48 protein-coding genes and 1 tRNA gene (2 of these 49 only partly in view) are annotated in these 57,671 nt (G+C 46.0%); 29 read left to right on the top strand and 20 right to left on the bottom strand.

Going from position 1 to position 57,671, the window contains the following annotated elements; all coding sequences use genetic code 11:
- On the top strand, positions 1–1,165 hold the 3' portion of the coding sequence (locus HB364_RS01515; protein ID WP_246228279.1) for a sialate O-acetylesterase. It extends 356 nt beyond the left edge of the window; 1,165 of the gene's 1,521 nt are visible here — the last part of the coding sequence; its start codon lies off the left edge, out of view; it ends in the stop codon at positions 1,163–1,165.
- 154 nt (positions 1,166–1,319) lie between these two features.
- Here HB364_RS01515 and HB364_RS01510 read toward each other — a convergent pair.
- Positions 1,320–1,401: transfer RNA gene (locus HB364_RS01510), tRNA-Leu, on the bottom strand.
- Between the two features lie 168 nt (positions 1,402–1,569).
- On the opposite strand from HB364_RS01510, the gene HB364_RS01505 reads away from it, so the two are divergent.
- From HB364_RS01505 to HB364_RS01480, 6 genes are all read left to right on the top strand, one after another.
- Entirely contained in the window at positions 1,570–3,798 is a 2,229-nt protein-coding gene (locus tag HB364_RS01505; protein WP_167286133.1) for a RelA/SpoT family protein, read from the top strand.
- A 463-nt stretch (positions 3,799–4,261) separates the two neighbouring features.
- A complete protein-coding gene (locus tag HB364_RS01500) occupies positions 4,262–7,192 on the top strand; it encodes a SusC/RagA family TonB-linked outer membrane protein (protein ID WP_167286132.1) in 2,931 nt (976 codons plus the stop codon).
- 16 nt (positions 7,193–7,208) lie between these two features.
- Positions 7,209–8,525, top strand: a complete 1,317-nt coding sequence (locus tag HB364_RS01495) for a RagB/SusD family nutrient uptake outer membrane protein (protein WP_167286131.1) — start codon at positions 7,209–7,211, stop codon at positions 8,523–8,525.
- Between the two features lie 189 nt (positions 8,526–8,714).
- The gene (locus tag HB364_RS01490; protein ID WP_167286130.1) at positions 8,715–9,977 is read left to right on the top strand and encodes an adenylosuccinate synthase; all 1,263 of its coding nucleotides are present in this window, start codon (positions 8,715–8,717) and stop codon (positions 9,975–9,977) included.
- A 220-nt stretch (positions 9,978–10,197) separates the two neighbouring features.
- Positions 10,198–10,653 carry a hypothetical protein gene (locus tag HB364_RS01485; protein WP_167286129.1) on the top strand — a complete coding sequence of 152 codons (456 nt, stop codon included), beginning with the start codon at positions 10,198–10,200 and terminating at the stop codon, positions 10,651–10,653.
- An 86-nt stretch (positions 10,654–10,739) separates the two neighbouring features.
- Complete coding sequence (locus HB364_RS01480) at positions 10,740–11,978, top strand: anthranilate synthase component I family protein (protein ID WP_167286128.1); 1,239 nt, start codon at positions 10,740–10,742, stop codon at positions 11,976–11,978.
- 274 nt (positions 11,979–12,252) lie between these two features.
- Here HB364_RS01480 and HB364_RS01475 read toward each other — a convergent pair whose 3' ends face one another.
- The 5 genes from HB364_RS01475 to rny form a co-directional block, all read right to left on the bottom strand.
- The gene (locus HB364_RS01475) at positions 12,253–13,353 is read right to left on the bottom strand and encodes a lytic transglycosylase domain-containing protein (protein WP_167286127.1); all 1,101 of its coding nucleotides are present in this window, start codon (positions 13,351–13,353) and stop codon (positions 12,253–12,255) included.
- 150 nt (positions 13,354–13,503) lie between these two features.
- Positions 13,504–14,955: an Asp-tRNA(Asn)/Glu-tRNA(Gln) amidotransferase subunit GatA gene (gene gatA / locus HB364_RS01470; RefSeq protein ID WP_167286126.1), complete on the bottom strand. Its 1,452-nt coding sequence runs from the start codon at positions 14,953–14,955 to the stop codon at positions 13,504–13,506.
- A 61-nt stretch (positions 14,956–15,016) separates the two neighbouring features.
- Complete coding sequence (locus HB364_RS01465; RefSeq protein ID WP_246228278.1) at positions 15,017–15,247, bottom strand: Sec-independent protein translocase subunit TatA/TatB; 231 nt, start codon at positions 15,245–15,247, stop codon at positions 15,017–15,019.
- 209 nt (positions 15,248–15,456) lie between these two features.
- Positions 15,457–15,825, bottom strand: coding sequence for a 50S ribosomal protein L19 (rplS, locus tag HB364_RS01460; protein ID WP_167286125.1), 369 nt, complete (start codon positions 15,823–15,825; stop codon positions 15,457–15,459).
- Positions 15,826–15,897: 72 nt separating this feature from the next.
- The gene (gene rny / locus HB364_RS01455; protein ID WP_167286124.1) at positions 15,898–17,463 is read right to left on the bottom strand and encodes a ribonuclease Y; all 1,566 of its coding nucleotides are present in this window, start codon (positions 17,461–17,463) and stop codon (positions 15,898–15,900) included.
- Positions 17,464–17,700: 237 nt separating this feature from the next.
- Between rny and HB364_RS01450 the strand changes: the two genes are divergently transcribed.
- On the top strand, positions 17,701–18,846 hold the full coding sequence (locus HB364_RS01450; protein ID WP_167286123.1) for a TlpA disulfide reductase family protein: 1,146 nt from the start codon (positions 17,701–17,703) through the stop codon (positions 18,844–18,846).
- Positions 18,847–18,910: 64 nt separating this feature from the next.
- The gene (locus HB364_RS01445; protein WP_167286122.1) at positions 18,911–19,762 is read left to right on the top strand and encodes a DUF6263 family protein; all 852 of its coding nucleotides are present in this window, start codon (positions 18,911–18,913) and stop codon (positions 19,760–19,762) included.
- A 4-nt stretch (positions 19,763–19,766) separates the two neighbouring features.
- Here HB364_RS01445 and HB364_RS01440 read toward each other — a convergent pair whose 3' ends face one another.
- Positions 19,767–20,057, bottom strand: a complete 291-nt coding sequence (locus tag HB364_RS01440) for a cell division protein ZapA (RefSeq protein WP_167286121.1) — start codon at positions 20,055–20,057, stop codon at positions 19,767–19,769.
- Between the two features lie 151 nt (positions 20,058–20,208).
- Between HB364_RS01440 and HB364_RS01435 the strand changes: the two genes are divergently transcribed.
- On the top strand, positions 20,209–20,463 hold the full coding sequence (locus HB364_RS01435; RefSeq protein WP_167286120.1) for a hypothetical protein: 255 nt from the start codon (positions 20,209–20,211) through the stop codon (positions 20,461–20,463).
- Between the two features lie 6 nt (positions 20,464–20,469).
- On the opposite strand, the gene HB364_RS01430 is transcribed toward HB364_RS01435, so the two are convergent.
- The 7 genes from HB364_RS01430 to HB364_RS01400 form a co-directional block, all read right to left on the bottom strand.
- Positions 20,470–20,757 (bottom strand): hypothetical protein, encoded by a 288-nt coding sequence (locus HB364_RS01430; protein ID WP_167286119.1) that lies wholly within the window; start codon positions 20,755–20,757, stop codon positions 20,470–20,472.
- A 5-nt stretch (positions 20,758–20,762) separates the two neighbouring features.
- Positions 20,763–23,192, bottom strand: coding sequence for a phenylalanine--tRNA ligase subunit beta (gene pheT, locus HB364_RS01425; RefSeq protein WP_167286118.1), 2,430 nt, complete (start codon positions 23,190–23,192; stop codon positions 20,763–20,765).
- 181 nt (positions 23,193–23,373) lie between these two features.
- A complete protein-coding gene (locus tag HB364_RS01420; RefSeq protein WP_167286117.1) occupies positions 23,374–24,609 on the bottom strand; it encodes a hypothetical protein in 1,236 nt (411 codons plus the stop codon).
- A 17-nt stretch (positions 24,610–24,626) separates the two neighbouring features.
- A complete protein-coding gene (locus HB364_RS01415; RefSeq protein ID WP_167286116.1) occupies positions 24,627–25,034 on the bottom strand; it encodes a hypothetical protein in 408 nt (135 codons plus the stop codon).
- A 34-nt stretch (positions 25,035–25,068) separates the two neighbouring features.
- Positions 25,069–25,878 (bottom strand): N-acetylmuramoyl-L-alanine amidase, encoded by an 810-nt coding sequence (locus tag HB364_RS01410; protein ID WP_167286115.1) that lies wholly within the window; start codon positions 25,876–25,878, stop codon positions 25,069–25,071.
- 17 nt (positions 25,879–25,895) lie between these two features.
- Entirely contained in the window at positions 25,896–26,972 is a 1,077-nt protein-coding gene (locus HB364_RS01405; RefSeq protein WP_167286114.1) for a hypothetical protein, read from the bottom strand.
- A gap of 233 nt (positions 26,973–27,205) precedes the next feature.
- Positions 27,206–27,451, bottom strand: a complete 246-nt coding sequence (locus tag HB364_RS01400) for a hypothetical protein (protein WP_167286113.1) — start codon at positions 27,449–27,451, stop codon at positions 27,206–27,208.
- A gap of 605 nt (positions 27,452–28,056) precedes the next feature.
- Between HB364_RS01400 and dnaB the strand changes: the two genes are divergently transcribed.
- Together dnaB and HB364_RS01390 are read left to right on the top strand one after the other, a co-directional pair.
- Positions 28,057–29,625 (top strand): replicative DNA helicase, encoded by a 1,569-nt coding sequence (gene dnaB, locus HB364_RS01395; protein WP_167286112.1) that lies wholly within the window; start codon positions 28,057–28,059, stop codon positions 29,623–29,625.
- Positions 29,626–29,713: 88 nt separating this feature from the next.
- Entirely contained in the window at positions 29,714–30,430 is a 717-nt protein-coding gene (locus HB364_RS01390) for an RsmE family RNA methyltransferase (RefSeq protein ID WP_167286111.1), read from the top strand.
- On the opposite strand, the gene HB364_RS01385 is transcribed toward HB364_RS01390, so the two are convergent.
- On the bottom strand, positions 30,427–31,239 hold the full coding sequence (locus tag HB364_RS01385) for a TerC family protein (protein WP_167286110.1): 813 nt from the start codon (positions 31,237–31,239) through the stop codon (positions 30,427–30,429). The genes HB364_RS01390 and HB364_RS01385 overlap by 4 nt on opposite strands.
- A 61-nt stretch (positions 31,240–31,300) precedes the next feature.
- Entirely contained in the window at positions 31,301–32,395 is a 1,095-nt protein-coding gene (locus tag HB364_RS01380; RefSeq protein ID WP_167286109.1) for a quinone-dependent dihydroorotate dehydrogenase, read from the bottom strand.
- 111 nt (positions 32,396–32,506) lie between these two features.
- On the opposite strand from HB364_RS01380, the gene HB364_RS01375 reads away from it, so the two are divergent.
- The 8 genes from HB364_RS01375 (at position 32,507) to HB364_RS01340 (ending at position 43,605) form a co-directional block, all read left to right on the top strand.
- Entirely contained in the window at positions 32,507–33,685 is a 1,179-nt protein-coding gene (locus HB364_RS01375) for an acetyl-CoA C-acyltransferase (RefSeq protein ID WP_167286108.1), read from the top strand.
- 289 nt (positions 33,686–33,974) lie between these two features.
- Positions 33,975–35,654: a DUF1800 domain-containing protein gene (locus HB364_RS01370; RefSeq protein ID WP_167286107.1), complete on the top strand. Its 1,680-nt coding sequence runs from the start codon at positions 33,975–33,977 to the stop codon at positions 35,652–35,654.
- Positions 35,655–35,673: 19 nt separating this feature from the next.
- Positions 35,674–37,266, top strand: a complete 1,593-nt coding sequence (locus HB364_RS01365) for a DUF1501 domain-containing protein (protein ID WP_167286106.1) — start codon at positions 35,674–35,676, stop codon at positions 37,264–37,266.
- A gap of 171 nt (positions 37,267–37,437) precedes the next feature.
- Positions 37,438–38,082 carry a response regulator gene (locus HB364_RS01360; protein ID WP_167286105.1) on the top strand — a complete coding sequence of 215 codons (645 nt, stop codon included), beginning with the start codon at positions 37,438–37,440 and terminating at the stop codon, positions 38,080–38,082.
- A 52-nt stretch (positions 38,083–38,134) separates the two neighbouring features.
- Positions 38,135–39,970 (top strand): tetratricopeptide repeat-containing sensor histidine kinase, encoded by a 1,836-nt coding sequence (locus tag HB364_RS01355; RefSeq protein ID WP_167286104.1) that lies wholly within the window; start codon positions 38,135–38,137, stop codon positions 39,968–39,970.
- A gap of 115 nt (positions 39,971–40,085) precedes the next feature.
- On the top strand, positions 40,086–40,424 hold the full coding sequence (locus HB364_RS01350) for a hypothetical protein (protein WP_167286103.1): 339 nt from the start codon (positions 40,086–40,088) through the stop codon (positions 40,422–40,424).
- 94 nt (positions 40,425–40,518) lie between these two features.
- The gene (locus tag HB364_RS01345) at positions 40,519–42,957 is read left to right on the top strand and encodes a TonB-dependent receptor (protein WP_167286102.1); all 2,439 of its coding nucleotides are present in this window, start codon (positions 40,519–40,521) and stop codon (positions 42,955–42,957) included.
- Between the two features lie 192 nt (positions 42,958–43,149).
- Positions 43,150–43,605 carry a DUF2721 domain-containing protein gene (locus HB364_RS01340; protein ID WP_167286101.1) on the top strand — a complete coding sequence of 152 codons (456 nt, stop codon included), beginning with the start codon at positions 43,150–43,152 and terminating at the stop codon, positions 43,603–43,605.
- Here HB364_RS01340 and HB364_RS01335 read toward each other — a convergent pair whose 3' ends face one another.
- The 4 genes from HB364_RS01335 to HB364_RS01320 form a co-directional block, all read right to left on the bottom strand.
- Entirely contained in the window at positions 43,606–44,031 is a 426-nt protein-coding gene (locus tag HB364_RS01335) for a DUF983 domain-containing protein (RefSeq protein ID WP_167286100.1), read from the bottom strand.
- A gap of 95 nt (positions 44,032–44,126) precedes the next feature.
- On the bottom strand, positions 44,127–45,920 hold the full coding sequence (locus HB364_RS01330; protein WP_167286099.1) for an ABC transporter ATP-binding protein: 1,794 nt from the start codon (positions 45,918–45,920) through the stop codon (positions 44,127–44,129).
- A 111-nt stretch (positions 45,921–46,031) separates the two neighbouring features.
- The gene (locus HB364_RS01325) at positions 46,032–47,186 is read right to left on the bottom strand and encodes a DUF1972 domain-containing protein (RefSeq protein ID WP_167286098.1); all 1,155 of its coding nucleotides are present in this window, start codon (positions 47,184–47,186) and stop codon (positions 46,032–46,034) included.
- The gene (locus tag HB364_RS01320; protein WP_167286097.1) at positions 47,183–48,265 is read right to left on the bottom strand and encodes a glycosyltransferase family 4 protein; all 1,083 of its coding nucleotides are present in this window, start codon (positions 48,263–48,265) and stop codon (positions 47,183–47,185) included. Before HB364_RS01320 ends, HB364_RS01325 begins: the two co-directional genes overlap by 4 nt.
- Positions 48,266–48,542: 277 nt before the next feature.
- Between HB364_RS01320 and HB364_RS01315 the strand changes: the two genes are divergently transcribed.
- The 9 genes in view from HB364_RS01315 to HB364_RS01275 are tightly spaced (at most 51 nt apart) and all read left to right on the top strand, a layout consistent with a single transcriptional unit that may run on beyond the window.
- Positions 48,543–49,637: a hypothetical protein gene (locus HB364_RS01315; RefSeq protein WP_167286096.1), complete on the top strand. Its 1,095-nt coding sequence runs from the start codon at positions 48,543–48,545 to the stop codon at positions 49,635–49,637.
- Positions 49,638–49,679: 42 nt separating this feature from the next.
- Positions 49,680–51,194: a murein biosynthesis integral membrane protein MurJ gene (gene murJ / locus HB364_RS01310; protein WP_167286095.1), complete on the top strand. Its 1,515-nt coding sequence runs from the start codon at positions 49,680–49,682 to the stop codon at positions 51,192–51,194.
- 5 nt (positions 51,195–51,199) lie between these two features.
- Entirely contained in the window at positions 51,200–51,607 is a 408-nt protein-coding gene (locus HB364_RS01305; RefSeq protein ID WP_167286094.1) for a cupin domain-containing protein, read from the top strand.
- 51 nt (positions 51,608–51,658) lie between these two features.
- Entirely contained in the window at positions 51,659–52,768 is a 1,110-nt protein-coding gene (locus HB364_RS01300; RefSeq protein WP_167286093.1) for a DegT/DnrJ/EryC1/StrS family aminotransferase, read from the top strand.
- A gap of 11 nt (positions 52,769–52,779) precedes the next feature.
- Positions 52,780–53,559, top strand: coding sequence for a class I SAM-dependent DNA methyltransferase (locus tag HB364_RS01295; RefSeq protein WP_167286092.1), 780 nt, complete (start codon positions 52,780–52,782; stop codon positions 53,557–53,559).
- Between the two features lie 7 nt (positions 53,560–53,566).
- On the top strand, positions 53,567–54,643 hold the full coding sequence (locus HB364_RS01290) for a hypothetical protein (RefSeq protein WP_167286091.1): 1,077 nt from the start codon (positions 53,567–53,569) through the stop codon (positions 54,641–54,643).
- 23 nt (positions 54,644–54,666) lie between these two features.
- Positions 54,667–55,938, top strand: coding sequence for a glycosyltransferase (locus HB364_RS01285; protein ID WP_167286090.1), 1,272 nt, complete (start codon positions 54,667–54,669; stop codon positions 55,936–55,938).
- 48 nt (positions 55,939–55,986) lie between these two features.
- Positions 55,987–57,033, top strand: coding sequence for an NAD-dependent epimerase (locus HB364_RS01280; protein ID WP_167286089.1), 1,047 nt, complete (start codon positions 55,987–55,989; stop codon positions 57,031–57,033).
- Positions 57,034–57,045: 12 nt separating this feature from the next.
- Positions 57,046–57,671 carry the 5' portion of a glycosyltransferase family 4 protein gene (locus HB364_RS01275; protein WP_167286088.1) on the top strand. Its footprint extends 583 nt past the window's final position, so 626 of the gene's 1,209 nt are visible here — the first part of the coding sequence; its start codon is at positions 57,046–57,048; its stop codon lies beyond the right edge, outside the window.

The following is a 57,671-nucleotide window of genomic DNA, read 5'->3' as shown; positions in this document are numbered from 1 at the left end:
CCTGCAAGGCGGTCAGAAACCCATTATTAACTGGGAAGCAGAAGCGGCAGCGGCCAATTATCCCCTCATCCGGCAGTTTTATTTACCGCGTGTGGGCGGCTCAGCAGAGCCTTTAGCCAGTGTAAATGCCAACTGGACCGTATGCACGCCCGGAAGCGTAAAAGGGTTTTCGGCTGTGGGTTATTTTTTTGCCAGGGACCTGTTCAATGAGCTCAAGGTGCCTATCGGCATTATTCATTCTTCCTGGGGAGGTACTCCGGCGGAGAAATGGACCAGTAGGGAAACACTGGCGGGTAATCCTGCCTTGAAGGAACTGGTAGATGCCTATAACAGGTCTATCAGTGACTACCCTGCCAGGCTGGAAAATTATAAGAAGAACGAACCTGCCCTCCTGGAGAAATGGGCAGCCGATACTTTACTGGCGAGACAGGCTGGTAAATCCCTGCCACGCAAACCTTCGGCGCCGGTACATCCTGTGAAGGCAGGTGATTGCGGAGGTTTGTATAATTCCATGATCGCGCCGCTGATCCCTTATGCTATTAAAGGTGTTTGCTGGTACCAGGGTGAAGCCAATAATACACGGGCCAAACAATACCAAACTCTTTTACCTGTCATGATCAATAGCTGGCGGTCGGCCTGGAATGAGGGTGATTTTCCTTTCCTGATCGTTCAGATCGCACCGTATAAGGACATGAAGCCTGAAATACGGGAAGCCCAATTACTGATCACGCAGCAAACCAGGAACACGGCCCTGATCGTAACCACGGATTGTGGTGATTCGTCAGATATTCATCCTGCCAATAAGCAGCCGGTAGGAGCCAGGCTGGCGCTGGCGGCAAGGGCACTGGCCTATAAACAGCGGCTGGAATATTCAGGCCCGGTATATGCTTCTATGAAGAAACAGGGAGATAAGATCGTATTGCGTTTTACGCATGGTAAAGGGCTTGCGGCCAAAGGCGAAGTATTGAAGGGTTTCTCCATTGCAGGTGCTGATCAGCAGTTTGTACCGGCAACGGCCACTATAAAGGGCAAAAAGATCATTGTGTTCAACGATACAGTTAAAGATCCTGTTGCTGTACGTTATGGATGGGCCAATGTACCGGATGTGAATTTGTACAATAGCGATGCGTTGCCGGCATCTCCATTCAGGACAGATGTAGAATAAAACAGCTAACTACTTAATAGCGATCCCGGCTGCCATTGGTGGCCGGGATTGTTGTTTTTGGGCGCTGCCCATCCAGTCTGCTGGCCTCGTTTCAGGCTGACAGAAGGGCATAAAAAAACATCAGGCATGAAACCTGATGTTTAATCATTGTTTGTGCGGATGACAGGAATCGAACCTGCACTCCTCGCGGAACCAGATCCTAAGTCTGGTGCGTCTGCCAGTTTCGCCACATCCGCTTCTCTGCAAGATGTAAGATTCATCAATTCAATGACTTATATTGCTGCTCGCTGTAAACTCATTGAAGTCGGGGAATCAGGAATTTGTTGCAGGGAGTGCAAAAGTAGGAGTTTTGACAGAAAACAGGAAAACACTTTCTTTTACTGTAAATTCGTTTGAATAGAAATATGGATACTGTAGCTGTGATACCGAAATATAATTTGAATGAGGAGCAGGAGAAAAAGCTGATACTCCGGGAGTACCGTGCCTTGTTGCGTTCACTGAAACCCAAGTTAAAGCCCGGTGATAAGGAGCTATTGCGCCGTGCCTTTGAGATGGCTGCAGATGCCCATAAAACGATGCGCCGTAAGAGTGGGGAACCTTATATCCTGCACCCGCTGGCTGTTGCCCGTATCGGGATAGAGGAGATTGGCCTGGGCGTGCGCTCTACCATCTGCGCCCTGCTGCATGATACGGTAGAAGATACGGATATTTCCCTCGAAGATATTGAGCGTGAATTTGGTACAGAGATCGCCCGGATTGTGGACGGGCTTACCAAGATCTCGAATGTAATAGACGTGAACGCCTCCCAGCAGGCGGAGAATTTCAAAAAGATATTGCTGACGCTGACAGATGACCCCCGGGTAATCCTGATCAAGCTGAGCGACCGGCTGCACAATATGCGTACCCTGGACAGTATGAAACGGGAAAAGCAGCTAAAGATAGCTTCTGAAACCGTGTATGTGTACGGTCCGCTGGCCCACCGTATGGGATTGTACAATATCAAGACAGAGATGGAAGACCTGTCTATGAAGTACCTGGAGCCGGAAGCCTACCGTGAAATTGCCCGCAAGCTGGCAGAAACGAAAAGGGAACGGTCCAGGTATATCAATGAGTTTATACGTCCTATCCGGGAGAAATTAGAGAAGATCAATTTTGAGTTCGAGATATATGGCCGGCCCAAGAGCATCCACTCCATCTGGAATAAGATGAAGAAGAAAGGTGTGGCCTTTGAGGAAGTGTATGACCTGTTTGCCATCCGGGTGATCCTGGATACGATCCCCGAAAAAGAAAAGGAAGCCTGCTGGAAGGTGTATTCGATTATTACCGATGAATATACCCCTTCTCCAGAGCGGTTGCGCGACTGGCTGAGTAATCCCAAATCGAATGGTTATGAGGCCTTGCATACTACCGTGATGGGGCCGCAGGGTAAATGGGTGGAAGTACAGGTGCGCACCAAGCGGATGAATGAGATCGCCGAGAAGGGATTGGCCGCCCACTGGAAGTATAAGGAAGGAACGAATGACGAGAGCCGGTTTGATAAATGGTTCCAGCAAATACGGGAGGTGTTGAATAATCCCGATAATGATTCTGTTGATTTTCTGCAGGACTTTAAGACGAGTTTCCTGGCCGAAGAGATCTATGTATATACACCCAAGGGCGATGTGAAGATGCTGCCGGTAAATTCTACAGCCCTGGATTTTGCTTTTTCCATTCACAGTGCGGTAGGTTCTCAGTGTATCGGCGCCAAGGTGAACCATAAGCTGGTGCCCATCAGTCATAAGTTGCGCAGTGGCGACCAGGTGGAGATTATTACTTCTGCCAAGCAAAAGCCTTCAGAAGACTGGATCAATATTGTGGTTACCGCCAAGGCCAAAAGTAAGATCAAGGATGCGCTGAAGGAAGAAAAGCGGAAGGTGGCCGATGAAGGTAAGTATACCCTGCAACGCAAGGTAGAGGGACTGGGTGCTGCTTTTAACCAGCACAATGTAGATGTGCTGACTGCTTTTTATAAGTTGCAATCCCCGCTTGACCTGTATTACCAGATCTCGATCAAGGCGATTGACCTGAAGGAGTTAAAAGATTTCCAGGTACTGGGTGATAAACTGGAGCCTCCCAAGCCGGTTAAGCCTGTTATTGAACACAAGACCGAGCATACCTCCCTGCCCAAGAAGGATGCCGAGCTGATTATATTCGGAGAAAGCAGCGATAAGATTGTTTATACCCTGGCCAATTGTTGTAAGCCGATCCCCGGCGACGACGTATTTGGATTTGTTACCACGGGTAAAGGACTTACTATCCACCGCACCAATTGTCCCAATGCCACAAAGCTGCTGTCCAATTACGGCCACCGGGTGGTAAAAACCAAGTGGGCGCGTAATAAGGAGATTTCCTTCCTCACTGGTTTAAAGATCGTAGGTATTGATGATGTGGGTGTGATCCATAAGATCACCAACCTGATCTCGGGAGAGATGAAGATCAATATTAATGCGATGACGATTGAGGCCAAGGATGGACTGTTCTACGGCAATGTGAAAGTGTATGTTCATGATAAGGACGAGTTGGATGACCTGGTGGAGCGCCTGAAGCGTTTGCCGGGTATTGAAACGGTAGACAGGTATGATACGGAAGCATAGTAAGTGATCTATGCAAGTAGTTTTTCCCTATCTTAGTATTCTGGTTATAGTTATATTATACAAGCACACCTTTTTCACCCTCCCCAATCCATATTCCTGTGCAGCTTATGATAAGTGAAGTTTGTCATAAGCTAAGATCCTTTTCATGAAACACACATTTTAAACTCAAAACGAAACCAACATGAGAAAATCCCCGGACGAGATAACCTGAGTGCTTTAATTTCCCACAGACGTAACATCTCAACCTTCTTCAACTCTCCCCGCAACCCCTCCTGTCTGTACCCAAACAGGTATCTGATCGTGCGCTGTCACCCTGAGTGACCGGCATGACGTTTCCTGATTTTTTTACCCTTCCCAGACCGTACCATATTTCCGTATCCAAACAGGTACAGGATAATAGCATGCTATTGCCTGAACTGATCCTTTATAAACACATATTCAAAAACACAAAAGCTACACCAGCATGAGACAAATTCTGAAACGAGCTTTGCTTGTGTTCATGACCGTTGCCTTGCCAGCCTTGCTATTGGCGCAGGTATCCGTGTCGGGCACAATTACAGACGCCTCCGGTAATGCGGTCCCAGGCGCTTCTATTAAACTCAGAAATTCCAATCTTGGCACCTCTTCAGACGCCAATGGCAAATTTTCGTTAATGGTTCCCGGTAGTGGAGGAACATTAGAGATCTCAGCCATCAGTTTTAAAACCCAAACAGTACAGGTAAGCGCTTCCAATTCAAATGTATCTATCCAATTGTCGGAAGACGTGGGCAAGCTGGATGAAGTGATCGTAACGGGCCTTGCCACCAGTGTAAAAAGAAGGAACCTGGCCAATGCGGTGGCCACTATTTCCAGCAGGGACCTGAGTGGTACCGCCCCGGCACAAACTTTTGATGCGGCCCTGAATGGCAAAATTACCGGCGCTTATATTAACGCCAACTCCGGCGCCCCGGGTGGTGGTATTTCTGTAAAACTCCGTGGGGTAACTTCCATATTCGGTAATACACAGCCGCTTTTTGTAGTAGATGGGGTTTTTATAGATAATACGACCACCTCTGCCGGGTTAACTTTTGTAACAGGCGCTGTAAGGAACGCTTCTACCAGTAACCAGGACAATCCTTCCAGCCGTATAGCCGATCTGCGGGCAGAGGATATTGAAAATATTGAAATATTAAAGGGCGCTTCGGCTGCTGCTATTTATGGTTCAAAGGCTGCAGCGGGCGTGGTATTGATCACTACCAAACGTGGTAGACAAGGGAGAACAAAAGTTTCTTTTTCCCAGGATATAGGTTTTGTAAAAGTAAGAAAGCTGTTAGGCACCCGTTCCTTATCGTCTAAGATTGTAACTGACCAGGGATGGGATGTGGCAGAATACAATGCAGCAGTGGCCGCCGGCAAGGTATACGATTATGAAAAAGAAATTTATGGCGAAACCGGGCTTACCCGTAATAGTTCCGTGAGCGTAACCGGCGGTACAGATAAAACCAGTTTTTATTTTTCTGCTTCACAAAAAAATGAAGAAGGGATCGTAAAAAATACCGGTTTCCGGAGCAATAGCCTGCGACTGAATGTAGACCACCGGATTACAGATAATATTAAGATAGGACTGACCACCAATTATATCAATTCTTCGGCAGACAGGGGGTTGACCAATAATGATAATAACTCTGTTTCTTACGGAGTGGCTTTATCCACGACGCCCGGTTTCACAGAACTTCACGCGGATGCTAACGGCAACTTCCCCCGTAATAAGTACAGCGCCTCCAATCCACTGGAAACAATCGCTAAAATAACGAATAACGAAGGTGTCAACCGTTTCATAACCGGTATCAACCTGGATGCTATTTTTCAGAAATCGGCCCAGTCCACTACCCGTTTCATTGGCCGGGGTGGCATTGATTTTTATAACCTGAAAACTTTTGCTCTTTTTCCCAATACGCTCCAGTTCCAGGAAGTAAACCAGGGCACTTCTGCGCAGGGCTTCGCGAAAAGTCTTAGTACCAATTTTATTCTTTCTGTGGTTAATAATTATATGCTCTCACCCAATTTAAGTTTAACTACTTCTGCGGGTATTACACAGGAAAACGGAGATTACGATAATCTGCTCAATGTTGCTACCAGGTTGGTGGGAGGTCAGTCCAATATCAATATGGCGGGCGCATTGACTGCTTTTCAGTTCCGTAACAAAAACCAGGATAACGGCATTTTTATACAGGAAGAAGCGAGTATTATCGACGCTATTACCTTAACTGCAGGGGTCCGTTTTGACAGGTCTACCAATAATGGCGACCCGGATAAATATTATGCTTTTCCCAAAGCAGGTTTATCCTGGAATTTGACCCGTATGAATTTCTGGAAAAGCAAGCTATTTGACAATCTGAAGATAAGAGCAGCATATGGACAAGCTGGTAATTTCCCGGCTTTTGGCAGCAAGTTTAATTCCATAGTAATAGCCAATACCGGAGGTTTACTGGGCACCCTGGTAAGCACTATACGGGGTAATAAAGACATTGAGCCGGAAAGAACGGCAGAGTTGGAAGCCGGACTTGATTTCAGCGTGTTGAACAGTAAACTCAATGTTGAAATTACCTTTTATAACAAAACCATTACGGGCTTTTTGTTGCAACGTCCCGTGGCAGGTTCCAGTGGTTTCAGCACCCAATGGATCAATGCCGGTGATCTGCGTAACCGGGGTATTGAGATCAGTGTGAATGCCCAACCTGTTGCAGCCAAGAATGTCCGTTGGACATCTACGGTTAATTTCTGGCTCAACCGTTCTAAAATAACCAAGCTGGATGTTGACCCGGTAGAGCTGGGTGCTTTTGCTACCGACCTGGGTATGTTCAGGATAGAGGAAGGCAAGACTGCTACCCAGATCGTAGGGACAGATGGTACAAAAGGAACTGTTAAACTGGGCGATGCAGAACCAAAATTCCAGATGAATTTCTTTAATGAAGTGACTTTTCTCAAAAATTTCAGTGTACGGTTCCTGTTGCACTGGAAGCATAAAGGAGATAACCTTAACCTGAGTGAATTTTTAACTGACTTGGGAGGCACCAGTCCGGATTATGACGGAGATGATGATGGCAATGGTGTTATAAATGGTACGCAGCGGATAAATGACTATTTCGATGGGTCTGCCCGTAATTTTGTGCAGGAAGCCGGTTATTTGCGTTTGAGGGAAATTGGCTTGTATTACACCTTCTCTAAATTACCTGCTAGTTTTATTAAAGGACTCCGCGTGGGCATTTCTGCCAATAATTATTTTACCAAAACCAAGTACAGAAACTATGATCCGGAAGTATCCAATTTCGGAACAGGCTTTTCAACCAACGTGGATGTAATGCCATTCCCGGCTTCCAAGCGGGCCACTTTCCATTTATCAGTTGATTTCTAAAAACAAAAAAAGAACTATGAAAAAGATAGTCATCCTATATATTGTCTCGTTTTTTTGTGGGGTTGCTTTGCTTACCTCCTGCAAAAAAGAGATCGGCAATCTTAACAACCCGGTCATTGAGGATTATTTAAACAATGCTACCAAGCCGCAATTGGATAACCTGGTCATAGGAACAGAATCGGGTATGCGTAATAACATGGAGCTATACCTGGAAGTGGTAGGCGTAATAGGACGGGAAATGTACCGGTTTTCCGGCTCAGACCCCCGGTATGTAACGGATTTACTGGGACAAGGAACGGAAAAAGTACTGGACAATAATGCCTTCTATTTAACCAATAACTGGAATGCCCGGTACCGGGTAGTGAAGAATTGTAATTTGATCATACAGGCCACCAATACTACCAATGCAGATATACCTGCCGCCACCAAGAAAGGATACCTGGGCTTTGCCAAAACCATCAAAGCGCACCAGTTACTGCTCAACCTGAACCTTACTTATACCAATGGTATACGTTTGCAGGTAGAAGATCCTGATAATCCCGGTGCCTTTTTAGGATACCCGGAATCACTCACGGCGATTGCCAGCCTGCTGGATGAGGCAAAAACCGATCTTACCGGCGCCACTATTGGCTTTGCGCTTTCAACAGGTTTTGATGGTTTTAAGGATGCTGCCGGTTTAATAAAGTTTAACCGTGCGCTGGCTGCCCGGGTGGCCGTCTATCGCCAGCAATGGGCTGCAGCATTGACAGCGCTGAATGAATCTTTTTTTGATTTGAACGGGTCTTTTAATCTGGGCGTACATATGGTGTACTCAACAGGACCTAATGATCAGTTGAATGCCGCGTATTTCCCAAAGAACAGAGGCGGGGAAGTGCGGGTAGCACATCCCAGCTATGTAACCGATATACTGCCGGGGGATGACAGAATTGGTAAAGCTACAGTACGCACTTCAACCGCTTCATCAAGTGATGGTTCTTTATCCAGTAACCGGGATGTGTGGGTATATACCTCCAGTACCGCTCCTGTTCCTGTTATCCGTAATGAGGAGCTTATACTGATCTACGCGGAGGCAAAAATAAACCTGACTCAAATACCCGATGGCATTGTGGCGCTGAACCGGATCAGGACAGGACATAACCTTCCTGTTTATGCAGGTGGTATTACAGTGGCTGCCCTTACCGCTGAAATGCTGTACCAGCGCAGGTACTCTTTATTCTTTGAGGGGCACCGGTGGGTGGATATGCGCCGGTATGACCGCCTGAACCAGTTGCCAATTGACCGGGCAGGCGATGATGTATGGGATAAGTTCCCGAAGCCATTGACCGAGAATTAAATAAGCTGTTAATTTACCTGCCGGGAAGGCGGGAAGGCGCAAAGGAAAATTGCTTCCTGCCTTTCTGCCTTCCCGGCAATTTTGTGTCCGGGAGCCTTCTTATTTTATTTCCCGCTTTTATCACATTCGCCTATTTTTGCCCTCCCGTTGCTTAGCGGGTTCACGCAAATCATACAAATACTCAGATAGATGGTTGATGTTTTATTAGGTCTTCAGTGGGGCGATGAAGGCAAAGGGAAAATTGTGGATTATTTTGCTCCTTCCTACGATGTTATAGCCCGTTTTCAGGGAGGCCCCAATGCAGGTCATACCCTATATGTAAAAGATAAGAAGATAGTATTGCACCAGATCCCCTCCGGTATATTCCATGAGAATACCACCAACCTGATCGGTAATGGCGTGGTGCTGGATGCAGTAACCCTGCACAGGGAGTGCGAAACGGTTCAGTCCTTTGGTGTTGACTATCGTAAAAACCTGTATATTTCTGAAAGGACACACCTGATCCTGCCCACCCACCGGGCGCTGGATAAGGCTTCTGAACTGCAGAAAGGCAATGAGAAGATCGGTTCTACCCTGAAGGGTATCGGACCGGCCTATATGGATAAAACCGGCCGTAATGGCCTGCGGGTAGGCGACCTGCTGGATAAGAGTTTTACCACCCAGTATATTAAACTGCGCCTGAAGCACCAGAAGTTGCTGGACAGCATGAACTTCCATGAGGATATTTCGGCCTGGGAGGAAGAGTTCTTTGATGCTTTGGAGTTTATGCGCCAGTTTAAGATTGTTAACGGAGAGTATTTTATCAACGACAAGATAAGACAAGGCAAGAAGGTGTTGGCCGAAGGAGCACAGGGCAGTATGCTGGATGTGGATTTCGGTACTTTCCCTTTTGTAACATCCTCCAATACCATTTCAGCCGGTGTATGTACCGGTTTAGGGGTGGCCCCGCAAAAGATAAAGGATGTGATTGGGGTTACCAAAGCTTATTGTACCCGCGTAGGCAGCGGACCTTTCCCTACAGAGCTGCATGACGCTACCGGTGAAGAATTGCGCCGTATTGGCAATGAATTTGGTGCAACTACCGGCCGTCCACGCCGTTGTGGCTGGATAGACCTGGTGGCCCTGAATTTTGCCTGTATGGTGAATGGCGTTACGAAGCTGGTGATGACAAAGGCCGATGTACTGGACGCATTTGATGAGCTGAAGGTGTGTACTTCCTACGTAGTGAACGGGCAGCAAACAACCGAGGTGCCTTTCCAGATGACCAGGGTAGCTATTGAGCCTGAGCTGAAATCATTTAAAGGCTGGAAGCAGGACGTTACCGCACTGAAATCGGCTTCCCAGCTACCGGAGGTGATGAAACAGTATGTGACGTTTATTAATGAATACCTGGGTGTAAAAGTGGCCTATATTTCTAATGGACCCGGCCGTGACCAACTGATAGAAATATAGTATTTCTTTTGAAATATTTGTTTGTTAAAGAAGCCTGTGTATCTTACTATACGTAATAAAACCGGCGTTGCTTATTGACGCAAGTCATTGTGACAATTTGGAAAATTATGGTTTTATTATGAGTACCTTCAAGCGTTCTTTTTTACAGTAAAATTTTTTATTAAAAAAGTTTGGCGAATTGAAAACTTCGCTGAAATTTACAGCATAATCTTACCAGACAATGGCAGCAAAATCTGACAAAGAAAAAAAGACCGGCGGAAGCCCTGCACCAAAGTCTTCTAAGGAAACTCCTAAGAAAGCTTCGTCTAAATCAAAGAAAGAAGAAGACGAAGATGATGAAGACCTTGAGGATGATGAGGAAACTACACCCAAAGCTTCCAAAAAAGCAGGCAAAGCATCTTCCAAGAAAAGTGGTGATGAAGATGACGACGACGACGATGACGTTGAAGATGATGAAGTAGATGATTGGGATAAGCCTGAGGAAGAAGAGGAGTGGGATCCTGACTTTGAGGAATTTGACTTACCCAAGTCAAAGACCAAGAAGGCTGGTTCCGGCAGTGGTGTGAGCGCTGGTAAAAAAGGAAAGGATGATGATGATCTTGGCCTTGATGATGAATTCAAGGACATGGATCTCTTCAATGACCGTGGATTTGATGATGAAGAAGATGATTTTTAATTAACAGCGTTCCTGAGGCGCTTTACAAGGTGAACAGAAGTTTCGCTTCATTCCCGATAAAAGACTTTCAACAGACCAAATTGCAAATGTTGAACTGGTGTAGCCGGTTCAACATTTGTTGTTTATTGGACAACCAGCAATACTCTTCCTCTCTCCATCGCTTTGAATGTTTGCTGGCAGCAGGAGCCATCCATACTGTAAAGGCCAATGCCGGCGAAGGTGCTTTTCAACAGCTACGCGCTTTCCATGATGAACATACTGACTGGCTATTTGGGCATTTGGGGTATGACCTGAAGAATGAACTGGAGCCATTGACCAGCGGACATCCTGATGGTATCGGTTTCCCGGACCTTTTTTTCTTTATACCCGAAGTGGTGGTTCAGCTTAATGAACGCCATATTAGTATCGGTGCTTTCGCTGATCATGAATATATCTATCAGCAAATTATCACTGCAGAGCCACCAGCCGTAAAAACCGGCCGGCCGGCACCTGCCATTCATCACCGGCTTAGCAGGCCGGCCTATCTTGATACCATCCGTCAGTTACAGCAACATATTTTACGGGGTGATTGCTATGAGATCAATTATTGCCAGGAGTTTTATGCCCATGATGCGGCGATTGACCCGTTGGCTGTTTACCACTCGCTGGGCAAGGCTTCGCCCAACCCCTTCGCCGCTTTTTATAAGGTAGAAGACCGCTACCTGGTATGCGCCAGCCCGGAACGTTACCTTAAAAAGGAGGGAAGGCGACTGTTCTCACAACCTATTAAAGGAACCTGGCAAAGGGATCTTACCAACCAGCAGGCCGACCAACAGAACAGGGAACAATTATACCACAGCGCCAAAGACCGGTCGGAGAATGTAATGGTGGTAGACCTGGTACGCAATGACCTTTCGAAGGTTTGTGAAGAAGGGAGTGTGCAGGTAGATGAGCTTTTTGGTATTTACAGTTTTCCGCAGGTGCATCAAATGATCTCTACGGTGAGCGGCCGGTTAAGAAGTGATGTGCATTTCCTGGATGCTATCAGGCATACTTTCCCTATGGGATCTATGACCGGAGCTCCCAAACGTAAGGTGATGGAGTTGATTGAAAGGTATGAGAAAACGAAGCGGGGCGTGTTTTCCGGTTCAGTAGGGTATATCACTCCTGAAGGTGATTTTGACTTTAATGTGGTGATCCGCAGTATTCTATACAATGAGTCTACAGGCTATCTTTCCTTTCAGGCCGGATCAGGGATTACTTTTTACAGCGACCCCGAAGGGGAGTATGAAGAATGCCTGCTGAAGGCGGCGGCGATTAAGCAGGTGCTGGGGGGACAAGGGTAGCAGTAGTGCGATAGGTAGAGGAATTGCCTGGGGATTGCCTAAGGGTTGCCTGGGAATGGCCTAAGAATGGCCTAAGAATGGCCTAATGCATAGTGCTATCTTAGAGCTATCCCCGTGCTATCTTAGTGCTACCTCAGGGCATTCCCCCACCCATTCCGGTGCCATTCCACTGCCATACTCAGGCAATGTCACGCCTGGTTATCCTGAAAAAGAAAAAAGTGATGGCATTTACACCATCACTTTACTATAAAACGAATGCAGTATTGATCTTGCTTTATTTGACTTCTTTCGCTGCCACAGTAGCGCCACTCAGGAGTAACTGAACTGATTCATTCAGGATAACGTACTTGTTGGCCTGGAAAAGTTCCATTTTATCGGCAGGCAGTTTCAGCTCATAGGCATTATCTGCACTGGCCATTTTTTTGTCAAAGTCCGGATTGTACCTGTTAAAGGAAACCTGGTCCATCGCGATGTGACGGGCGATGACAGATGAATGGTATTTACCGGAAACCGTTACGCTTTTGGCGTCCGTGAGCTCCTGGGTGCTCAGGTTCCTTCTGAGCAAATAAGTGGCTGTTACGCCCATTTGCTCAGTAGCTTCGGCCTTGGTTAAGGTAGTTACACTACCCTGACCTTCAAATATATAGTGTGTGCCGATAAACTTTTTAACGTGTGTCCGTGATTCTGCCGGCAGGTAATACTGCAGGTTCCAGAAGTTACGGCTACCGCTTTTACGGATAGCGCTGTACACGTTGCCGGGACCGCCATTATAGGCAGCAATTACCAGCAACCAGTCGCCAAATTCTGTATACAGATCTTTCAGGTATTTGGCGGCAGCATGGGTACTCTTATAATAATCAGTACGCTCATCCCGGCTGCGGCTTACTTTTAAACCCAGGATACGGGCAGTGGCGGGCATTAATTGCCAGGGTCCTACTGCTCCTGCCCAGGAAACAGCCGAACGTTTGAGCCTGGATTCAATAACCGCGAGGTATTTCAGCTCAGTAGGTAAACCATACTTAACGAGGATGTTATCCATCATATTAAAGTATGGACGACCCCAATCCTTCATTTCCAGCAGGTCTTCCGTGTTCTTTTCCATATAGTCCTGAACAAAGCTGATAGCGCGGGGATTCAGCCTTACATTATTTGAGTTGGTCTCAAATAACTGGTTGAAACCCGGATCAGCCAGGGAATCAGACTTCGCTGGTGACTGGATGGTGTCATTAAGTACAATAGTGGCCTTTGCTTTTCGGGCCTGTGTTGATTTGGCTGCCGGCTTTTGGGTAGAGGGTTTCTTTTTACCTCCTGTATCAAATGCCATTAGTAACCACACCAGACTAAAAATGCTGGCGAAAACTAGCTTTCTTTTCATCATCGTTTTTTTAGCACAACAATGCCGACTCTCAGGTATGGATTAAACGGATGATGTTTTAAATAGGAACGGGATCGTCTTTGATAGGATTGGAAGAAATAGTGCTGTAAAGATTAAAACGCCGGGAGTCGATTATTAGGGCCTTTCATTTTAACCGGCGAACCTATACTGCCGCATCCACTGTTGGGATAGCTGGAGCAAATATAATTCGCGAAATCGGTTTGTCATAATCTGCAGCCCATAAGGCATGCCATTACTGTGCCAAAAAAGCGGGATTGAGATGCCGGGAATGCCGGTTAGGTTGGAAAAAACTGTAAAAATGTCAGCTAAGTACATAGCGATGGGGTCGTCCATTTTCTCGCCGAGCTTAAAAGCGGTGGAGGGGGCGGTGGGTAAAATGATCGCGTCGAAGTTATTGAATACCAAATTGGTCTTTTCTACCAATAGTTGTCTTACCTGCTGGGCCTTCGTAAAATAGGCATCGTAATAACCCGCACTCAAAACGAAAGTGCCGAGCATTATACGACGTTTGACTTCCCAGCCAAATCCGTCAGATCGGCTGGACTTATAAAAATCTGTTAAGGCCAGGTTTTTATCCACATTTCCGGTCCGGTAGCCATATTTGACCCCGTCGAAGCGGGAAAGGTTGGAAGAGGCTTCGGCGGTGGTGAGTACATAATAGGTAGGTACGATGTAGTCCAGGTACTCAAAATCCACTGGTTCCACGGTATGACCATCGGCCCGGAGCTTATCAATCAGTGCCAGGATATTGTCCCTTATTTCATTGTCCAGGGCCGGGCTTTCCAGTGCCTCTTTGAAGTAGGTGATCTTTAAAGAGGCTGGTAATGAATTGGTTGCAGTTGAATAAGCGGGTACTTCCACGGGAGATACGGTGCTGTCAAATGCATCAGGGCCGGCCATTACTTCGAGGGTAAGGGCCACGTCGGGTACATTATTGGCAAAGATGCCGATCTGGTCGAAGGAGGAGGCGTAAGCAATGAGGCCATAGCGGGAGATGCGGCCATAGGTGGGCTTCAGCCCTACGATGCCGCAAAAGTCGGCTGGCTGGCGTACAGAGCCGCCTGTATCGCTTCCCAGGCTTACCATACAAAGGGCTGCCTGGACAGCCACGGCCGAGCCGCCGGAAGAGCCACCGGGTACCCGGGTCTCATCCTGGGCATTGAGCACTTTACCGTGGGCCGAGTTCTCGTTGGTAGAGCCCATGGCAAATTCATCACAGTTGGTATTGCCGATGATGATGGCCTCTTCGGCCAGCAGCCGCTCAACGGCTGTGGCATTGTATAGCGAGGTGAAGTTTTGCAGGATCTTTGAAGCGGCAGATACGGGATGGTCTTTATAACAGATCACATCCTTAATAGCTATTACCACACCATGCAGCTTACCCAGCGGTTTGCCCGCTGCGCGTTGTGCATCTAGGGTAGCTGCCCGTTGCAAGGCCTCCTGATCAAATACATGCAGGTAGGCGTTGAGGTGACGATTGTTCTCTATGTTATGCAAAAAATGCTGCACAGCAGCTACGCAGGTGGTAGCGCCATTCAGCAAATCAGCATGGTATTGGGTTATTGACTCGTATGTAAACAAATCCTGGTGCCGGCTTTGAGAGAACAAATCGGTTTGGAATCCACGTAATGAAGGAAGCTATTTATTGCGCAGGGGAAGAGGGAGCTTTCTTATCCTTTTCGCTCATACCTTCTTCAATTTCTTTCTTCACATTGCTCTTGGCATCATTGAACTCACGGATACCTTTACCGATACCTCTCATGAATTCAGGGATCTTACGACCACCAAAAAGGATCAGTACTGCCAAAATAATCAACACCCACTCCATACCACCTGGCATTGAGAGCATCAGGAAATTAGTAGCTACAAGCATGGTACTCTTAGATTTTAAAAATGAAATACGAAATTACAGCTTTTCATAAGTAAAACGTATAAACGGCATCACAAATTACCTGCGAATGCTAGCTAAATACGGTATTTTACTTACGATTAACAAAGTGCCGGATCCCGGGTTCCGGTAATGCATAAAAAAAGCGGAAATCAGGTTGATTTCCGCTTTTATAATTTGTAACGAGCTGATTCCTAAGCCTGCGTAGCAACAGCCATACGTTTTTCCTTGATCCGTGCGCTTTTACCGCTACGGTTACGTTGGAAGAACAGTTTGGCGCGGCGTACACGACCAGTTTTGTTCAGTTCGATAGACTCGATATTGGGAGAGAAAACAGGGAAGGTCCTTTCAACACCCACACCATCAGATATTTTGCGTACAGTGAAAGTAGCTGTACCACCAGTACCCTGACGCTTGATCACATCGCCGCGGAAGCCCTGGATACGCTCTTTACCACCTTCAATAATTTTATAATTAACGGTAATGTTATCGCCTGCTTTAAAGCTGGGGAACTCTTTTTTACCGGTCAACTGCTCGTGTACGAATTGAACTGCTGCGTTCATGACATTCAAATTTTAAGGAGGGCAAAGGTAGCTGAAAATTTCTAATTCCATCCATCTTTGCCAGATTAATTTCTATCGGGCCACATTTACCGATCTTTTTTCCCGGATTACGGTCACTTTTATCTGGCCCGGGAAGGTCATTTCCGTTTGGATCTTCTGGGCTATTTCAAAGGACAGTTTATCGGAATCTGCGTCGGTTACTTTTTCTGCTTCTACTATAACGCGTAATTCACGGCCGGCCTGGATGGCATAGGCTTTTTCCACGCCTGTGTAGGCCATGGCCAGGTTTTCCAGGTCCTTGATACGCTGGAGGTATTGCTGCATGATCTCACGGCGTGCACCGGGGCGGGCGCCGCTGATGGCGTCACAGGCCTGTACGATGGGGGAAATGACATATTGCATTTCCATTTCATCGTGGTGGGCGCCGATGGCATTTACTACAGCAGGGTTTTCTCCATATTTTTCGGCCAGCTTGGCGCCCAGCAGGGCGTGGCTGAGCTCAGATTCTTCATCGGGCACTTTACCAATATCGTGCAGGAGGCCGGCACGTTTGGCCAGCTTGGGGTTGAGGCCCAGCTCGGCAGCCATGATACCGCAGAGGTTAGCTACTTCCCGGCTGTGCATCAGCAGGTTCTGTCCATAAGAGGAGCGGAAACGCATTTTACCAACGATGCGTACCAACTCTTTATGCAGGCCGTGGATACCCAGTTCAATAACGGTGCGTTCGCCGATCTCCATGACCTGCTCTTCGATCTGGCGGCGGGTCTTTTCCACGATCTCCTCAATACGGGCAGGGTGGATACGTCCGTCGGTCACCAGGCGCTGGAGGCTTAAACGGGCGATCTCGCGGCGCAGGGGATCGAAAGAAGAAAGTATGATGGCTTCCGGCGTATCGTCTACGATCAGGTCGACCCCGGTAGCTGCTTCAATGGCGCGGATGTTACGGCCTTCACGACCGATGATCTGTCCTTTGATCTCATCGCTTTCGAGATTGAATACCGTGATGGAATTTTCTATAGCTTGTTCAGCAGCAGTACGTTGTATAGACTGGATGATGATCTTGCGGGCTTCTTTATTGGCCTTTTGCTTGGCGTCGTCAATGATCTCCTGCTGCATGGCCAATGCCTGGGTGACGGCTTCCTGTTTCAGGCTTTCCACCAGTTGCTTTTTAGCTTCATCGGCAGTGAGGCCGGCAATTTTTTCGAGGCGGCGGATGTGTTCTTCCTGGTGTTTTTCTAGTTCGGTACGCTTGAGGTTGACCACTTCTATCTGGCGGTTGAGGTTGTCCTTGATGGCCTCATTTTCCTTTATCTGCCTTTCCAGTTGGTCTACCTTCTGGTTGATGCTCTGTTCTTTCTGCCTGGCCCTGTTTTCGGCTTCATTCAGTTTACGGTTGCGCTCTGATACCTCTTTTTCGTGTTCTGCTTTTAGCTGCAGGTGCCGTTCTTTACTTTCTAATAGTTTTTGTTGTTTAATGGTCTCTGCCTGGGTCTGGGCGTCGGCCAGGAGCTTTTTGGCCTGCTGATCGGCCTCTTCTACCTGGCGTTGGGTGTTTTTAGCGAAGATGAATTTTCCTGCTATGATGCCCGCCACCAGCGCCACTCCTCCAATTATATAGGTTAATGCGTTCGGATCCATTGTGTTTTAAATGTTTAGATTGTTCTACCATATTATGCATCCTCTCTATGTATAGTTCATTGTCCATACGTGAGACGTTAATGTGCGAAAATACGGAAATTAAACAAGCATTCTCGAACCCTCAACCTATTTGCATAATTTCTGTTACGGGCGGGTAGGTATAAATGATGGGTGGCTGTTCTGCGCAGCCATTTATTCTTTAATATTGTAGGGTTCACCACTCAAAATCACTTACGCATGAAATATGTATTAGTTATGGGAGCCGGGCTGTTGGTAGCCGTATCCTCCCAGGCCCAGGCGCCCCAGCAGTTTACCCTTACCGGCAATGTGACCAAAGCAGGAGAACCTATAGAATGGGTTTACCTGACTTATGCGGTTAATGGGGAACGTAAAACCGATAGTGTACAGGTAAAGGACGGGCAGTACAGTTTTTCGGGCCAGTTGACAAACCCTACTATGGGTAGCCTCCGGGCAAAGTACCCCGCGGAGTCTGAATCGTCCAAAAGAAGGCCCATGCAAAGGGATTATGCCACGGTTTTCCTGCAAACCGGCCAGATTGCGGTGAACAGTGCGGATTCATTCAGTAATGTAAAGGTAACAGGATCACCGGCCCATGAAGAGTTTGTGAAGCTGAATGAGCAAACCAAACCGTTTAATGCACGCCAGAAGGAATTGTATACTACCTATACAGCGGCCATGAAATCGGGAAATAAGGAAGAGGCTGCCAAAATAGATGCGCAAATCGATGCCTTGTATGAGGAAATGAATGAGAAAGTATATGGTGGCTATGTAAAGGCCAATCCGAAATCGCCCATCGCTTTGTACGCTTTCCAGCAGTTTGCCGGCTATGATATCAAGCCTGCAAAGGCAGAGCCGCTCTTTAATACACTGCCGGAAGCTGTGAAAAGTTCAAAGGCGGGCAAGGATATAAAAGAACGGATTGAAATAGCCAAGAAGACAGAAGTGGGCAGTTATGCCATGGAATTTACCCAGAATGATACCCTGGGCAACCCGGTAAAGCTTTCTTCCTTCAGGGGTAAATATGTGTTGATAGATTTCTGGGCAAGCTGGTGCGGTCCCTGCCGGGTAGAAAACCCCAATGTGGTAGTGGCCTATAATAAGTATAAGGACAAAGGATTCCAGGTATTGGGCATTTCACTGGACAGGCCTGATGCCAAGGAAAAATGGCTGAAAGCGATCCATGATGATCAACTGACCTGGACACATGTTTCTGACCTGCAGTTCTGGAAGAATGCGGTAGCTGTTCAATATGGTATACAGGCTATCCCCCAGAATTACCTGGTAGATCCACAAGGAAAGATCATTGCCAAGAACCTGCGGGGCGAAGATCTGCAGAAGAAATTGGCGGAGTTGTTTAATTAGTCGGGGGTTCTTTGTAATATCACAGGCACATTGCCCGACTAACATTCTATATAATAATTGAAATATGAAAAAACTGTTATTTATCCCTTTAGCCCTTTCCACTGTTTTTGTGAGCGCCCAATCGCTGAGCCGTAAAGCTGTCTTTGCCAAAGGCCAGCAACTGGAGCGGGTGGCGGCTGTTAAGATGAATTTTAGCATGGAAATGATGGGCCAGGCCATCAGTTTCGATAATAATAATACGATCACTTCCCTGGTGGAGGTTAAGAATGCCACAGCAAAAGATTATGCGATCGAGAGCACCGTTAAACGTGTTGTGATGAGCATGAGTGGCATGGGGCAGGAGATGAACTATGATTCTGATAAGAAGGAAGAGACCACGAATGAAATGACCAAGAAGATGAAGGAGATGGTAGGTAAGGTGAGCCACCTGACGGTAGATACCAAGGGTATTATTGTAGCCAGTGATGACACCAGCAATGCGGGAGAAAAGGCCGACGGCTTTATGGGCATGGCCAACAGCTTTGCCAATACCGGCCATAAGCCTGGCAAGAATTATGACCTGGTAGCCGACCTTCCTGAAAAAGCGGTAAAAGCGGGTGATACCTGGGCTGATTCTTCTGTATCCAAAGAAGGTAAGACGACTACTAATTATAAGGTGCTGGAGGTGAAAGGAGCCGAAGCCATTGTGGACCTGGATGGTACGATGACCCAGAGTGGCGAAACCGAAGCCAACGGCATGACGGTGAATTTATCTATTAACGGCAAGATAAAGGGCCAGTATACGATGGACGTAGCTTCGGGTATTATTAAAAAGCGGATTGCCACGATGGATGCTACCGGCACCATGGATATGGCAGGGCAATCGATACCTTTTACCATGAAGGTGACTATGGACGAAGGAATAGCCAGGAAGTAAGGGTTTACCCTTGCAGGATCCGGTCGAGGAGCTTTTCCATAGACGTTAATTGTTTGTCGGTTTCACTTGATATAAGCGGCTGGTCTCCGGCCGCTTTTTGTTGTGTGGCATACCAAAGGACCACCATGGCTACGTAATCCTGCATGTCCTTACCGGCAAACTGGGTTTTGAACTCTACGATCTTATCATTGATGAGTTTGATGGTCTTTCGTACCACTTCCTCATCGGGAGGGGCGATGCGGATGCGGTAGGTGCGATCGCCGATGACTACATTTATAGGAATTAGTTCTTCCATTGCTTGCAAATTTGAAAAGAGTGTTCTATATTTATCCACACAGAATTAACAACTGGATATCTGGTACACTTTGGACGCTAAATGGATCGTTTTGGATGGTTAAGGGAAAGACCCGTATTCTATGATTACAAACACCAAAACCAAGCGAACTATGTTTGCAAAAGTAAAGTCGTCCATCTTCATTGATGTCCTGACACTCGAATTAGTAGCACCTATCCGTTCCAGTCTAAAAGCCATCTTGCGCGACGAAAAAGGCGATGAATGCAGCCGTCTTGAGGCCAGTGTTCCCAAAGGTGACAATACAGTGACCTGGAAAGGGCTCAACGACCTACCCTACGGCATCTACACTTTAGAGCTTTCACAGGGAGACGATGAAATGAAAATGCGTTTAGTAAAACGGGTATAGTTCATTTTATTGGCTCAGCATGGCAATACACCGGTCAATTTCCCGGATGTACAGATGCAGGCGTTTATCCAGCTCTTTTTTGTCAGCTTCGTCCAGTTGGCCGGTAGCTGTCTTCAGAGCGGCAATTTTGATTTCCAATTCTTCTACTTTCCGGGCCTGCAGTGCATCTTTTGCCTTAAGCTCCTTCAGCTCTTTTTGCAGCCGGTCATTGTCTTTTTGCAGCACCTGGTATTGCTGCAGCACCTGCTGCAGTTTATCATTGATGCGTTTCCATGGTTGCTGAGTATCTGACATAATACTTATTTCCTGATTTCGGCCTGGAGGTCTTTTTCCAGGGCGGTCATGATCTTGTTCATCATGCCATCAATCTCCTTGTCGGTAAGGGTCTTTTCTTCGTCAAGGAAGGTAAAGCTGATAGCGAGTGATTTTTTGTCGGCGCCTATTTTCCCGCTTTCAAAAATATCGAACAGTTGTATATCCTGTAATTTGTCTATCCGCGTCTTTTTCACGGTGGCTTCTACTTCTGCATAGGGCAGCGCTTTGGGTACGATCATGGCAAGGTCGCGGTGAACAGGCAATTGCTTGGGCAACTCGGTTACTTTCAATACGCCTTTTGCTACTTTCTTCAGCAATAGCTCCCAGTCAATATCGGCAAAAAACACCGGTTGTTTGATATCAAAGCGCTTGAGTTCATGGGCTGCTACAGTACCTAATACAGCTATTACTTCATTACCGGTCTTTACTTCGAGGCTATCTGCCAGCTTCTGGCTGGTAGTGATCTCCCAGCTTGTTTTAATAATCCCGGTAAGCTGCAATATTCTTGCCACGATTCCCTTGAGGTAATAGCCATCAACCGCATATCCCTTTGCTTTCCAGGAGTCTTCCTTCACCTGGCCGGTTATGTACAGGCAAACATGCTCCTGCTCACTATAGTTGCCGGGGGCAATCATGTGGTATGTTTTGCCAAACTCAAAGAACTGCAGGTTATGGTTTTTCCTGTTGAGGTTATGGGCAATGGCTTCCAGGCCGGTTTCCAGCATGGAAGGGCGCATGATGTTGTGGTCGGCGCTGAGGTTATTCAGTAACCGTACAGCGGTACCCAATTCCGCCTCATCAAAGTAAGCGGCATTGGTGATGGAATTGGTAAATATTTCATTGAATCCAAGTCCTACGAGGTAGTTGGCCGTTTTTTCCTTGTAGGTATGTTTATAGCCATCTGTCTCAATAGAAGGGGAGATCATGATGGAGGTGGGTATCTCTACATTGTCCAGACCGTCTATACGCATGATCTCTTCCACCACATCAGCAGGCAGGCTGACATCGGGTTTGCTATAAGGCGCATTGACCCATATATTGTCCATTCCTTCTTTGATGATCTCAAAGCCGAGCGTGGTCAGGATCTTTTTAACGGTATCGGGGTGGTAGTTCTTCCCGCTCAGCTTGCGCAGATAGTGGTATTTCAATACTACGGAAGCTTTCTCCCTGGGATCAGGGTAAACATCTACCATATCGGACGCTATTTCTCCGCCGGCCAGCTCTTTGATCATTAAGGCGGCGCGCTTCAGTACATTGACGGTATTGCTGATGTCTACATTCTTTTCGAACCGGGTGGCTGCATCGGTGCGCAGGCCATGGCGGAAAGATGTTTTCCGGATATCAATGGGGTTGAACCAGGCGCTTTCGAGGAAGATGTTTTTGGTATCTGCCTTTACGCCGCTGTGCAGGCCGCCGAATACGCCGGCAATACACATGGGTTCGCTATCGCCATTGCAGATCATGAGGTCTTCTGCACTGAGCTTCCTGGTCTTTTCATCGAGGGATACAAAGGCTGTTCCTTCGGGCAGGTTTTTGACCCGTATTTTCCGGCCCTTGATCACCTCTGCATTAAACGCGTGCAAAGGCTGCCCGGTTTCATGGAGTATGAAGTTGGTAATATCTACGATATTATTAATAGGACGCTGCCCTATGGACCTCAGTTTATCCTGCAGCCATTGCGGGCTTTCTTTTACCTGTATGCCGGTAATGCTGATACCGGTATAGCGCTGGCAGGCATTGGTATTTTCAATTTCTACTGTAATGGGCAGGCTGTTATTATCGGTCTTAAAAGTATTGCTGAAGGGAGATTTAACCCGGTAGTCTTTTTTATCATGGTGTACCAGGTAAGCGGTCACATCCCTGGCCACGCCCAGGTGGCTCATGGCATCCATCCGGTTGGGGGTAAGCCCTATTTCAAAGACCCAATCGGTATAGGGTTTGAAATAAGAAGCTGCCGCCATGCCTACTTTTGTTTCAGCGGGCAATAGGAGGATGCCGTCGTGGTTGTCGCTAAGGCCGATCTCATCTTCGGCGCAGATCATCCCGTAGCTTTCCACGCCCCGTATTTTGGCCACTTTCATGGTAAGGGGATCGCCATTTTTGGGATAGATGGTGGTGCCTACGGTGGCTACGATCACTTTCTGGCCGGCAGCCACATTGGGGGCGCCGCAAACGATCTGTAAAGGATCGCCATGGCCGATGCTGACAGTAGTAACAGATAGCTTATCGGCGTTGGGGTGCTTTTCCCTGGTGAGTACTTCCCCAATGACCAGGCCCTGCAGACCACCTTTGAGGCTTTCATATTTTTCCAGGCTTTCTACTTCCAGGCCCACGGCCGTTAAGATCTTGCTCAGTCGCTCAGGCTCAATGGTTACCGGCAAATATTCATGTAACCAGTTATACGAGATCGTCATTAGTTAGTATATCGTTTGAATGCTTATTGATTAACTTGCTCTTGTCTCCTGCCCATGGTAATGGAAAGGGACGGCAAAGATAAGGATTAGCGGGGGCATAAATGTTTTTGCCCAATGACATATCTCATCAGGGAATGGCTATACAGCCATAGCTGTAATAGGTGCAAAATGTTTATGATTATTAGTTCGTGATCTTCCTGGCTCCGCCAAATCCGGCAATGAAGTTGAGGGCCGAAACGATATTTCCTCCTTTACTGATGGCGCCATCAAAGTTCCTTCCAAATGAAAAGGTAAGTTTCTGGTTTTTACCGATGTCATATTCTGCGCTGAACACCAGGCGCCAGGATGAGGGCAGCTCGCTGGTGCCCAAAACGCTCCGGTACAAAGCTTCGCCGCTGAAGGTGAATTTGTCTTTAAATGCACTCAACAATGCCCGGGCCCCTGCGTCAAATGTAGAAGCTTTGTCTTTCTGCAGTTTACCAGCCGGGTCGGCAAATATTACATCGGGGTGATAGAGATACCGGGCAATGAACATGGTGGTGATGCCGGAATTACCATTTTCATACCCCCCGGTGAGCCAGGCGCCGGCTTTTTGCACATAGCTGTTGTCGAAACGGTTATCGGGAAAATCAAATGCGACGCCTCCGGAGAAGTCAAGAAAAGGGCCTACTCTTTCCTGTTTAAAGCTCACGGCTATTCTTTGAGTCTGCGTATAAGCTGCTGATGCGGCTTGCATATCCTGGTTGGCTTTTTCAACGCCCGCGTTCTGAAGCTCCTTTATTTCAGTGATTATTTGTCGTTGTTGTTCTCTCTTTTTGTCCGGATCAAGTGCTGCATCAGCACTTACTGTCCGCAATTTTATTTGCAAGGCACTGACCGCAGCAGTATCCGTGTATGCTGTAACCAAACTATCAAAGTCGCGCAATAACAATTTCTGATAGGCGATAAGACTGTCGTAGGTATTTTTTGTGGCTGTTGACCAGGCCGGCCTTATGATAGAGAATTTAATACCTAACCCTGTTTTAGTGGTTTTTAAACTGTCTACATCCTCCTGCCCTTCGGGGCCCTGGTAGGTAAACCCTGCCGACAGGACGAATGATTGGACAAAAGTGTATTTGTTATTGTTAAATTCATTGAGTGTATATTTTCTTTTACCCATCAGGAAGGGAGCAATTTCAAAAGCATAACTTTTAGGAAGGGTAGTAAAGTTATTGGTGGCGTTTTGAAGTGATACCCTGAAGGCATTCAGGTCGGTAGGGCGTTCAATGGCATTGGTTGAAATACCCAGCATATTGAAGGCCGGCGATACCGGTGATTTTAATATATCGAGGGTGATGGTAGTGTCTATGCCTTCCTGGGCTATACCTTCAAGCGTGATAAACGCCATCAGTGATAAGGAGTAAAGAAACCTTCTCATAGGTAATTATTTTAAGATTAAGTAGTAAAGAAGATAGATATTTTGTAACCAACGGAGCCGCCCTCTTTCTGTACCGATCTTTGCATAACAAAACGGAATGGCTCAGTGCCTCCTGTTAAATTAAAATCGAAACTGGTAAGGTTGGTTTTTTTTGACACATCCGTTATAACAGTGGTTACTTCCAGAAATTTCCCGTCCAATGATTTATTGCTTCCGAGTTCCTGACCTCTGATAGAGCCAATTACTTCGGGTTGTATGGTAACGCCATCCAGCACTATTTTTGAAATACCGGATTGCCCGGTGTCTCCTATTTCAATATCTAATATAACCTTGTTGTTTGATTTATTCACAAAGTATAGGTCTGCATGGGAGGTTTTTCCTGAAGATTCCTTCAGTAAGGTGGCTAATGATTTTTTCTTGGCCATAACGTTAAGTTTAATAATTGATGATTAAAAATACTCACTTCACCCCGCCGCTCCAGAAGAAGTTGCCATTGGCATCTTTATACCAGAGTGAATTGTTGTTTACAGGCTCGCCATTGGTTATTAACGCTGTAAATTTTATTATAGTACCGGGGGGCAATACCTGCACTACGGCTGCCCTGGTAGAAGGGGCCTCGCGCAGGTTGAGCCTGACCGATACGGTAACTTCTCCCGATTGAATGGCTTCTACGGGATCCGGCGGCGCATGGCCAATAGCTAATTTGAATTCGGCTTCTACATCCCGCAAGAGTTGCTCATAGGTGCGGCGGCTGCGCGCCAGTCCGGTAACGGGGTCTGTTTTGCGCGCGGGATCCAGGAAGAAATGGCCTACTATGTCTTTGGAGGGATCCAATTTGAACTCGAAACACAACCTGGCCAATACCCATACAAATTTTTCATACGCTTTATCTGCATTGATGGTGCCGCCATAACAGTATTCCACGCCAATGGCGCCATCATTGGCATTGATGCCATAGAGCTCATTGTCTTTCGTTACTTTCTTGAGTACATGGAATGCTTTTTCGGGTGGCCCTGTTAATGCGGGCACGCATTCGATGATCTCTTTATCATCTACAAACAGATGGGCTGAGGCCGTTTTGGCAGGCTCTACCGTTTGGCAGGTATTGATGTAAAATTTTACGTTGCCGGCAGCCGTAGAGCCGGGATTGCCGGTATCATGGGCTACGAGGAAACGTACTTTTTGAATGGGAATGGCGGCCCGCCTGCGTGACGGAGCAGGAATGTAACGGGGTATGATGATGAATCTTTCTGTGAATGTACCGGACATAGCAATCAATTTAAAGGTTAGCCAACTGGTTTTTCTTCTGCGTCTTCTGTGCCTTCGGGTGGTGCCGGCAATGTATTTTCAGTTACCGGTAGCATCTTTTTGGGGAAGATAGTATTGCCTGCCTCATCTGTTACCTCCAGCGCCAGTTCTGTTTTGGCCTTGTCTTCATCGGAGAGGGTATAGCTAAAACTGATCTCCTCATTGGTGATGGTGGGGTTGGGAATTGCTTTGTCCTCTATTTTAATGATCAGTTTTTTACTCTTCAGGTTTTTGCCTTTGAGGACGATCTTGTTCTCTCCTTCTTTTGCCAGTTCATCCGGTGTAAGGCCTTCTATTTTTAGGGCAGGATCGGTGAGCTTATTGGGCCTGTTGTCTTTGGGGCTGAAGAGTACGTCGAAGACCTCTTTGAGCTTCTGGGTAGCAATATCGGTGAACAGGCCTGAAAGAATGGCCACGGTGAGTGTACGGTCGAGGTCTACATTGGCGGGGTCATTGGTGGCGCCAAAGGCAAAGTATAAGGCCAATGCCAGGGCGGAGGCTGTAAAGGGGCGTACCCAATACCATAGAATCCAGCTCTGTTCAAATTTGCCGGCACCCACGAAGGTGGTGAAGGAGGTGGCAATATGGATCATGTTGCCCAGGAAGCCGCCGGCGGCCACCAACAGGAGCAGGATGGTATTGAGGTGGATGTAACAATGTTTTTGCTGCTGTGCAGTGGCAATGGTAGTAGTAGTGGCTGGTTTTTCCGGTGCTGCTTTGGCCGGCGAATCAGCTTTGAGGACAGTATCTGCTTTACTACCGGTGTCCTTTATAGCCGTGTCTTTGGGGGCAGACGCAACCGCCGGTTTAGCTGGCGGCTGTTTAGCTACTGAATCCGGCTGTGCCTTTTCCAGGTTACAGGCACTGGTATCTAATGTCATGGAAAACCAATGGTACCTGTACTTGGCGCATTTCTGCGGAGGGTCGGGTAACCGATCGGGCCAGAAAGCAATGATAATCAGAATAGGAAGTACCGTGAAGATAATGAGCAAGCTGCCGGCTATAATTTTTCCTTCCCTGTTGATCTGAGGATTTGCATTGTTGTTGTTTGCCATGCGGGTTGTTTAATAGATGAGCAATCGAGTCCTACAAGGTAGCGGACTCCTGGTTCAGGATGCAGGGTGAATACACCCGTTTTCCGGGGTTAAACATGAGATCGAATGGTTGGGCAGGAGCCGCAAAGCTGGGAAGAATATTTGTGATTGTCAATACCACAAACCGGGTAGACAGAAGGTATGGTGGTGGGAGTAATAGCGCTGTAAGGTCACTGTAAAGCCGCTATAACCGTTTAGTTCTTGCTGATAAAAAAGTTGAATGGGGGGATGGTAGCAGATAGCAGACGGTGTATACGTTCCGGGCGTTGTTCCATGCGGTAGCGGCGTAACCGGGCGATCTCGATGGTGTTGGAGAAGGCGAGTGCCTTGGTGGTCAGTAACCGGCTGCACAATTTCTCATATTGTATCAGGAGCTCCAGTTCTTCTCCCTGCTGATCATTCAGCAATACCTCATAGTGCCTAAGTTGATATACCCGCATGGTGGTTTAAAGTTGACAATACTAATATCGCTTTTAAAACAATACCAGTAAAGGTTTGTTTATTTTTTGTGTTTAAAAATACTGGATTTAGGCCGGTTTCAGCATTATGAATGGATTAAAAACCGCGTGCTATAGGGGTTTCCTTATACCCGGAACGGGTAAACCCTTAGTGCTGCTGTATCTCACCTCAATGACCTCTTTACCAAATTTTTGGGGTATAATTCTTTCGCACAAGGGTGTGTGTATTTCGTTTGGGCAGGGGTGCCAAACTTTTGTAAATTGGGAATATCCTGCACATCTATGTGGATAACCCCATAAATGATGTGGATCGGCTCGTGAATTGCGGGTGATTAAATATAGGTTCCAGATTTTTTTTTCCGGGACGGGAGGCGGTTATATATTCGCCGTCCTGACTGAAGCGGTAACATTCAGATAACCCTGGATTAACAATTTCGTAATACAAGACTGGAATACTAACCCGCGAGTCATTGGTGCCGCTTTTGAACGGCATTGAGTGACCAGGAGCTTCGTCGTCCTCAATGAAAACCGTAGTTCAATAAAATGTATAGCCAATTGTTCTTTTTACTTACTGACCAATTGAACCAATGGAATTAACGAATTTCAATAAAGACCGAAAAGCGCGCCGGAAAGGATCCATAGATCTGAGTACGATGGTGTATGGAAAGGTACCCCCCCAGGCCAAGGACCTGGAAGAAGCTGTACTGGGTGCTATTATGCTGGAAAAGAGCGCTTTTGATACGGTGGTGGAGATCCTGAAGCCGGAATGCTTTTACGTGGATGCCAACCAGCGTATTTACCGGGCGATGCTGAGCCTGCAGCAAAAGAACCAGCCTATTGATATCCTGACGGTAGTAGAGGAATTGAAAACGAAGGATGAGCTGGAAATGGTTGGTGGTCCTTACTATGTGACCAAGCTCACCAATGCGGTGGTTTCATCGGCCAATATTGATGCCCACTCCCGGATCATCCTGCAGAAGTTCATCCAGCGTGAGCTGATCCGCATCAGCGGCGAGATCATCAGCGAGTCGTACGAGGACAGCACAGATGTATTTGACCTGCTGGATGAGGCGGAAAGCAAGTTGTTCGAGATCACCAATAATCACCTCCGGAAGAATTTTGACAGTATCGACAGTGTGTTGGTGAAGACGGTACAGCGTATTGAAGATATGCGTAACCGGACGGAAGATATTACCGGGGTACCCAGCGGGTTCTCTTCCCTGGACAAGGTAACCTACGGCTGGCAGCCTTCTGACCTGGTGATCCTGGCCGCCCGTCCTGCGGTAGGTAAAACAGCCTTCGCCCTTAACCTGGTGCGTAATGCTGCATTGAGTCCGTCAAAGCCCACGCCGGTTGCGTTCTTCAGCCTTGAAATGAGCTCTGCGCAGCTTGTACAACGTATCCTTTCGGCCGAAAGTGAGATATGGCTGGAAAAGATCTCCCGTGGCAAGATGGAAGAGCATGAGATGAAGCAGTTGTATGCCAAGGGTATCCAAAAGCTGGCACAGGCGCCTATTTTTATTGACGATACAGCCGCCCTGAACGTATTTGAACTGCGTGCCAAAGCCCGCCGGTTGAAAAATAAACACAATATCGGATTGATCATTATCGACTACCTGCAGTTGATGAGTGGCGGTGGCGGTAAGAACCAGAACCGTGAGCAGGAGATCAGTACGATTTCCCGTAACCTGAAGACACTGGCTAAGGAGTTGATGGTACCGATCATTGCCCTCTCCCAGTTGAGCCGGGCCGTGGAAACCCGTAAGGAAGGTAATAAGATGCCTCAGTTGAGTGACCTTCGTGAATCCGGTGCCATAGAACAGGATGCGGACATGGTAATGTTTATTTACCGTCCTGAATATTATGATATTACCTCCAATGAAATGGGGGAAAGCAATAAAGGGGAAACACATATACGGATAGCCAAACACCGGAACGGTTCCCTGGAAACGATCAAGCTGCGGGCCTTGCTGCATATCCAGAAGTTTGAAGAGATGGACAATGATGATTTTGGCGGTATTGGCGGCGGCGGCGGTAACTGGAAGCCTGTACCTACTGAAGGGGCTGATGGCGGTGGTGGCGCCAAATTGTTTATACAGGCCGGTAGTAAGATGAATGATATGCCCTTCGGCGATGACGATGATGCGCCGTTTTAAAATATTATAAACTTCTGAGGTTGTTTTTATCCTAAGCCCTCCCACTATGCAACAGGGAGGGCTTTTTCATTTTCGCTTATCTTGCAGCATGAGTTTACCCATCTTCTATATAGAATCTGCTGCTGCGGTTAATGATGTTATTACGCTGCCGGAAGAGGCTTCCAAACATATTGTACAGGTATTGCGCAAAGAGGTTGGAGAACTGGTACAACTTACGGATGGTATGGGTAACCTGCTCACGGCTGCCATTATTAATGACCATAAGAAGAAATGCGGCATACGTATTACCGAAGCGCAGCACGCTCCTGCACCCGAACGTACGATCACGGTGGCTATTTCTTTATTAAAGAATGCCAGCCGCTTTGAGTGGTTCCTGGAGAAGGCTACAGAGATCGGTATACAAAGGATTATTCCCTTGTTGTGTGAACGGACAGAGCGGGAGCATTTCCGGCACGACCGGATGAAGAGTATTCTTATCAGCGCCATGCTGCAAAGTCAGCAAAGCTGGCTGCCAGTATTGCACCAGCCGGTAGGTTATGAGCAGTTGTTTCGCCAGGAGGAGATCATCACGATTTCCCAAAAGTTTATCGCGCATTGTATGGAAGACACGCGACTGACCCTGCAGCAGGAGGTACAGCCTGCCAGTCCTTCTCAGATCATTCTTATCGGGCCCGAAGGGGATTTTACCGCTGCAGAAGTAACACTGGCTTTGCAACACCAGTTTGTACCTGTTACGCTGGGCACCAACCGGCTGCGTACAGAAACGGCGGGTGTGGTAGCTGCTACGTTGTTAAAGATTGTTTAGTGCGCCATGTCATCAGCGGCCTGTGCACTTTTATCTTCTAATGTGGGCTCATTCAGGTGCACCACTCTCTTGGCCTGTCTTTTCCGCATGGTCATATTGAGGAGTTCTACGCCAAACGAGAAGGCCATACCAAAGTAGATATAGTTTTTCAGGTGAAGCTCATGCGCTTTTTCCGCATCCCAACCTTCAATAACAAGGCTTAAGCCAATCATGACCAGGAATGATAAGGCCAGCATTTTAACGGTAGGGTGTTCATGCACAAAAGATGATATCTTAGGGCTGAACAGGAACATCACAATCATGGCAATGACCACGGCAGCGATCATGATCTCTACATGTTTGGCTGTACCACCCGCTGTAATGATACTGTCGAAGGAGAAAACGGCGTCAATGAGCATGATCTGCCCCAATGCCTGTCCCAGGCCCAGGGGCTTCTTATTTTTTGTACTGGCATTGGGATCCTCGCCTTCCAGCTTATGGTGTATTTCCATGACTGTTTTATAGATGAGGAATAAGCCGCCACCCAGCATAACGAGGCTGGCCAGATCGAAGCCTTTACCAAACCAGCTTTCAGGAATAATGTATTTGCCTTTTTGTTCCAGCAGCCAGCCAAGACCCAATAATAAGAGGCTGCGTACGATGATACCACTGATCATCCAGAAGCGTCTTGCCTTTTTTATTTCTTTGGCGGTGTGCAGGCGGTTCATGATGATGCTTACAAAGATCACATTGTCTATGCCCAATACTACTTCCAGGATAACCAATATTACAAAACTAATGATACTGTCCGTCGTGAAAAGATGTTCCATTTGTATGATAAGTTGTAAAAGTTGTTATTTGTTACAGCTTGTTGTTATTAAAGTTTTCTGGTTATGCCAGTTCCTGGCAAATATTCTGAACAATTCCCGGGCCTTCGTAAATGAAACCTGTCCATACCTGTATGAGGGAGGCTCCTGCCTGTAATTTTTCCCTGGCATCGGCGCCGGTAAAGATGCCGCCGGAAGCAATAACAGGAATTGTTCCCTGGGTCTTTTGCGCAATGTATTGTACAATTTCTGTGGACCTTTGGGTCAGCGGTTTACCGCTTAGTCCGCCTGCACCTATTGTAGACAGTTCTGCATCGGGGGTCTGAAGACCGGAGCGGTCAATGGTTGTATTGGTAGCTACCAGTCCATCCAGTTTTATCTCCAGCGCCAGGTCTATTACATCATCAATCTGCTCCCGGGTAAGGTCGGGTGCAATTTTCAATAATAAGGGTTTGGGTTCCTGGGTGGCGCTGGCCAGTGTTTGGTTGATGGTTTGCAGGTGGGATAATATTTTCCGCAAGGCATCTTTTTCCTGTAGTTCCCGCAATCCGGGTGTATTGGGCGAGCTTACATTGACCACAAAGTAATCCACGCAATCAAACAGTTCACGGAAGCAGATCTCATAATCCTTCCAGGCGTCTTCGTTGGGGGTCACTTTATTTTTACCGATGTTGCCACCGATGATGAGTGATGAGTGGTCCCGATAGCGATCGGGAGTGAGAGGTGAGTCCTTTGCTTCGTTCTTTTGCTTTTCCCTCCATTCTTTGAGCCGCTTGGCGACCATTTTGACCCCATCGTTATTAAAACCCATACGATTGATGAGGGCCTGGTCTTTCGGGAGGCGGAAGAGGCGGGGCTGGTCATTACCTGCTTGTGGTTTGGGGGTTACGGTACCAATTTCCACATAGCCAAAACCCAGGGCTTCCAGCTCGTTGAGGTACAGGGCATTTTTATCAAAGCCTGCTGCCAGTCCTACCGGGTTTTTAAAATGCAGGCCAAATAGCTCATGGCGGAGCTGTTGATTGCCAGGGGTATTCTTTTGGCTGATGAGGCGCTTAATAAAACCAACCTTACAGGCCAGTTTCAGGGCATTCATGGAAAAATGATGTACTCCTTCAGTTGGGAAAAGGAATAGTAATTGTCGGATGAACTTATACATAGACAGCCGCGAAGATAGGTATTTTGAAAACTTCACTCTTCTTGTTACCTTTGGTATACAAGGTTGCATAAACAACTAACTTGTTCTTCAGAAATTAATAAACTTCTTTATATGCAAGAGGCATACATCGTAGCAGGGTTTCGTACTGCTGTAGGCAAATCTAAAAGAGGTGTTTTCCGTTTTTACCGGCCCGATGATCTGGCCATTGATGTGATTAAGGGGGTGATGGCTTCGGTGCCGCAACTTGATCCCAAGCGGGTAGATGATGTGATTGTGGGCAATGCTGTTCCGGAAGCAGAGCAGGGATTACAGGTAGGCCGTATTATTGCCGCCAGGGCATTGGGTTTTGATGTGCCGGGGATGACGGTTAACCGTTATTGCGCCTCCGGACTTGAAACGATTGCCATTGCTACTGCCAAGATCCGTACAGGGCAGGCAGAGTGTATTGTGGCAGGCGGCACGGAGAGCATGAGCCTGGTACCTACAGCGGGATGGAAAACCGTCCCTGCTTATTCTATCGCCAAAGATGAGCCTGATTATTACCTGAGTATGGGGCTTACCGCAGAAGCGGTGGCCAAAGAGTATAATGTGAGCCGCGAAGACCAGGATGTTTTCTCCTATAACTCCCACAAGAAGGCTATCAACGCTATTCAGCAGGGGTATTTCAAACCGGGTATACTGCCTGTTACCGTAGAGCAGGTATATGTGGATGAAAAAGGAAAGAAGAAAACAAAGAGTTATGTAGTGGATACGGATGAGGGGCCACGCCAGGATACGAGTATGGAAGCATTGGCCAGGCTGAAACCTGTTTTTGCGGTGAACGGATCTGTGACAGCCGGCAATTCTTCGCAAACATCGGATGGCGCTGCCTTTGTGATCGTGATGAGTGAGCGGATGGTGAAGGAACTGGGCCTGAAGCCCATTGCCCGGCTGGTGAATTGTGCATCGGCAGGTGTGCATCCCCGCATTATGGGCATAGGCCCGGTGGAAGCTGTTCCCAAGGCATTGAAACAGGCAGGTATGAACCTGGGACAAATAGACCTGGTAGAGTTGAATGAAGCCTTTGCTTCGCAGGCGCTGGCCGTGATCCGTAAGCTGGAAATAAATCCTGCTATCGTAAATATCAATGGAGGTGCTATCGCACTGGGTCATCCGCTGGGCTGTACTGGCACCAAGCTTACTATCCAGATCACACACGATATGAAACGCCTTAATAAAAAGTATGGCATTGTAACGGCCTGTGTAGGCGGCGGTCAGGGGATAGCAGGTATTATTGAAAATATTAATTAGAAGAATACAGCATTCAGCATCCGGTATTCAGAAGTCTGCAGAAAGAATAATGTAAATGCTATGTTTGGGTAAAGTACCTGGATATAGCATTTTTTTTATGTATTTAATTGCTGGATTCTGACTACTGGCTTCTGGATTCTTCATAGGGTTCTTACGAAAAAGGCGTGGAAATCTACCCGTTGGGGCCGTTTGTCATCATGTGGCAACATTTTTGTTTATACTATGGCGAAGAAAAGATCGTTTTCAGCAGAAGCTTTCCGCTAAAAGCGATCGCCCCAAAATCAAACCTATGGATAGACGAGCGTTCTTCCAGCTTAAAAGAAAGGCTGACATCCCTTCAGAGAAACCTTATGCAGGTTTACGACGCATTACTTCCGGTTTAGCTCCTTATGCAGGCCCCTGGACAACGGCTGAAGTAGCCCATCTTTTGAAGCGCACTATGTTTGGCGCTAAGAAAGGGGATATAGATTACTTCAGGTCTATGTCTGTATCACAGGCAGTAGATGCTTTGTTAACTATTTCGCCGGCGCCTGCTCCTCCTGTCAAGCATTATGACAATACCGGCATTGCCGGTGGTGATCCGGAATTATCTATAGCAGCCGGCGCTACCTGGGTGAATACGCCCACGGCCGATGAAGAAGCCAATGAAAAAAGAGTAGGCTCCTGGAAATTATGGTGGACTGGTCTATTGATCAACCAGGACCGCAGTATTACAGAAAAGCTGGTGTTGTTCTGGCACCACCACTTTGCCACGGAGTCCTTTATGTATAGAAATGGCATTGCCGCTTACCGGCATTATGGATTGCTGCACCAAATGGCATTGGGCAATTTTAAGCAACTGGTCAGGAACGTTACACTCGACCTGGCCATGCTGCGTTACCTCAATGGATTCCTGAATATAAAACAGGCCCCTGATGAGAACTATGCCCGCGAGTTGCAGGAGTTATTTACCCTCGGCAAAGAGAACAATCCTAATTATACCGAAGCTGATGTAATTGCGGCTGCACGGGTATTGACAGGCTGGACTATTGACCCGGCTACAGAGACGGTGATCTTTGATCCTTTGAAGCACGATACAGATAGTAAGGTATTTTCCTCTTTCTATGGCGGCGCTACAGTTACAGGACGCAGTGATGCTACTGCCGGCGATGCCGAGCTGGATGACCTGCTGACGATGATCTTTAATAAGAAGACAGAGGTGTCTGAGTTTATTGTACGTAAGATCTACCGCTGGTTCTGTTATTATATTATTGATGGGCCTACCGAAACAAATGTGATCAAACCACTGGCGCAGCTTTTCCGCGACGGTAACTGGGAGATCAAGCCGGTACTGGCTATTTTGTTTAAAAGCGAACATTTCTTTGATATCCTGAACCAGGGCTGTCTTATCAAAAGTCCCATTGACCTGACTATAGGGCTTTGCCGTGAGTTCAACGTACAGTTCCCTGCCACTGCCGATTATGTCAACGCGTATAATATGTGGGAGTTCGTACAGATACAGGCTGCTGCCATGCAACAGGATATCGGCGATCCGCCCAGCGTATCGGGTTGGCCGGCTTATTACCAGTTGCCCCAGTTGCATGAAATGTGGATCAACTCAGATACGTTACCCAAGCGCAATATATACAGTGATTATTTGATCACGACCGGTTATATGCGGGATAATATTATGTTGAAGATAGATCCGGTGGCTTTTGCCAAAACATTGCCCAATCCCGGAAACCCGAATGCACTGATCAATGATTCCCTAGCTATCCTATACAGGGTGCCTTCTTTATCAGAGGCTTCCAAGACGACCATTAAAAAACAGTTATTGCTTACCGGGCAGGAGCAGGATTATTACTGGACCGATGCGTGGACTGCCCATATAAATGCCCCTGGCGATATGACTGCTTTCCAGACGGTGAATATGCGCTTACAGAGCCTTTATAAATATTTCATGAACCTGGCAGAATACCAGTTATCCTGAGCACCTAAACCCAATAACTATGAAACGCAGAGATTTTGTCAAACAAAGCTTGCCGGCCGCCATTACGCTGCCCGCGTTGATCAATGGCTTTTCTGTGAAGGCACATACCGGCGCTTCTCCCCTGGTGCAGGCTTTATTAGGCGCTCCTCCCACAGATACGGACAAGGTATTGGTATTGATACAGCTCAATGGAGGTAATGATGGTTTGAATATGGTGATCCCCGTTGAGTTTTATTCCAATTATTATAATGCCCGGAAGAATATTGCTATCCCCCAGAATAAGATACTTACCCTGAATGGAACTGCCAAAACAGGTCTCCATCCGGGTATGACGGGTATGCAAACTTTGTATAATGAAGGGAAGTTGTCTATTGTACAATCAGTGGGTATTCCTTCGCCTAACTTTTCGCATTTCAGGGCCACCGATATCTGGATGAGTGCTTCTGATCCGGACGAGATTGTAAATACCGGCTGGGCCGGCCGTTACCTGGGTAATGAGTTTCCTAATTATCCCGTTGGCTACCCCAATGCGCAGGTGACTGATCCACTGGCCATACAGATTGGCGCCATACCTTCCCTGGCCTTACAGGGACCGGTGATGAATATGGCCATGAATATTTTTGATCCCATGAGCTTCTATCATTTCCTGGATGGCGTACAGGACGAGGTGCCAGATATGCCCTGGGGTAAGGAGCTGAAGTATATACGCCTGATTGCCGGCCAAACAGAGAAGTATTCTACGGTTATCAAAGCTGCGGCATCCAAAGTGACTTCACAGGGAACTTATCCCGGCGATAATTACCTGGCGCAGCAGTTAAAGATCGTTGCGCGGCTGGTAAAGGGTGGACTGAAGACCCGCATTTATATGGTGAGCACCGGTGGTTTTGACACTCACTCGGCACAGGTAAATTCACTGGATACTACTACGGGTTTACACAACAATCTCCTGTCGGGCGTGTCCAATGCCATTAAGTCTTTCATGGATGACCTGGAATCCATGGGCGTGGCCGACCGTGTGATCGGACTTACTTTCTCCGAGTTTGGGCGCCGGATCAAGTCCAATGGCAGTATGGGTACCGACCATGGCTCGGCGGCCCCTATGTTTGTGTTTGGTAAAAATGTGCGCCCGGGCATTGTAGGGAACAATCCCTATATTCCCAGCGGGGCGTCGGTCAATGATAATGTTCCTTTTCAATATGACTTCCGCAGTGTTTATGCTTCTATCCTGCAGCAGTGGTTTTGCGTGAATAGCACAGACCTGGAAACGATTATGCTGCGTAACTTTCAGCAATTACCCCTTGCGGTAAATGCAGCCTGTGGCACTACCGGCCTGGATGATATTATCCGCGGATCAGGCGAAGAACTTATTATTAATTATCCTAATCCTTTTGTGCAGACCACTTCTATTACATTCCGTACGAAGGGAGGCCACACGCTGGTGCAGGTAATGGATAGCCTGGGCCGGGTGGTGAAAACGCTGACGGATAAGGTGCATACGCCCGGCGCCTATACGCTACCTTTTGATAGTCATGGGTTGCCCACGGGTGTTTATTATGCCCGTTTGCAAAATGGGGCTATCCAACAGGTAAGATCTATGCTGAAAGTGCGGTAATCTAAGCTCAGGATGACAGCTTACTGCAGTTACCTGATTACGAAATCCGAAATTTAAAGCCCTTGAAAGGGCTTTTTTATTTTCATATAGTAAATAGTTTTAAATTGCTGATGATTGGGAATCCTTACAATTCGATAGCTTTACCAAAAAGCAAACCGATCGAAACCTACTATGCTGAAATTGTTTATTACTGACGACCACGAATTATACCTGGAAGGCCTGACATTGTTATTGAATAAGCAGGACGGGATCCGGGTGGTAGGGTCGGCATTAACGGGTGAAGGCCTGTTACAAAAGCTGCCCGAACTGGATATAGATGTTTTATTACTGGATGTGCATTTACCTGATATTGAAGAAGAAGAATTATTGAAGAAGATCCGGGCAGTAAAGCCGCAGCTTAAGATACTTTACCTTACTATTATGAGAGGCACCCGCTATATCCATAAGCTGGTGAAGTATGATATACAAGGTTACCTGCTGAAGAATTCCAGCATTGATGAATTAAAGAATGCCCTGCATACGATTGCCGCCGGGCAGAAGTATTTCAGTAAGGAAATTAATATCCTGGATACCGAGCAGGACTTCAGGCATACGATCACCATAGAAGATAAAAAGGTGGATGAAATACTCTCCAGGCGGGAAATAGAGATCCTCACCCTTATTTGTAAGGAGTATAGTAACTCGGAGATTGCCGAAAAGCTCTTCCTCAGTGTAAGCACCGTAGAAACCCACCGCAAAAACCTGATTGCCAAGCTGGGAGTGAATAATACGGTAGGATTGGTAAAGTTTGCCCTTAAAAATAAGCTGATAGAATAAAAACTACCCAAACACCGGAAATCATTATCTTGCTGTAGTAATCTGCTAATCAGTGAAATATTGGTGGCCCGTCCTTTTTTTGCTCCTTGTATCGAATGCTTCTTCCGCACAGGTTGATACTACTTACCTGAAGGCGGTCTATGACCGTTGTCTTGATTTTTCAGAAGATAAGACTGACTCCCTGCTGTATTATGCCAACTTCATTAAAACGGAGTCGGACAAGCTGCAATTTATTAAGGGCGATGTATTGTCGCTTCGTCTCAAAGGTATTTATGAAGAGATGAGTAATAATTTCCCCCGGGCCATTGAATATTACCTGCAAGCGCTGGATGCTTCGAGGAAGCTGACGGAGGCGGCGTATGAGAAAGCCGCCCTGAGTGATCTGGCCATTGTTTATGCCAATATTAAGGAACCAAAGAAAGCCAAAGAGTTTTACCTGCAAGCTGCTAAAATATCAAAAGGAGCAGGAGATGTGTATGACCTGGTGAATACTTATAACAACCTGGCAGTTATTTATACCCAGTTGAACCAGTACGATAGCGCCAGGATATTGTTGAGTGACGCGATACGTTATGGAAAACCTTATGAATCCAGGATTGATCTTTCCAGCACTTATAATAATATGGGCAACCTGTATCATAAGGAAAAGAAGTATGACCAGGCATTGACCTATTACCGCCGTAATTATGAACGCCACCTTGGCGGAGAAAGTGTTGATGATCTGTGGACAGATATGCTGAATATGGCAGATGCCTATAATGAGAAGAAACAATTTGATTCTGCTGCCAAGTACGGGCAGATGGCTATGAAGCTGGCGCAGGACCTGGGATCGAAGAGTAAGGAGTCTGATACCTGGAGCGTACTGGCCCGGCTGGCTGAATATAAAGGGGATTATCGTACTGCTTATGGTAACCTGAAGAAATGGTACCAACTGGATACGGCCATTATTAATGGCGATATGTATAAAACAATTGCGGAATTACAGGAGCGCTTTCATGCCAAAGAACGGGAAGTAGCCAATAAATTGCTGAAAGAAGAAGTAGAGAAAGAAACGCTGAAAACGAGGATCGTTACTTTGCTGGCGATTGCCCTGGCCCTGATAGGGATACTGATCGCGATTGCGTTTATTACCAAGCGGAATGCCAACCGCCGGTTAAAGCATATCAATGAATTGATTGTTCAGCAAAATGAAAAGCTGGCAGAGCTGAATTATGAAAAGAACTCTTTGATCAGCATCGTATCGCATGACCTGAGTACGCCTTTTACCACTATCCAGGTATGGGGGCATGTATTGCAGTCGGAGCCGGGCCAGTTGACGGCGGAGCAGCAAAAAGCATTGAGTAAGATTATACAGGCCAGCAATAATGGTGAAGAAATGATCCGGCGTATCCTGGATGTAGAGCGAAAGGATATTGCTGAACACCGGATGCAACTGGAGAATTTTGACCTTACCATTTTTGCAGAAGAGGTCATTGACAGCTTCAGGCCCATGGCTGCCAGGAAAGATATACACCTGCATGCGGAAATGCCCTACAAGAATCTTTTCCTCCTTAGCGATAAGCAATTGGTAACCCGTATTTGTGAAAACCTGCTATCCAATGCCATCAAGTATACCCCGCACGGGAAGAATGTATGGATCAGCATCAGCGATGAACAAGACGCAATCAGTATTAAGGTGCGTGATGAAGGGGTAGGTATTGAAAAGGACGACCTGCCCTATCTTTTCTCCAAGTACAGTAAGCTATCTTCCCGCCCTACGGATGGAGAATCTTCTACCGGACTGGGACTTTCTATTGTAAAACGTATTGTAGAGGAGATCAATGGTAAGATCTTCTGCGAAAGTGAACCCGGCAAAGGCTCCCTTTTTACCGTAGTACTGAAAAAATAGTCCCTGTCTAATACTTTGGGGCATAGCTGCTAAGCCCCCTGGTAACAAGCCATTAGCAAATTAGATGGAGGGTTTTATTGTATTTGTCTTAATTTGCAACACAGTAGCGATAAAGTTGGCTATTCACCATTCCATATTAAGACGTTCACTGTCGGGCATTTTACTGGTGCTTTTTGCATTCAGCATTACGCCTAAGAAAACCCTGCACGACTGGATCGTTAGCCACACAGATGGCGTTAGTACCACCAAATCGGATGCAGCGCAGGTTACCAAGGCAGGGTTTAACTGTAATCACCAAAACCTGGTGGCTGAATCGCCTTTCACAGCCGATAGCCAGTATATTGACCTTACCCTTTCCCGGGCGTATGCCATCCTGTCCGCTGCCCTTTCCAGCCGGGTATACGCTACTGATCTATTCTTCCATTCACTGCGGGGACCTCCTGCCATCAGTTAATATTGTTTACTTCCTCCAACCCCCGGTTGGCGGTATTTGCCATTTACCGGTAGGCCGGTATGTATGATTTCTATATTGACTGATAAAATAAATTATGAAACAGCTTTCTATTTATATACTGTTATTGATAACAGGCTGTCTGGGTGTTCAGGCACAGCCATCAGCACTGAATACAACACCTGCGGGCACTGTTACTGCTCCAAGCGTATCTTTCACCGGTAAGGTAACCGACGCAAAAACAGGAGAAACGCTTGCCGGTGCTTCTGTACTTTTCCCTGATCTTAAAGTAGGCAGTACCACTAACCAGCAAGGCATTTTCCGGCTGCAGAATATTCCGTCAGGGAAATACCTGGTGGAGGTAAGTTTTACCGGGTATGCATCTATTGTGGAGTATATAGAGTTGCGGGGCAATACGGAAAAGAATTTTTCACTTTCCCGGTCTTATGCAGAAAATGAGGCGGTAACAGTTACCGGTGTATCGGCTGCAACTTCGGTGAAAAGAACCCCTGTGCCGGTAAATATTTTGAAAAAAGAAGAACTGCTGCAAGGCACTTCCACGAACCTGATAGATGCTTTGAGTAAAACACCGGGCGTAACGCAGATATCAACAGGTCCTGCTATTTCAAAGCCTTCTATCCGTGGCCTGGGCTATAACAGGGTGGTAGTGGTGAATGACGGCATCAGGCAGGAAGGACAGCAATGGGGCGATGAGCACGGTATTGAAATTGATGAATATAATGTGACCAAAGCAGAAATACTGAAGGGACCTGCCTCCCTGATGTATGGCAGTGATGCACTGGCCGGGGTAGTGAATATTATTTCTATTTTACCCGCGGCGGAAGGAACGATTAAAGGAAATGTATTTGGGACATACCAGACCAATAACCGCCTGCGCGGTACACATTTTGATATTGGCGGCAATCACAATGGTTTTATATGGGGCGCTTACGGTTCCTATAAAGCTGCCGCAGATTATAAGAATAAGTATGATGGGTATGTATTCAACTCCAAGTTTAATGAGCGGGATTTTGGTGGTTATATCGGGTTGAATAAGCAGTGGGGCTTCAGCCATTTGTATATGAGCAATTTTGATCAAAAGGTGGGATTGGTGGAAGGCGACCGGGATGATGCTACCGGACAGTTTTTAAAGCTGGTGAATAACGGCGGTACTGAAGAAGAAGCCATTGCTGCCGGTAAAGATTTCACGTCTACAGATCCTTTTATTCCCCGGCAGCGGATACAGCATTTTAAGATAGTGAGTGATAACAGTTTTAATATAGGCAATGACCGGCTTACGGTATTGGCAGGTTATCAGCGCAACCAGCGGCAGGAGTTTGGGAATGTGCTGGACCCCGGCGAAAAGGAATTGTATTTTGACCTGAATACGGTAAATTATAATGTACAATATCATTTCGCAGAGAAGAATAGCTGGAAAACGACGATTGGTGTGAACGGCATGCAGCAAAGCAATAAGAATAAGGGCGCAGAGGCGCTGATACCGGAGTATTCCCTGTTTGATATCGGTGGTTTTGCGTATACGCAGAAGCGCATCAATAAGCTAACCTTGAGCGGCGGCATCCGTTTTGATAACCGCTCTGTTGACTCCAAAGAACTGGAAGATGGCGGTGATGTTAAATTCCAGGGATTTACGAAAGACTTCTCTAATGTGTCGGGCAGCGTGGGCCTGAGCTATGAAGCCAGCAAGGCCGTGACTTTTAAGCTCAATGTAGCCCGTGGGTTCCGGGCTCCCAGTATACCCGAACTGGCCAGCAATGGCGCTCATGAAGGGACCAACCGTTATGAGTATGGGGAGCAGGACCTGAAGTCTGAAACCAGCTTACAGGTAGATGGCGGCATAGAAGTGAATACGGAGCATGTATCGCTGGCCGCCAATGTTTTCTATAATGCCGTGAATAATTTTATTTATTACCGAAAGCTGCAGGCTGCTGCCGGCGGCGATTCTATACTGGTAGATGGGACAGATGAGTTTATGGCTTTCCGTTTTGACCAGCACAATGCCCGGCTGTATGGCGCAGAAGTGAACCTGGATATTCACCCGCATCCCCTGGACTGGCTGCATGTTGAGAATACTTTTTCTGTGGTGCGTGGTACGTTGAGCGAGGAACAGGACGGTAGTAAAAACCTGCCTTTTATTCCTGCTGCCAGGCTGATCAATGATGTAAAAGCCGTATTTGCCGATAAAGGAAAGGTGATCAGGCATGGGTATGTGAAAGTAGAACTGGATAATACTTTTGCCCAGAACAACCCGTTTACCGGTTATAATACAGAGACCAGGACACCGGGCTATAGCCTGTTAAATGCAGGCCTGGGCGGAGATGTGGTGAGTAAAGGGAAGACGTTATTCAGTTTGTACTTAGCGGCTAATAATATAGGTGATGTGGCTTATCAGAATCATTTGAGCCGGCTGAAGTATACGGCTGTAAACAATGTTACCGGCCGTACAGGGGTCTATAATATGGGCAGGAATTTCAGTATCAAGCTGAATGTACCCCTTTCTTTTACTAACCTATAGGCGGCGGGTACATAATAATTTTGCGCCAGGATCGTTATTAATGGGTATTACTAACCCGTTTTCATAGGATTGAGGGCCCTTCGCTGTTGCGGAGGGCTTTTTTTATTTAGTGCCTGTGAGCCTTTTAGGAAGGGCTTTTATTGACCTCCTGGTTTTGTTAACAAGATTGTATTTTAGTAGCAAATTATGGACATGGAGCTATCCATTACTACCCCTGCATTGTTGTTTCCGGCAATATCTCTGTTAATGCTGGCTTATACCAACCGGTTCCTGGCCCTGGCAAGCCTGATCCGCAATTTGCACGATAAGTATAAAAAGGACCCCAATCAGAAGCATATTATACAGCAGATCCGTAACCTGCGTACAAGGATCAGGCTTATACGTTCCATGCAAGCCCTGGGGGTATTAAGTTTTCTGTTCTGTGTAGTGTGTATGTACTGTATTTTCAGGAACTGGAACGATGCTAGCTATCTTATTTTTGCTATCAGTGTCGCTGCTTTCATGGCATCGCTGTTGTTCTCATTGCTTGAGATATCTCTCAGTACAAAAGCTTTGGAACTGGAATTGAGTGACCTGGAGAAAGAAACACGGGTTAATTTCTTTACCAATATCCTGGGCACAAAAGATAACAAGGACCAGGGTGAATGATTATTGTTTTATTTCCTCTAACTGGTTGCTTTTATAACCCGGATCGTACTTAACGAAAAAGTACAGGTAGATGACCCTGCTGAGGCGCATGAGCCAGGGCTGCAGGAAGATGAGCAGGAAAATATTGGTTCCCAGCCAAATAAAAAAGCGGTTGTCCCGGGTAGACATGCCAATAAGCACAAACCAGGCTACAAAGGTGGTAACCGATAAAGCCACCGAAAGCGCATAGCTGACATAAGCCGTACCATACCAGAATCCTGGTTCCAATTCAAAAGGTTGTTTACATTCCGGGCAGGTTTGGGGCATATCAAACACCTTTTTGAGCCTCCAGGGATTGTTGTTTTTAAACATAGGCCCCCTGCGGCAACGCGGGCATTTCATGGTGAGCATGCTCCAGAAATAGTTTGGCTTGGATGATTGAGACATGGCGGCAAAGATAAACCATTAAAAACAAGTACCGTGTATCAGGTCCGGCGCCTGTTTTTAATGGTTTTGCTGCTATGAAGCCTGGTAGTATAGTATTATGCGGCGAGGGTCTTTTTGCGTTCGCCAATCTGTTGACGCCACATGGCATAATAGAGCCCTTTTTCTTCAATGAGCTCTTCATGGGTGCCGGTCTCTACAATATCCCCTTTTTCCAATACATAGATGCGGTCGGCATGCATGATGGTGGAAAGGCGGTGGGCAATCAGCACAGTGATCTGGTTGCGCCGGGAAGACACGTGCTTGATGGTATTGGTAATTTCTTCTTCTGTAATAGAATCCAGTGATGAGGTAGCCTCATCGAAGATGAGCAAATGAGGATGGCGCAGCAGTGCCCTGGCTATCGATAGACGTTGTTTTTCGCCTCCTGATAGCTTTAACCCTCCTTCACCGATCATGGTATCCATGCCTTTTTCCGCACGGGCCAACAGGTTGGTGCAGGCTGCTTTTTGCAAGGCATCCAACAGGTCTTCATCGGAGGCTGCCGGATTTACAAACAACAGGTTTTCCTTGATGGTGCCGGAAAATAGCTGGGTATCCTGGGTTACAAAACCAATCTGGCTGCGGAGGTCATCGTATTTGATAGCTGTTTCATCTATTCCATTGTACAGGATCTTCCCTTCTTGCGGACGGTATAAGCCTACCAGCAATTTCATCAGGGTGGTTTTCCCTGAACCGGAGGGGCCTACGAAGGCGATGGTTTCCCCCGTTTTTACGGAGAAGTTGATGTTGTCAATGGCTTTTTGCTGGGCCGTTTGATGCTTGAAACCTACAAACTGGAATTCGAGGGTTTGAATATTACCCAGGTGTTTGGGTTCCAGGGGTTCAGCTTCGGGTGCTTTCTTCATCAGGTTCTCAAAGTTGTTGAGCGATACTTCTGCTTCCCGGTAGGAAAGGATGATATTGCCAATTTCCTGTAAGGGGCCGAAGATGAAGAAGGAAAAGATCTGCATGGTTACCAGTTCTCCACCATTCATCTCATGACGGTATACCAGCCACATCATAATAAAGAGAATAACCTGGCGCAGCGTATTTACGAAGGTGCCTTGTATAAAGGCCACACTGCGGATGCGTTTTACTTTTTTTACTTCCAGCCCTAATATTTTATAGGTGTTTTTATTAAGCCGGTTTACTTCCTGGTTGGTAAGACCAAGGCTTTTCACCAGTTCAATATTCCTGAGCGATTCAGTAGTGGCGCCTGCCAGTGAGGTGGTTTCTTTAACAATGCTTTTCTGGATTGTTTTTACCTTTTTGCTAAGCAGGTTGGATATGAACATGAGTATGCCGATACCGCCAAAATATACAAGTGGAAGAGACCAGTGTATCCTTGCCGCAAATACGGATACTACAACGATACCTACTATTACTGTAAACAGAATATTTACAAAATAGCCAATGAATTTTTCTGTGTCGCCCCTTACTTTGGTCAGCACAGATAATGTTTCACCGCTCCGTTGGTCCTCAAATTCCTGGTAGGGGAGGCGCATGGCTTGTTTCAATCCATCTGTAAAGACCTTAGCGCCAAACTTTTGGACTACTACCGTCATGAAGTAATCCTGGAAGTTCTTGGCAATGCGGCTCACCATGGCCACAGAGATGGAAGCCAGTAGCAGGGGTACTATTCCCCAGGGGCTGTCATTGAAGAGAAACTTGTGCCAGGTAAATGATTCTGTGCCATCTTTAGTCCTGTCATTGTAATAGGTGGCAAAATTGACAAGTTTACCAAAGATGATAGGATCTAGCAGGGAGAACCCTATGTTAATGGCTGCCAGGAATAAGACAAGGAATACCAGCCACTTATATGGCTTTAGATAATTTACTAATATTTTCATAGCTAATTAGAATAGTGGGAACTAGGAATTAAACCGGAAAAGGTTAAGAATGTTCAAATTCCATACAATTTCGGTAAAAATGGCAAGATGGCAGAGCGGGTAGCCCTGAAATCAACCGGGATGTTTGGTGGGTTGTAGTACAGAAGTGACAGGAAGGGGTAGTTTCTTTTCCTGGTAGCAACGTATAAAGAATGATTCATAGGCGTCTATGATCTTATTCCAATTGTACAATTGCTCTATTTTCAAGCTATTGGCGAATGTAATACCCTGCGTGCCGGCATTTTTTGACAGGGTGTCTGCATACTGCTGCACTTCAGCGGCTGTATTAAAATAATAACCGTTTTCTTCCAATACAGCCCTGTTGAATACATTGTCCTGTGCTATAATGAGGGCCTGGCTGCCCATGGCTTCCAGCAGGGAGGGGTTGGTGCCACCTACTGAATGTCCATGAAAATAGAGATTGGAGTAATAGATGAGGTTGTTGATGTGTTGCTGATTGAAGATGGCCCCTGTAAAGCGGATCCTTTTATCATGGGCAAACTTATTGGTCAGGTAACGGCCAAATTTATTATCGGTGTTACCGACTACCATGAAATCGAGTGGAGACTTTGAAGTATGGTAGCCATCCAGGATCATTTCTATGTTGTTCTCCGGTTCCATGCGGGCCATCAGCATATTATAGCTCTGGCTATGGAGGCCATAACCGGAAGGAACGGCTGGATCGGGTTGATTGAAGACTGTTGCCCCGTAAGCAATGTATACAGGATGTACCTGGTATTTCTCCTGCAGGTAAGTTTGTATATAGGTAGAATCGGCTACAAAGAAATCACTGTGCTTTATGGCCAGCTTTTCGGCATATCTCAAAAACCGTTGTACGGAAGGTGAGTATTTGGAGCGTTTCCATTCCAGGCCATCCATATTGGAAATAATGGTAGTGCCGGCGGGAAAGAAGGGTCCCCATATTGAACTGCTGGTATAACCGAGAAATAGCAATATGTCATAATCCCGTTTCCGCGCATCGCGGATACAATTGAGATCATATAAAAACTGGCCTGCGGTGCCTAACAGGTATTCGGGATCGTAACAGTGTACAATGTGCACGCCATTCCAGCATGCTTGCTGGTTGGGGTGGTTATGTGAGCAATAAACATATACTTCATATCCTTTCCTGGCAAGTCCTTGGGAGAGGTGTTCTGCAAAATATTCAAATCCTCCATAGTTATTGGGGATGCCACGGGTTCCTAATATGCCAATGCGCAGTTTCATGCTTTTTGCAGTACTTGTTTGTAGGCTGCGAGGGTTTTTTCCGCCGCTTTTTGCCAGGTGTAATGGTGGATGATTTTGTGTCTGAGCTGTCCGGAAACAGGTGCCCGGGCGGCTTTCTCTATGGCCTGCCGTATAGATTCGGGTGAAGCAGGATCGCAATAGAAAGCGTAATCTTCAAAGTATTCCCTGGTGTATCCTTTTTCGGTGATGACAAGGTTACATCCCATAGCGCCGGCTTCCAGGGAGGCGAGGCCACAGGTTTCAAACCAACTGGGCAACACGTGCACTTTGGCCTGTTGGTACCAGGGGATGAGCTCTTCCTGGGGTAGGTGGTCAATGAAAGTAATGTTGGGGCCAGCTATTGCGCGGCAGGCCTGGTAATAGGAAAGCTGATTGGGAGCCGGTGCTCCGATCAATACCAGTTTATAAGGAGTATGATTTAACGCTTTTATAAGGTTAAGCTGGTTTTTAATGCCTTCAATGCGGGCTACACATAATACCAGGAGAGGATCTTTGGCAATACGGCTATTGGGAGTAAAGAAGTTGTCACCGACGCCATTAGGGATAATTGCATAGTTGGCAGAGATATTGTAAAGCTGTACTAACTGTTGCTGTTCCAGGCTGGAATTAGGTAGCAGGAGGGTGCATTTTTTCAGGATTTTTTCTATACTCCGCTGTTGCCCTTTCCATAGGTAAATAGCTGATAAAGCGGGTTCTGTACCTTTTATCCACCTGGCTACAGCTTTTAGGTATTCGATGGCGCCGGCCGGAAGCAGCCGGAAAAGCATGCCGGCAAGCCCTTGCCGGTAATGTTTATCATAATTGCTGTAGTCAATTAAAACCGGCGAAACCACATAAGGAACGGAAGTTCTGATGCTATGATGCAAAATATCTGATGGTCGTGTAATGTTAAAAAAATGCAACAGGTTGTATTGGTTATAGTCGATAGGTTCATGGGTTAGTTTAATATCCACCAGGGTACCAAATTGTTTGAGACAACCTGCGGTTTGAATCACCTGGAAGGTGTCACCGCCTTTAACGGTAAACAGCGTTGATCGAACAATAAAGGCTACTTTCATAACGGACCCTCCTATTGTTATTCGTACCTGGCTTTCCTTGGGTTGCTTTTGGGTCGGTGAATTTTTGAAAAGACAAAGGTTTTCAGTGTGCTATGCAGGTATTTTGCAAGGATTGCTATTGACAATAAACTGGTTGGGTTTGATTTGTTTGGTATATTTTTGCGCAGGTAGTGTTAATGAAGTATATATGTTGTTTTTGGGATATGTGTTTACGGTAAATGCTCTTAACTAATACCTGGTCAAAATTTAATCTTCATCCATTCGTTAAAGCGGATATATGGAAAATCAGGAAAAAAAGAACGTTCCGGGCGGACATAGTGATGTGGACCTCGGCATGATTCTTAGCCTTATCGGTAAGGGATTTGATAAAATGGGCCGTTTAATAAGACAGTTTTTTGTGGGGGTGACTAATGGAATTCTTTTTGCGCTCATTTTTCTGAAGAAAAGAATATGGTGGATCATAGGAGCGATATTGCTGGGTTATGGATGGGGTACTTACCAGAGTCATGAGAGCGGTGTAAAATACCGTTCAACCATGACTGCCCGGTTCAATTTCGGGAGTACTAAAGCGCTATATAATACAACCACCTACTTAAATAATTTAATTAGTCAAGGCAGGCGTGATGAGTTGAGTAAACTGCTTTCTATTTCCGGTGCAGAGGCTGCTACCTTAAGAGCATTTGAGGTAGAGCCGGTAAATGATGAAAAACAAATCAGCGAATTATATAAACAACAATTCTTTGATTATAACCGGGCCAATCTATACCTCCGGACTGATACCTTCTGGACAAGGGTGCTACCCTATAAGGATTATAAAAACAGTCTCACCCCATATGATTTTCCCCTGCAGGAAATCACAGTAATGAGTACCATGCCTGACGTGTTCCCCAGGGTACAGCAAGGCATTATTAATGCGGTTGTCAGTAATGGAGATCTGCAGAAAGATCTGGAGATACAACGCAGGACGCAGGAAGATGAAGAGAACATTATTATTAGTTCCCTTAAGGGATTGGATACACTGCGGGCAGTGTACAATGAAAGATTACGGAAGCAAGGTGCTATACAAGCACCTAGTTCCAGTATTAGTTTGCAGGACAAGGCAGTATTGCAGCCAATTCCGGAGATCCAATTGTATGATAAGGTGATGCAATTAAAAGACGAGCTTAAGTTGGTAAGAGAGCATAAAATTAATAACCGCGATCTTGTACAGGTTTATGTAGCTTTCAGTCAGGTAGGCCAAAGATCAGATATATTGGAACAGGGAGGCATTACGTATGCTTTGCTGGCAGTGACACTATTATTCCTGGTGTTTCTCGCTTTTGAATTATACCGTGTAATTAGTTATTATGAGAAAAAGCAGAAAACGGACTAATGTCCTATGTCCATTACTATATCTATCAATTAACAGATAAGAATGTTTAAGTCCACTATTCAGGTTACGCTCTTTTCTGTTTTAGGGATCATTATTAGCTTTATTACGCAGCTTTTACTGGCTTATTATTTTGGTACTACACAAGATAGGGATGCTTATTTCGCAGCCCTGACTATTCCTGCCTATATCACTACTTTATTTGTTGGTTCTATTGGTATGATGTTTCTGCCTTACCTGGTGAAATACCAAACTGAGAATCATTCCGGCTCTATCGTAAAGTTTGCGACCGCCGTAATTAATGGTTGCTTTTTAGCGCTTTTAGCGATCGTGCTGGTTGGTTATCTCATGAGTCAGCCGGTCATGGAACTCATGCTGCCTTTCTCAAAGAGTGCTATTTTGCCAACAGCCATATACTTGTTTCGTATTCAGTTAGTCAGCATTGTTTTTACCGTTTTAAGCACCTTGCTGGCCGCTGTATTCCAGGCAAAACATTCTTTTTTAGCTCCGGCCGTGTTTCCGATTATAAGCAGTTTTACTACCTTATTGTTTGTTGGTTTGCTGAGCCCTGCATGGGGGATCAGCAGTATTGCTTATGGCACTTTGTTGGGGGCATTCCTGTCCTTTTTATTTATGTTGATACTTGTGTTGAAGCGATTTCAATACAAATGGACTTTCTCTCTCCGGCAGCCGGGTTTAAACTCCCTGTTGCTTGCTTCATTGCCCTTATTTGGAGCAGGGGTGATTTTTCGTTCTTATACCGTTTTCGAGCGCTTTTTTGCTGCCCGGTTGCCCGATGGCAGTTTGTCGTATTTGGGTAGTGGTAATCAGATTGTTGTAATACTAAGCACTATTGTTTCCAGCGGCATTGCAACGACAAGTTTCCCATTGTTGTCTAAGTATTGGTCAAACAACGATTTAGACGCTTTAGAAAAGGGTTTTACAAAAGTGGTTAACTTAATAGTATTGATCATCTTTCCAATGATCGTCGTTTTCGCTGTTTGTGGCATTGATATGATCAGCATCTTGTTTGAGCATGGCGCTTTTACTGAAAAAGATACATTGGCACTTTATTATACTTTGTTGGGATTAATGGGGTTTTTCTTATTCAGCAGTGTTGGCAACGTAGCGGCCCGCATGTTATACATGTCACAGAATACCTGGACAGCAGCTATTATTGGTACAATGGAATTACTTGTCTATATCGCAAGCGCCTTTGTGTTAGGCAGGTTATATCAATTTGTGGGATTGGCCATAAGTCTATCCATCGGAGCCGCTTTTAACATTATTTTATCTTTCATTTTTATTAAAAGACGGGTGATTAATAAGTTGGACTTCCGGGCGCTGATTACCCGGTTCGGGGCCATTTGTATTGTAGCTGCTTTTGTATTTTTGCTGACGTTTTTGGTGTACAGGCATTTATTGACGCATGCTGGTAGTTTGGCCAGAAGTATAATAACGGTAATATCAGTGGTGCTTTTGTATTGGTTTTTCCTGGCTAAAATGACTAAGGATCCCAGTTATGAGGCGCTTGTTAAACAAATAAAGCGGAAAAAATAAGTATTATGGTTGAAGTCATAAAAGACAATAATGGAATTGTTTTGTGTCACATTATCAGGGCACAATACAGTCCCTCAAAAACAGAGTTTTTCACGCCGGATAATTATTCCCAACAACTTGGTATTATTAAATACCCGGAAGGAGGCAATATTAAACCTCATTTTCATAATAAGGTGGCACGGGAAGTATTTTATACGCAGGAAGTACTGGTGATCCGGAAAGGAAAAGTACGGGTGAATTTGTTTAATAACCAGAGCCTGGACTTTCTGACGGCTGTGGTTTTACAGACAGGCGATACTATTTTGCTGGCAAGCGGAGGACATGGTTTTGAAATGCTGGAGGATACCGAAATGCTGGAAATAAAGCAAGGGCCCTACAACGGGGTCCAAAATGACAAAACTCATATCGGATAAAGGCTTTCTGTTAAGCCTTAAAAGCTTTCGGGAAGATTAATAAATGCAAGCATGATATTAGTAAATGAGCCACTCTTAGACGGCAACGAGAAGAAATACCTGAATGAATGTATCGATACCGGATGGATATCCTCAGAAGGGCCATTTATAAAAGCTTTTGAAGAGAAAATGGCTGCTGCAGTGGGCAGAAAGTTTGGCATAGCTGTAAGTAATGGTTCTGTAGCATTGGATGCTGCTGTGCTGGCCCTGGGTTTATCGAAAGGCGATGAAGTGATCATGCCTTCCTTTACCATTATTTCCTGTGCTGCTGCAGTTGTGAGAGCAGGGGCTACGCCTGTTTTAGTAGACTCGGACCCTGTGACCTGGAATATGGATATTAACCAGGTAGCTGAGAAAATTACCGCCAGGACCAAAGCCATTATGGTGGTACATATTTATGGTCTGCCGGTAGACATGGACCCTGTTATTGAACTGGCGCAAAAACATGGATTGAAGATTATTGAAGATGCTGCCGAGATGCATGGGCAAACGTATAAAGGGCGCCCGGCGGGTTCATTTGGTGACATCAGCACGTTTAGTTTTTATCCCAATAAGCATATTACTACCGGTGAAGGCGGTATGATTATGACAGATGATGAGAGCCTGGCCAACAAGTGCCGCTCCCTGCGCAACCTGTGCTTCCTTCCCGAAAAGAGGTTTTATCATGAGGAGTTGGGTTTTAATTTCCGGATGACCAATATGCAGGCAGCGCTTGGTCTTGCCCAATTGGAGCGCCTGGAAGAATTTGTTGCCAAAAAGAGACGGATGGGACAACAATATACCTCTTTGTTAAAGGACGTTCCTTCCATTCAGCTTCCGCTGGAAAAAACTACTTATGCTGATAATATTTATTGGGTATTTGGCATTGTCCTGAATGATGAAGTACCCTTTGATGCCTTTGAAGCGATGAAGAAGCTGGGTGCCGAAAAGATAGGTAGCAGGCCTTTTTTCTGGCCCATGCATGAACAGCCTGTTTTCCATAAACTGGGATTGTTTGTTAATGAGCAATATCCTGTCGCTGAGCGCATGGCCAGAAGAGGGTTTTATGTACCCAGTGGCCTGGCTTTAAAGCCTGAGCAAATAGTTACAGTAAGTGAAGCGGTTAAAAAGATTTTATCTTAAATAAAGCATTCATGAGCACCCGGCAATTTGATACCTACGCGAGGTTCTATAATCTTCTTTATAAAGACAAGAATTATAAGAAGGAGGCTGCCTATATCCACCAATTGATCAGCCAGCATTATTCCAAAAAGCAATCAGAACTTACTTTGCTCGATCTGGCTTGTGGTACAGGCAGGCATTTGTTTGAGCTGTCAGCTTTGGGGTATGCGCATCTCAGCGGGAGTGATATTGCAAAAGCCATGATTGATGTTGCCCGGGAAAATGCGCAGCAGGCCTCAAAGCAGATTGATTTTTATAATTATTCTTTCCAGGAGGCGCATAATATTCCCGGAAAATTTGATGTAGTGATCTCTATGTTCTCTGCTGTTAATTATATTACCAGCTTTGAGGATCAGTTGCAAACGTTCAAAAATATTTATCAGCTTCTTGAAAAAGGAGGCATATTCATCTTTGACTATTGGAATGGCAATGCAGTAGTACGGGATTATTCTCCGGTGAAGGTATTGCGTAAACAGGATGATCAGGCTGAAATAATCAGGATTTCCAAAACTTCCATTGATCTGGTGAAGCAGGCTACCACTGTTACTTTTAACTGCCTGTATTTTGAAGGGCAGCAGCGGATAGATGAATTCGAGGAAGTACATCATCTCCACTATTATTTCTTCTCAGAAATGAATAACCTGCTCAAAATAGCCGGGTTTAATGTGCTGCATCAATCACCTTTCCTGGAACCGGAACGGACAATAGATCCGTACGATTGGAATATCAGTATTGTAGCACAAAAAGTATAAACCTGCTATGCGTGTAAGAATAGTCAGTTATGAGGATATCAACGCCTGGATACTGGGAAAGTTTGCCAGGAAAATGAAGGAGGAGTTGTTGAAGCTTGGTGTTCAGGTTGATATTGCCAATGATCCGGATGATACAGCAGATATTAACCATCATATTGTATACCTTGGTTATAAAGAATCTGCAGCTACTTCTATAGATACCCTGATGATTACTCATATTGATGACCGGAATAAACTAAACAGGATTTCGGATCAGATGAAAGTGGCTAAAGTGGGTATCTGTATGTCGGCACAGGTAATGAATGAGCTGGCTTCAGCAGGTATTGCCGCTGATAAGCTTGCTTATATTACACCTGCCCATGATAATGTGATGAAGCCCCGTAAGATGGTGATTGGAATAACAAGCCGTGTATATCCGGATGGTTGTAAGCGGGAAGAGTTAGTGGAGTATTTGTTTAAGCATATTTCACCGGATATTTTTTCACTGTCGATCATGGGCGCGGGGTGGGATAAAATTGTTGAAGACATCAGGCAAAATGGGTTTACAGTCAACTATTATGAAGAGTTCGACTATGATAAATATGTTGAGCTGGTCCCTTCATTTGACTATTACCTGTATACTGGCATGGATGAGGGTTCGATGGGATTCATAGATGCACTGGCCGCCGGTGTAAAGACTGTTGTAACCCCCCAGGGTTATCACCTGGATGCTCCGGGAGGGATGACCCATTCATTCGTTGAGGCCGATGAACTGGTGGCTGTCTTTAAAGAGATAGAACAAGAGAAACGTTCTTTAATGCAAGCGGTAGGGCTATGGACCTGGAAAGATTATGCGCTGAAGCATCTCGAGATCTGGAATTATCTTTTATCTCCTCAGCAGGAGGTAGCAGCCAGCATATATCCGGATGGGTTAAATTCCCTGCTTGGTAAGAAGGTATTGCTTGACACCGATAGTTTGAATGCATACAATCAGCAATTGAAAAGAGGCAACTGGCGAAAGCTGTATCATAAAGTGTTAAGGATCCGGGACGTTAAGTTCATGACGGGGAAAGTAAAGCAATTGCTGGGCAAGTTTATCCGATAAATAAAAATCTAAAGATTTGATTGGTGAAGAAGAATGTCCTATTTGTAGTTAATCAATTGCATAGAGGTGGTGCGCAAAAAGTAGTAGCCAATCTAAGTAATAATTTAGCGTCTGCATCCAATATTCATATTGTTATCTATAACGATGTTGATCAGGTTGACTATGCCTACAGTGGCACCTTAATTAAGATCAGGCTCCCATTTGCCCGGAATGCTGAGAATAATCCCTTCTACGCCCGGATCGCGCGTTTTTTTTCTCTGATCTATAGCTTAAGAAAGATAAAAAAGAAGTACAAAATAGATGTTTCCATCAGTTTTATGGAGGCATCCAATTTTGTCAATGTGCTTAGCCGCCGGCGGGAGAAAACTGTGCTGAGTGTGCGAACTTTTCTTTCCGAGGAATTGGGACGGGTAAAAGGAGTAAGTATCTATAAAGTGTTTATCAGGTTCCTGTATAACAGGGTTGATCATATCGTGGTGCCATCTACCATGATGAAGCATGATCTATGTGATAATTTTGGTGTTTCGGCCGGGAGGATCAAGGTTATTCATAATTTCATTGATATTGACAAGATGGCTGTGTCTGCACAGGAAACCATTGAATATCCTGCTGTGAAGCGTTTATTTGTTGAAAACAAAGTGCTGGTTAGTGTTGGAAGATTGGATGTCCAGAAAGGGCAGGATTACCTGTTTCCCGTGCTGGCTGCTGTAAAAGCATCTGTGCCGGCAATCAAACTATTGCTTGTCGGGGATGGTCCGCTTAGGGAAACGTTGGTTAATAAGGCTGCTGACTGGGGATTAAAGGTGTGTACTTCTGAACAGTTAAAAAGAGAAGCCGGGAATGCCCATGAATATGATGTATATTTTTTGGGTGCTCAGCAAAACCCGTTTAAATACCTGGATAAAAGAAGCATTTTTGTTTTTCCTTCCCTTTATGAAGGATTTCCGAATGCTTTACTGGAAGCCATGGTTTGCGGATTACCGGTAATATCCACAGATTGTTTGTCGGGACCGCGTGAATTACTGGCGCCTGGTACAGACCTGCACTATAAAACTCCTGCAACGGAATATGCTCCTTATGGGATATTAATGCCTGATATGCCGGGACAGTTTGAGGGGCAACTATCCGGAATACAGGGAGAAATCGTCCGGCTATGGACGGAGGCTGTTTTAAAACTCATTGCAGAACCGGATTGGGCAAAGGAATATGCTCAAAAAGCAGCTTCCCGGGCAAAGGATTTTGGCAAGGACATTATTGTGGCTCAATGGAATCAATTGATCTATGATAATCCGTAATTTACCCTGGAAACAGGCTATTAAACAGACGCTACTAACTATATCAATATGAGGGTACTTGTTACAGGAACAGCCGGTTTTATAGGTATGCACCTGGCCAGTTATCTGCTGGAAAAAGGACATGAGGTGTGGGGGCTCGATAATGTTAATCAGTATTATGATGTGAACCTGAAAAAGGCCAGGCTACAGGAAAATGGTATTGACACAGCGGAGATGATTTATGGTAAACCGGTCAACAGTACGAAATACCCGGGCCATTATTTCGTAATGCTGAACCTGGAGGATAATGAAAAGCTGTCTGATCTGTTCCGGACGGTTGGTTTTGATGTGGTTTGCCATATGGCAGCCCAGGCAGGGGTACGTTATTCTATGGTGGATCCTTATTCCTACGCAAGCAGTAATGTAACAGGATTCCTGAATATACTGGAAGGATGCCGCCATCACCATGTTCAGCACCTGGTATTTGCCAGTTCTTCGAGTGTATATGGACTTAACGAAAAGATGCCGCTTTCCCCCCATACACCTACAGAACATCCTGTTTCTTTGTATGCGGCTACCAAGAAAGCCAATGAAATGATGGCCCATAGTTATAGCCATTTATTTAAGCTACCTGTAACCGGACTGCGTTTTTTCACTGTGTATGGCCCCTGGGGCAGGCCAGATATGGCCCCTTTCTTGTTTACAGATGCCATTAAACATGATAAACCGATCAATATATTCAATAATGGGGATATGTTGCGGGATTTTACTTATGTTGGTGATATCGTTCAGGGCATTGTTAAGGTGATAGACGTTCCTCCAACCGGAAATGATAAATGGTCGGGTTTGTCACCTGATACGGCTTCATCCCCTGCTCCCTACCGGATCTTTAATATTGGTAATTCAACCCCTGTGAAGCTGCTTGATTTTATCACGATGTTGGAGGAAGCATTGCAAAAGAAAGCTATCCGTAATTATATGCCTTTACAGCCCGGTGATGTGTTGTCGACGAATGCCGACATTTCAGACCTGATACAATTGGGATACAGGCCTTCTGTTGCTCTCCGGGATGGTGTAAAGCTGTACATTGATTGGTTTAACAAGTATTATGGATAAATACCATTGCCGGTGAGGATATTGTTTATTCATAACAGGTATTTACAAAGTGCAGGCGGGGAAGATACCACTGTCAATGCTGAGGTGGATCTATTGCTGTCAAAAGGGCATGCTGTAAAAGTCCTTTTTTTCGACAATGAGGCCAAGACAGGCATAAGCAGCAAGATAAAATCCGGGCTCGGCGCTGTATATAACAGGACCTCGGCGTTACGGGTAAAAGAGGAGATCCGGCAATTTGCTCCTGATGTTATTCATGTGCATAATTTTTTCTTTACCGCTTCCCCGGCAGTAATTATAGAGGCTCATAAACAGCAGATCCCGCTGGTAGTAACTATACAGAATTACCGGCTTATTTGTGCAAATGCCTTATTGTTACGGAATAATAGGGTGTGTGAGTTGTGTGTGCACCATGCTTTTCCCTGGTATGGTGTAAAGTACAAATGTTACCATGAGTCGGCAGTAGAAAGTGCCGTGGTAGGATTAATGGGCAGTGTACATAAAATGGCAGGTACCTGGAAGAAAAAGGTAGATACCTATATCGTACCTGCCCGGTTCATGAAATGGCGCCTTGAGAATTCATCCTTGCGATTAGATACCGGACTGATTAAAGTAAAGCGGAATTTCATTGATGACCCTGG

It is taken from the genome of Paraflavitalea devenefica (assembly GCF_011759375.1).
GTDB lineage: Bacteria > Bacteroidota > Bacteroidia > Chitinophagales > Chitinophagaceae > Paraflavitalea > Paraflavitalea devenefica.
This window is presented reverse-complemented; position numbering and strand designations above follow the sequence as displayed.

Bases quoted from the DNA above. Each gene is read 5' to 3' on its own strand.
- HB364_RS01505 (WP_167286133.1), top strand. From the start codon at position 1,570: ATGGATACTGTAGCTGTGATACCGAAATATAATTTGAATGAGGAGCAG.
- HB364_RS01500 (WP_167286132.1), top strand. From the start codon at position 4,262: ATGAGACAAATTCTGAAACGAGCTTTGCTTGTGTTCATGACCGTTGCC.
- HB364_RS01495 (WP_167286131.1), top strand. From the start codon at position 7,209: ATGAAAAAGATAGTCATCCTATATATTGTCTCGTTTTTTTGTGGGGTT.
- HB364_RS01490 (WP_167286130.1), top strand. From the start codon at position 8,715: ATGGTTGATGTTTTATTAGGTCTTCAGTGGGGCGATGAAGGCAAAGGG.
- HB364_RS01485 (WP_167286129.1), top strand. From the start codon at position 10,198: ATGGCAGCAAAATCTGACAAAGAAAAAAAGACCGGCGGAAGCCCTGCA.
- HB364_RS01480 (WP_167286128.1), top strand. From the start codon at position 10,740: ATGTTGAACTGGTGTAGCCGGTTCAACATTTGTTGTTTATTGGACAAC.
- HB364_RS01475 (WP_167286127.1), bottom strand. From the start codon at position 13,353: ATGAAAAGAAAGCTAGTTTTCGCCAGCATTTTTAGTCTGGTGTGGTTA.
- HB364_RS01465 (WP_246228278.1), bottom strand. From the start codon at position 15,247: ATGCTTGTAGCTACTAATTTCCTGATGCTCTCAATGCCAGGTGGTATG.
- rplS (WP_167286125.1), bottom strand. From the start codon at position 15,825: ATGAACGCAGCAGTTCAATTCGTACACGAGCAGTTGACCGGTAAAAAA.
- rny (WP_167286124.1), bottom strand. From the start codon at position 17,463: ATGGATCCGAACGCATTAACCTATATAATTGGAGGAGTGGCGCTGGTG.
- HB364_RS01450 (WP_167286123.1), top strand. From the start codon at position 17,701: ATGAAATATGTATTAGTTATGGGAGCCGGGCTGTTGGTAGCCGTATCC.
- HB364_RS01445 (WP_167286122.1), top strand. From the start codon at position 18,911: ATGAAAAAACTGTTATTTATCCCTTTAGCCCTTTCCACTGTTTTTGTG.
- HB364_RS01440 (WP_167286121.1), bottom strand. From the start codon at position 20,057: ATGGAAGAACTAATTCCTATAAATGTAGTCATCGGCGATCGCACCTAC.
- HB364_RS01435 (WP_167286120.1), top strand. From the start codon at position 20,209: ATGTTTGCAAAAGTAAAGTCGTCCATCTTCATTGATGTCCTGACACTC.
- HB364_RS01430 (WP_167286119.1), bottom strand. From the start codon at position 20,757: ATGTCAGATACTCAGCAACCATGGAAACGCATCAATGATAAACTGCAG.
- pheT (WP_167286118.1), bottom strand. From the start codon at position 23,192: ATGACGATCTCGTATAACTGGTTACATGAATATTTGCCGGTAACCATT.
- HB364_RS01420 (WP_167286117.1), bottom strand. From the start codon at position 24,609: ATGAGAAGGTTTCTTTACTCCTTATCACTGATGGCGTTTATCACGCTT.
- HB364_RS01415 (WP_167286116.1), bottom strand. From the start codon at position 25,034: ATGGCCAAGAAAAAATCATTAGCCACCTTACTGAAGGAATCTTCAGGA.
- HB364_RS01410 (WP_167286115.1), bottom strand. From the start codon at position 25,878: ATGTCCGGTACATTCACAGAAAGATTCATCATCATACCCCGTTACATT.
- HB364_RS01405 (WP_167286114.1), bottom strand. From the start codon at position 26,972: ATGGCAAACAACAACAATGCAAATCCTCAGATCAACAGGGAAGGAAAA.
- HB364_RS01400 (WP_167286113.1), bottom strand. From the start codon at position 27,451: ATGCGGGTATATCAACTTAGGCACTATGAGGTATTGCTGAATGATCAG.
- dnaB (WP_167286112.1), top strand. From the start codon at position 28,057: ATGGAATTAACGAATTTCAATAAAGACCGAAAAGCGCGCCGGAAAGGA.
- HB364_RS01390 (WP_167286111.1), top strand. From the start codon at position 29,714: ATGAGTTTACCCATCTTCTATATAGAATCTGCTGCTGCGGTTAATGAT.
- HB364_RS01385 (WP_167286110.1), bottom strand. From the start codon at position 31,239: ATGGAACATCTTTTCACGACGGACAGTATCATTAGTTTTGTAATATTG.
- HB364_RS01380 (WP_167286109.1), bottom strand. From the start codon at position 32,395: ATGTATAAGTTCATCCGACAATTACTATTCCTTTTCCCAACTGAAGGA.
- HB364_RS01375 (WP_167286108.1), top strand. From the start codon at position 32,507: ATGCAAGAGGCATACATCGTAGCAGGGTTTCGTACTGCTGTAGGCAAA.
- HB364_RS01370 (WP_167286107.1), top strand. From the start codon at position 33,975: ATGGATAGACGAGCGTTCTTCCAGCTTAAAAGAAAGGCTGACATCCCT.
- HB364_RS01365 (WP_167286106.1), top strand. From the start codon at position 35,674: ATGAAACGCAGAGATTTTGTCAAACAAAGCTTGCCGGCCGCCATTACG.
- HB364_RS01360 (WP_167286105.1), top strand. From the start codon at position 37,438: ATGCTGAAATTGTTTATTACTGACGACCACGAATTATACCTGGAAGGC.
- HB364_RS01345 (WP_167286102.1), top strand. From the start codon at position 40,519: ATGAAACAGCTTTCTATTTATATACTGTTATTGATAACAGGCTGTCTG.
- HB364_RS01340 (WP_167286101.1), top strand. From the start codon at position 43,150: ATGGAGCTATCCATTACTACCCCTGCATTGTTGTTTCCGGCAATATCT.
- HB364_RS01335 (WP_167286100.1), bottom strand. From the start codon at position 44,031: ATGTCTCAATCATCCAAGCCAAACTATTTCTGGAGCATGCTCACCATG.
- HB364_RS01330 (WP_167286099.1), bottom strand. From the start codon at position 45,920: ATGAAAATATTAGTAAATTATCTAAAGCCATATAAGTGGCTGGTATTC.
- HB364_RS01325 (WP_167286098.1), bottom strand. From the start codon at position 47,186: ATGAAACTGCGCATTGGCATATTAGGAACCCGTGGCATCCCCAATAAC.
- HB364_RS01320 (WP_167286097.1), bottom strand. From the start codon at position 48,265: ATGAAAGTAGCCTTTATTGTTCGATCAACGCTGTTTACCGTTAAAGGC.
- HB364_RS01315 (WP_167286096.1), top strand. From the start codon at position 48,543: ATGGAAAATCAGGAAAAAAAGAACGTTCCGGGCGGACATAGTGATGTG.
- murJ (WP_167286095.1), top strand. From the start codon at position 49,680: ATGTTTAAGTCCACTATTCAGGTTACGCTCTTTTCTGTTTTAGGGATC.
- HB364_RS01305 (WP_167286094.1), top strand. From the start codon at position 51,200: ATGGTTGAAGTCATAAAAGACAATAATGGAATTGTTTTGTGTCACATT.
- HB364_RS01300 (WP_167286093.1), top strand. From the start codon at position 51,659: ATGATATTAGTAAATGAGCCACTCTTAGACGGCAACGAGAAGAAATAC.
- HB364_RS01295 (WP_167286092.1), top strand. From the start codon at position 52,780: ATGAGCACCCGGCAATTTGATACCTACGCGAGGTTCTATAATCTTCTT.
- HB364_RS01290 (WP_167286091.1), top strand. From the start codon at position 53,567: ATGCGTGTAAGAATAGTCAGTTATGAGGATATCAACGCCTGGATACTG.
- HB364_RS01280 (WP_167286089.1), top strand. From the start codon at position 55,987: ATGAGGGTACTTGTTACAGGAACAGCCGGTTTTATAGGTATGCACCTG.